Origin of the sequence: Nocardioides carbamazepini, assembly GCF_024614185.1 — a bacterium.
In the GTDB taxonomy this organism is placed as follows: Bacteria; Actinomycetota; Actinomycetes; order Propionibacteriales; family Nocardioidaceae; genus Nocardioides; species Nocardioides carbamazepini.
On sequence record NZ_JAHTLF010000016.1, the window covers coordinates 1,256,731 to 1,312,890 of the forward strand.

A 56,160-nucleotide genomic window follows, 5' to 3' on the forward strand; every position below is an offset into this window, starting at 1 on the left:
GCGGGCGGCGCGGACGACGTCGTCGAGGTCGGCACGGCCGGCGTCCGGGCGGACGACGGCGTAGCCCGCGGTGTCGACCTCGAAGGCCTGCGGGGCGATCGCCGCGCACATGCCGGAGGCGCAGCACTCGGTGATGTCGATGGTGATCTGGACGGTGGGTGACTCGGTCATCGGTCTGCTCCTGCCGGGAGGGGGACGTCGAGGGGAGGGAGGTGGTGCGTGGCGGCCTGCCACGAGTCGTCGGCGCGGGCCCGCTTGCGCACGGCCGCGAACTCGCGTGGCGCGTTGACGCCGACCGCGCCGGTGAGGACGTCGCCCGCGCGGAAGCCCGCCAGGAACGAGCCCTTCGCCGGGTCGCGGGCCAGAACGACGGCCTCGCCCGCGGTGGCACCGAAGCCCTGGATCCGGCTGCCGTACTCGTCCGACCAGAAGTAGAGGTCGTGGTCGAAGGGGCCGGCCTCCTCGCGTCCGCGCACCAGCACGCGGCCGACGTGCCGGCCCTGGTCGCTCGCGGTGGTCCACTGCTGCGAGCGGACCCGGCGGCCCAGCCGCGCGCTCGGCCACGACGCCGCGTCGCCGGCACCGTAGACGGCGTCCGCGCCGGCCGCGAGGTGGTGGTCGCAGGCGAGCCCGTCGTCGAGTGCGAGGCCGCTGTCCTGCAGCCACTCGACGTCGGGCACCACGCCCACGCCGACCAGCACGAGGTCGACCTCGAGCACCGTGCCGTCATCGAGGGTGAGCCCCTCGACCCGGTCGCGGCCGACGAATCCGGTGACCGCCTTGCCACAGACCAGGCGCACACCCGCGTCGGTGTGCAGGCGGGCGAGCTCGGCGCCGACGACGGCGCCGACCGCCCGGACCAGCGGGGTCGGAGCGGTCTCCACGACTGTGACCTCGACCCCGAGGGACGCCGCGGACGAGGCCACCTCGGCGCCGACGAAGCCGGCGCCGACGATGGCGAGTCGACTGGCGCGGGCGAGGTCGTGTCGCAGCCGCGCGGCGTCCTCCCGGGTGCGCAGCACGTGCACGCCGTCGGCGGGCGAGACGAAGGGGAGGCGGCGCGGTCGCGAGCCGGTCGCGACCACGAGTGCCCGGTAGGACAGGTCGTCGCCGCCGGTCAGCAGCAGCCGCCGTCGGGCGAGGTCGACGCCGGTGGCGGTGACGCCGAGGACGGTGTCCACGCCGATCTCGTCGGCGAAGTACGACGCCGGGTGGTAGCCGGTCGCGTCCAGCGCCAGGTCACCGGTGAGCACCTGCTTCGACAGCGGCGGCCGGTCGTAGGGGAGCCAGGCCTCCGCGCCGAGCAGGGTGACCGGGCCGGTGTAGCCCTCCTGACGCACGGTCTGCACGACCCGCAGCCCGGCGACCCCGCCGCCGACGACCACCAGCCCAGGGTCGCCGACGGTGTGGTGCCGCAGCTCGCCGCCGCTCATCCCAGCTCCTGGGGTCGCCGGCCCCGCAGCAGCTGCGAGAGCGAGACCGCGATGACGAGCGCGCCGCCGTAGAAGAGGTCCTGCACGAACGGGTCGGCTCCCATCATCTGCAGGCCGGTGATGCCGACGATCAGGAAGTACGCCGCGATCACCGTGCCGAGCGGGTTGAACTGGCCGGGCTGCACGCAGGTGCCGCCGAGGAAGGCCGCCGCGAACGCGGGCAGCAGGAAGGCGACGCCGCCGCGCGGGTCGGCCGATCCGGTGGTGCCGGCGTAGAGGACGCCGGCGGCCGCGGCGATCGTGCCCGACCAGACCAGCGCGCCCCACCGGGTCGCGGAGACCCGGATGCCGGAGAGCCTGGCCACCTCGCGCTGCGCGCCGACGTAGAGCCAGCGGCGTCCGAGCAGGGTGCGCTCGAAGACGAACCACAGGAACAGGCACAGCCCGAGGGCGTAGTAGAACTCGATCGGTACGCCGAGCGGGCGGGTGAGCACCACGAGGTCCAGCAGCTTCGGGTCGATGCCCGCGACGATGCGGTTGTCGCTGAGCCAGCTGACGACGCCGAGCAGGAAGGTGCCGAGGCCGAGCGTGACGATGAACGAGTTGATCCCGAACACGATCACGAAGAAGCCGTTGATCGCACCCACCAGCGCTCCCGCCAGCAGGGCCGCGGCGATCGCCGCCCACAGCGGCCAGCCATGCATGCCGTTGAGCACTGCGACGAGCATCGTCGACAGGGTCAGGGTGCCGCCGACGGACAGGTCGAAGTCGCCGCAGCGCAGGGGGATGATCAGTGCGAGCGAGAGGACGACGAGCACCGCCTGCGAGCCGAGGATCGCCGCGGCGTTGTCGGTGGTGGCGAAGGACTGCGGGCGCAGGATCGAGAACACCGCGACGAGCAGGAGCAGACCGACGGGGAGAGCGAGCCGCTCGGCCGTCGTACCCCAGCGGACGTGGGCGGTGCCGGCCGCGTCGGCGGTACGCCGGGGTGCGCTCGCCGCGGCGGTGAGCTCCGCCGGCGCGGGGGTGTCGGTGGTCATGAGGCCTCCTTCTCGTCGGAGCCGGTGCTCGTCGCGAGGAGACAGGCCCGGGTGATGTTCTTCTTGGTGACCTCGGCGTCGTCCAGCGAGCGCGTGACGCGACCGCCGGAGAACACCAGGACGCGGTGGCAGAGCGCCGCGAGCTGGTCGGGGTCGCCGCTGCTCAGCAGGACGGCGGCACCGTCGCGGGCCGCGGCGCGCACGAGGTCCTCGATCTGCCGGCGGGCACCGACGTCGACGCCCTGGGTGGGCTCCTCGAGCAGGAGCAGCCGCGGCGCGACGCCGAGCCACTTGGCCATCAGCACCTTCTGCGCGTTGCCGCCGCTGAGCTGCTGGACGGGTCGCCCGGGCTCGGCCGGACGCACGGCGTAGCGCCGGACCGCCGTGTCCGCGGCACCGCGCAGCCCGCGGCGCGAGAGCCCGGCCGGCCCGCGGTGGCGGCGCAGCGTGGTCACCGCGAGGTTGTCGGTGATCGAGAGCGCGCGGAAGACGCCGTGCCGGTTGCGGTCGGCCGGCACCAGGGCGATCCCGGCCCGCATGGCCCGGAGTGGTGCGTGCCGCCGCAGGTCGACGGGGACACCGCCGACCCGCACCAGGCCGGTGGCCGGGGCGACGCCGAAGAGGGCGCCGAGCACGTCGTCGCACCCCGAGCCGATGAGCCCGGTGACCCCGACGATCTCGCCGGCCCGGATGCTGAGCGACACATCGTCCAGCACGTCGGTGGACAGCCCTTCGACATCGGCTGCGACCTCGGCGGCGCAGGCGTCGGGTCGCGGCGGAGCGCCGCCCGGCGCCGTACCGACGATCGCCTCGACGAGCACCTCGTGGGTCATCCCCTCGGTGGGCTGCTCGGCCACGGTGACCTGTCCGTCGCGCAGCACGGTGACCCGGTCGCAGAGGGTGAGCACCTCCTCGAGGAAGTGCGAGACGAAGAGGACCGCGCTCCCGCGCGCCGCCACCTTCTCGACCAGCCCGTACAGCGCTCGCTTGTCCTCCTCGGGGAGGAAGGCGGTGGGCTCGTCGAGCACCAGCAGCGTCGGGACCTCGTGGTCGTCGTCGGGACGGCGGCAGACCGCCCGCACGATCGCGAGGTTGGCCTTCTCGACCGCGCTCAGACCCGCCACCGGCAGGCGTACGTCGACGCTGAGTCCGAAGTCGGCCAGCGTCGCCCGGGCGTCGCGGCACTGTGCCCCGAAGGAGACGTTCCGGCGGCTGCCGCGGGCCACGTCGTCCAGCCACAGGTTCTCGGCGACGCTGAGCCGCTCCACCAGACCGAGCGTCTGGTGGACGAACCGGATGGCCTGGTCGCGCAGGACGCTCGCCGGGACCGGTGTCGGGACCTCCTCGCCGCGCACCCGCACGGTGCCGGCGTCCGGCCGCTCGTAGCCGGCGAGCACCTTGATCAGTGTCGACTTGCCCGAGCCGTTGTGCCCGAGCAGCCCGTGCACCTCACCGGCGCGGAGGGTGAGGCCGACGTCGCTGAGCGCCTGCGTGGTGCCGAACCGCTTCGTGAGGCCGGCGACGGCGACGGCCACCTCGGCGGCCATGTCAGCTCAGTCCCCACAGGGTGCGGAACCCGTCCTGGTACGCCTCGCCGTAGCCGCGCGAGTCGGTCGCGGGGTCGCCCGCCTGGTCGAGGTTCTCGTGGGTCCAGACGTAGAGCGGCCAGCTCGCCTCGGGGTTCGTCGGCAGGCCGCCGATGGTGCGCATGGCCTGGTCGAGGGTGACGTGGGCCATCCAGTCGTTGCTCTGCCCGACGTTCATCTCGATGATGTCGGAGTCGCGCATCAGGTCGAGGATCGACGGCGTGCCGTTGTAGGTGGCGATGCGGACCTTGTCCTGACGTCCCGACTGGGTGATCGCCTGCACCGCCCAGATCGACATCGTGTCGAACACCGGCAGGACGTAGTCGATGTCCGGGTCGGCCACGAGGGCCGACTGCACCTGCGGGAGGATCTTGGTGGCCCAGTCCGCGGACGGGATGTCGATGAAGGTCGCCTCGCAGCCGGGGCACACGGCCCTCAGCTCGTCCTTCATCGCCGACTCCGAGGCCGCGCTGGCCTTCACGTCGCTCGATGTCAGCACCAACAGCGTGCCGGCGCCCTCGGTCTTGAGCGTCGCCCAGTCGATCATCACCCGCGCCGCCTCGGAGCAGGGACAGCTCACCGTGCCGGCCAGCGCCTCGTCGGCGCGCTGGGTCAGGTCGTAGCCGTCCGTGGCGAGGACCGGTACGCCGGCGTCCCCGGCCCGCGACATCGCGGGGGCGAGCTGCGCGGGGTCGATGCCGGCGAACAGCTCGATCAGGTCGGCCTTCTCGGAGAGCGCCTTCTGCATGCCCTGGTCCCACTCGGTCGGGCTGCCCTGGTTGGGCCAGGTCGTGTAGCTGAAGCCCACCTCGCCGGCGATCCGCTCGGCGGCGTCGGCGTAGAACTGCGTGAAGTCGATGGCGGAGTTGACCGGGATGCCGGCGATCGTCTTGCCGGCCATCACCGAGCGTGCGTCGAACGGCTCGCCGGGGGCCTCGAAGGCCGGCGGGTCGGCGTACTTGTCGACGCGGGCCAGGGCGGCGGTGAGGTCGGCGTCGTCGGCCGAGCCGGTGGCGCCTCCTTGCTCGGCGCAGGCGGTCAGGCCGGCCGCGACGAGCGTGAGTGCCAGCGCGGCGAGCGCGGGACGGACGGAGCGGGACTGGGACATGTGACGCTTCCTCTCTGGGGCCGAGACCGTGGAGAAAGCGTCGTCGCGCACGGGGGTGACCCACATCACCCCGAGTGCGCGTCCTTGGGGGTGACGGGGCGAGGCGCGGCCCGCGGGGGATCACCCCGACGGGGTGAGGCGGTGTGCGCGGCCGGTCGGCTACAGGAGTCCGAGCGCCTCGGCCTTGGCGATCGCCTCGCGCCGCCCGTGCACGCCGAGCTTGCGGTAGAGGCTGCGCAGGTGGGCCTTGACGGTGTTGACCGAGACGAAGAGCTCGGCGGCGACCTCGGGCAGCGTGGCCATCGAGTCGAGCCGGATCAGGATCTCGTGCTCGCGCGCCGTCAGCGGCTCCTCGAGCCCGCCGTCCGGCCGGGCCTGCTGGGCCGTCGAGACGTGTGCGGCGATCCGGGAGCGGACCAGCCGGACGAACTCGACGTGGGTCCGCTCGCGTCGCTCCAGCAGCTCCAGCATCCGGTCGATCCGAGCGCCGAACTGCAGCAGCGGCTGGATCATCCGCTCGCCGGCCGCCATCGCGACCGCCTCGCCGAACACGGGAAGCCCCGCGCGGACGCCGTTCTGCTGCGTCTCGACGACCGCGAGCAGCGCCTGGGCCTGGATCCGCTGGTCGAGGAAGCCGCGGCCGTCGGCGACCGCTGCCCGCAGCACGTCGAGGGCGGCGTCGGGCCGGCTGTCGGAGAGCAGCAGCTCGGCCCGGCTGATCCGCAGGTGCACGCCCTCGGTCTCCGGGTCGGTCCGGGACAGCGCGCGGCGGGCCGGGCCGAGCTGGCCCAGGGCGAGGTTGAGCCGGACCAGCTCGGCCTCGACGTAGTCGCTGAACACCCAGCGTGCCCGCAGCCCCGCGATCTCGCGCTCCACCTGGAGCATCTGGGCCAGCGCGTGGCGCTTGCGGCCGCGCTGCGTCAGCACCAGGCCGCGGACGAGCCCGATCGCGGCCCGCACGGGGGTGTCGTCGAGGCGCACGGCGTCGTCGCCGAGGTCGAGGAACTGGTCGGCGGCGTCGAGCTCGTCGCGCAGGTAGTGGATCCAGCCGAGTGCGTGCCACAGCTCGGCGGCCGCGGCGGACTGCTCCCAGCCGCGGCGCCCGGCCAGGTCACGCGCCTCGTCGGCCACCGCGAGCGCGTCGTCGAGGCGGTCCTGGGCGGTGAGGACGCCGACCAGCTGGCTGAGGCAGCCGAGCTCGACGTACGCGCGTCGTCCCGAGCGGGCCGCCTCGTGCGCCTGGCGGAGATGCTCCTCGGCGGTGAACCCGTCGCCGCGCCAGTACTCGGTCGCGCCGAGCTCGTAGAGCGCGAGCGCGGCGAGGTCGCCGAAGGACTCCGGCGAGGTCGCCACGCCGGGGCCGTCGCGCAGCATCTCGGCGGCGGCGACCTGCACGGTGGCCAGGTCGCCGCAGGCCCGGCCCCGCTCCAACGCCAGCACCTGGCCGGCCAGGCTCGGCATCGCCGGGGGCGCGGAGACCAGGTGGCTGCCGGGCTCGCCGAGTGCGAGCCCCACCACGGTGCGGACCAGCCGCAGTTCGTCGTCCGCGGCGCCGAGCGGGTCGGTGAGCACCCGGTCGACCATGTCGCGCAGGGTGACGAGCTGCCCGCCGACGTACAGAGCGAACCAGGCGGAGCGGACCATCTCGCGGGCGAGGTCGGCCGACGTGCCCTGCCGGGCGTGCTCGAAGGCCTCCAGCCAGAGCCGGTGCTCGGAGAACCACGCCGCCGCGCGGTCGTGCAGGGCTCGCCACCGGCCCTGGTCGGACTGCTGGAGCTGGCGGCGCAGCATGGCGACGAACATCGCGTGGTAGCGGTACCACTCCTCGTCCGACGACTGGCGGACGGTGAAGATGTTGTGCTCGGCCAGCCAGCGCAGGGTGGCCGCGCCGTCCTCGTCACCGGTGAGGGCGTCGGCGAGCGACCCGCTCACCCGGTCGCAGACGCAGGTGGTCAGGACGAAGGCACGGGCCTGCTCGGGCAGGTTGGCGAGCACCTCCTCGAGCAGGTACTCGTCGGCCTCGGCGCTGCCCGACGTCAGCAGGTACGGCGAGTCACGGGCGGACAGCGCGTCGGCGCCGGCGAGCGCGGCCAGTCGGAGCCCCGCGGACCAACCCTCGGTGCGGTCGACGAGCTGGGCGACGACCTCGTCGGTGGGGTGCAGCCCGGTGCCCTGGAACATGGAGCGCGCCTCGACCGTGGTGAAGGCGAGCTCCTCGCCGGGGATCGTGGCCAGGCGTCCCTCCAGGCGCAGCCGCGCGCGGGGGAGGGCCGGGAGGAAGACACCGGTGAGGACCACGCGCACCGCCGGTGGCAGGTGCAGCAGCAGGTACGACAGCGCCTCCACCGTGGGACTGTCGTCGATCTCGTGGACGTCGTCGAGCACCACGACCACGTCGTGGTCCAGGTCCGACAGCGCGTCGACGACGAGGGCCGGCAGCACGGAGAGCGAGTGGCTGCTGCCGGGCGCCGGCTCCATCGTGGCCAGCACCGAGTCCTCCCCGAGCCCGGCCACCGGTTGCAGCGCGAGCAGGAACGCCGTCCAGAACCGGTGCGGGTCGCCGTCGTGCGCGTCGAGGTTGAGCCAGGCGACCGGCCGGGGCGACTGCCGCGCCCAGGAGGCGAGGAGCTGGGTCTTGCCCGAGCCGGTCGGCGCCGTCATCGCGGTCACCGGGCGGGTGGTCGCGGCATCCAGCAAGGTCCACAGCCGAGGCCGCTCGACGGCGGCGTGGTGCAGGTCGGGGACCGAGGTCTTGGCGCGCAGCAGGGACCGCGGGAGCGCGAGCGTGCGGCCGGCACGAACGGCCCCGCGCTCGTCGGAACCGTCGTCCGCACCCAGCATGCGCTCCACCTCGACCTGCCTGCGAGAGGTCGACAGGGTAGCCGAACCCGGCCCGCGGCCAGGCGGCCCCGACAGCGTCGACGCAGCCGCGCCGTACGATCGGGAGCACGCCATGGAGTCAACGAGCCAGGCCACGTGATCCTGCGATCGCACATCGACAGATCGCCGGTCTCCTGACGCGAGTACCCGTGTCCGGCTATCTTCTTTCGAGCGGGGAGGGCCGCTTCGAAAGGCTGCACCCATGTCGCACCACCTGCTCTCCCGGGTCGTCGCGCTGCTCGCGATCCCCCTCTTCCTGGTCGCCGTGTCGGTCGTCCAGGTCCAGGCCGTGGCCCTCACGGGAACCACGACGACCCTCACGGTCACGGGCGGCAACAAGCCCGGGGACCTGCTCACCCTCGAGGCGACCGTCACGTCGGCCAGTGGCGTGCCGACCGGCTCCGTCCACTTCACCGGCAACGCCCTGGACGTCGTCATCCCGCTCGGCGCCGACGGCACCGCGCTCGCGCAGACGCCCGCCGCCACCGCGACGGAGCGGATCTCCGCGGAGTTCACCAGCGAGAGCGGGTTCGCCTACAGCCTGGACTCCGAGCGGGGCGACGTCATGTCGCGGATCGTGTGGGAGCCGGAGCCGACGATCGCGAGGCTCGCTCCTCCTCGGCTGAAGCTCACCACGGCGGCGCGGCTGCGCGACCGCGCCGGTCGCCCGATGGTCGGGGTCACCGTGGACTTCAGTCTCGGCAACCCGTTCCCGGCCTTCCCCGAGCCCGGCGGGCCCGCCTTCCGCGTGTGCACGGCGGTCTCGGACCAAACCGGCCTGGCCAGCTGCAAGGGCTCGGGCGCGTTGGGCGCGGTGCTGTCGCTGCTGCTCGGGGGCGCGTACGCGACGGAGAAGCAAGGCTTCTTCAACACCGATCAGTGGGCCAAGCTGCCGGTGCTGCGTCGTTGAGCTGATCCTCGGCCTCGGAGGTTCCGTGCGCGCCCGGCAAAGCGGCCACACTAGCCTCGTCCCGTGATGCACGGACTCCTCCTCGCCGCGGGCGCGGGTCGGCGGATGGGCATGCCCAAGGCGCTCGTCCGCGACCCCGATGATGCGGGCGGCCCGTGGCTGACCCGGTCGGTGCGGGTGCTCCTCGACGGCGGCTGCCCGCAGGTCGTGGTGGTGCTCGGCGCGGGCGCCGACGAGGCCGAGCCGCTGCTCGTCGGGCTCCCCGGCGTGACGGTGGTCCGCTCCGCCGACTGGTCGTCGGGGATGGGCGCCTCTCTGGCCGCCGGCCTGGCGGCGCTCACCTCCCGCGACGACACCGTCGCAGCACTGGTCCACCTGGTCGACCTGCCCGACGTCACCGCGGAGGTCGTCACCCGGGTCGTCACCTCGGTGGGTGCCGATACCGCGGCACTCGCCCGGGCGTCGTACCACGGGGTGCCCGGCCACCCCGTCCTCCTCGGTCGCGACCACTGGGCCGGGGTCGCCGACAGCGCAGCGGGGGACCGGGGTGCGCGCGCCTACCTCGCGCGTCACGACGTCACGCTGGTCGAGTGCGGTGATCTCGCCACCGGGGCCGATGTCGATCGGCGATGATGGCGCGGTGCCGCGCTGACTTCGGCAGGAGTTGCCAACCTCGCGCCAACGACCGCCCCCTAGCCTTGAGGCATGGACACCCGCGTCGCCGATCTCGCACGCCGGCTGGAGGAGACCGGATACCTCTGTGACGAGGAGCTGGCCACGGTGCTCTTCTTGTCCCTGGAGATGTCGCGGCCGCTGCTGCTGGAGGGCGAGCCGGGCACCGGCAAGACCGCGCTGGCCGAGGCGATCGCCGAGGCGATGGACCGGCCGCTGATCCGGCTGCAGTGCTACGAGGGGATCGACGCGACGCAGGCGCTCTACGACTGGGACTTCCCGCGCCAGATCCTCCACCTGCGCGCGCTGGAGGCGCTGTCGGGGAGCCGGCCCGGTGACGTCGAGGAGGCCGAGAAGAGCCTGTACGACGAGCGGTTCCTGCTCGCGCGGCCGGTGCTGGCCGCGCTGCAGCAGAGCCCGGCGGTGCTGCTCATCGACGAGGTCGACCGGGCCGACGACGAGTTCGAGGCGTTCCTGTTGGAGGTGCTCTCGACCTTCCAGGTGACCATCCCCGAGCTCGGGACCGTGCAGGCGGCGACGCCGCCGACGGTCGTGCTGACCTCCAACCGGACCCGCGAGCTGCACGACGCGCTGAAGCGGCGCTGCCTCTACCACTGGATCGACCACCCGGGCCTGGAGCGCGAGATCGCGATCGTGCGGTCCCGGGCGCCCGAGGTCAGCGCCACGCTCGCCCACCAGGTCGTGGAGGTCGTGCAGCAGCTGCGCTCGGACACCGACCTGCTCAAGCCGCCGGGCGTCGCCGAGACGCTCGACTGGGCGCGGGCGCTGCACCACCTCGGCACCGCGGACCTCGACGTCGAGACCGCGGCGCGGACCCTCGGCGCGCTGGTGAAGTACCGCGACGACGCCGAGCGGGTGCGCGCCGCGCTCGACCGGATGCTGGCGAGATGACCACCGTGCTGAACGGGCTGGCGCACCAGCCCGACGAGATCCTGCTGGGCTTCGCCACGGCCCTGCGGGCGGCGGGGGTGCCGGTGACCCAGGACCGCACCCGCGCCTACCTCGACGCCGTCGCGCTGGTCGGCATCGGCGATCGTGCGGCGACCCGCGCGGCGGGCCGCGCCACGCTCTGCGCGACCCCGGAGGACCTTGAGCGCCACGACCGGATCTTCGAGGAGTGGTTCCACCGCGACATCAGCACGCCCGTGAGCCGGCCTCGGACCACCCAGCACCGGGCGACGGCCGCGCTGTTGCCCGACGACCAGGACGCCGGACCGGGGGGGCCGGACCCGGACGACGACCCTGTCCGGGCGGCCGCCAGCGTCGCGGAGGTGCTGCGGCACCGGGACGTCGCGACCCTGGAGCCGGCCGAGCGGGCCCGGCTCGCGACCATGTTCGCCGCACTGACGGTCCGGCTGCCCACGCGACCGACCGCCCGCCGTACGCCGCACCGGCGCGGCGACGTCGACGCCTCCCGGACCCTGCGGGCCAGCCTGCGCCGGATGGGTGAGCCGGCCGAGATCCACCGCCGCCGACCGGCGACCCGAGCCCGCCGTGTGGTGCTGCTGATCGACGTGTCCGGCTCGATGAGCGGGTACGCCGACGCGCTGCTCCGCCTCGCGCACCGGGTCGTCAACGCGGGGCCGGGCGTGGAGGTCTTCAGCCTCGGCACGCGGCTCACCCATCTCACGCGCGCCCTCAAGCGGCGCGACCCCGAGCGGGCGCTCGCGGCGGCCGGCGACGTCGTGCCCGACTGGTCCGGCGGCACCCGTCTCGGTGAGACGCTGCGCGCCTTCGTCGACCGGCACGGTCGTCGCGGCATGGCGCGCGGCGCGGTCGTGGTGATCTTCAGCGACGGCTGGGAGCGTGGTGACACCGTGCTGCTGGCCCAGCAGGTCGACCGGCTGCACCGGCTTGCGCACAAGGTCGTCTGGGTCAACCCGCACCGCGGCAAGGACGGCTACGTCCCGGTGCAGCAGGGCATCGTGGCCGTCCTGCCCCATGTCGACGCGTTCCTGGCCGGTCATTCGCTCGCGACCTTCGTCGCGCTGCTCGAGGAGGTCGGGAGATGATGCCGGATGCGTGAGGTGCTGCCCCAGCTGCTCGCCTGGTGGGAGGCGGGGGACACGATCGGGATGGGCACGGTGATCGCGACCTTCCGATCCGCCCCACGGCCGCCGGGCGCCTCGATGCTGGTCGGCCCGGACGCGTCCGCGGTCGGCTCGGTCTCCGGCGGCTGCGTCGAGGGCGCTGTCTACGACCTGGCCCAGGACGTGACGACCTCCGGTACACCGACCCTGCAGCGCTACGGCGTCTCCGACGACGACGCCTTCGCGGTCGGCCTCACCTGCGGCGGGATCCTCGACGTCTACGTCGAGAAGGTGAACCGCGAGACCTTCCCCGAGCTCGGCGAGATCGCCGCCGACATCGCGGCCGGCCGGCCGGTGGCCGTCGCGACCGTGGTCGACCATCCCGACCCGTCGTACGTCGGCAGGCGGGTCGTCCTGCACCCCGACACGGAGCCGGCGGGCACCCTCGGCAGCCCCCGGATCGACGCCGCCGTCCGCGACGACGCCGTCGGCCTGCTGGCCTCCGGGCACAACGGCACCCTGTCCTACGGGCCGGATGGCGAGCGGCGCGGTGAGGGCATGCGGGTCTTCGTGTGGGCCTTCGCGCCGGCGCCGCGGATGCTGGTCTTCGGAGCGATCGACTTCGCCGCCGCGGTCGCGCGGATCGGCGCCTTCCTCGGCTACCACGTCACCGTCTGCGACGCCCGCCCCGTGTTCGCGACCACCAGCCGGTTCCCCGGCGCCGACGAGGTGGTCGTCGAGTGGCCGCACCGCTACCTGGCCGCCGAGCAGGAGGCCGGCCGGGTCGACTCCCGCACCGTGATCACCGTGCTCACGCACGACCCCAAGTTCGACGTACCGCTCCTCGAGGTCGCGCTCCGGCTGCCCGAGGTGGGCTACGTCGGCGCGATGGGCTCGCGCCGGACCCACGACGACCGGATGGAGCGGCTGCGCGAGGCCGGCCTCATCGAGGCGGAGCTGGCGCTGCTGCACAGCCCGATCGGGCTCGACCTGGGTGCCCGCACGCCGGAGGAGACCGCGATCAGCATCGCCGCCGAGATCGTCGCGGGCCGCTGGGGCGGGTCGGGGGAGCCGCTGGCCATGCGGGCCGGTCGCATCCACGCGTGATCGGGCTCACGCCCGAGGGGTAGGGTGCGGTCATGGACGAGCTCGACCGGCGTCGGCGGCGGGCCCTGGCCGCCTGGACGACCTGGGCCGAGGAGGGTGACGGCACGCTGACCACGGTCCGGCCCGAGATCCTCGACAGCTGGACCCGCTCCGGTGCCTCCGTCGCCCGCGACGTCGTGCAGGCGCCGCTCGCCGACGAGACCGAGACCCGCTCCTTCTGGCAGGGCTCGCCCCTGCAGATCGCCGTCGAGCGGGTGGAGGACGAGCTGCGCCGGACCGCCGAGGACGGCGACCTGGTCCTCGCCGTCACCGATCCCGACACCCGGGTGCTGTGGACCTACGGCGGGCGGGTGATGCGGCGCAAGGCCGAGACCGTCAACTTCGTGCCCGGCGGGCGCTGGGACGACCGGTCGGTGGGCACCAACGCGCTCGACCTCGCCAACCGGCTGGACCGGCCGTCGATGGTGTTCAGCGCCGAGCACTACGCCGCGATCGTGCACAACTGGGTCTGCTGGGCCGCTCCGCTGCACGACCCGGTCAGCGGCGTCAAGCTCGGCGTCCTCGACATCTCGACCACCTGGGACCGCACCCATCCGATCGGCCTCGCGACGGCCCGGGTGCTCGCGCGGCTCGTGGAGCAGGCGCTGCCGCGCACCGATCAGTACGTCGACGAGTCGCCCGAGGAGATCGCCGAGCCGGGCCTCGTGCTGAGCCTGCTCGGCACCGCCGAGGCGCGGGTCGACGGTCAGCGGCTGCTGCTCAACCGCCGCCAGACCGAGATCCTGTCGCTGCTCGCGCTGCATCCCGACGGTCTCTCCCTCGACCAGCTGCACGCGATGCTCTACGGCGACCACGCGGTCACGTTCTCCACGCTCAAGGCGGAGGTGTCCCATCTGCGCCACGCGCTGGCGGGCCAGCTCGCGTCCCGGCCCTACCGGCTGCTGATGCCGATCGCCACCGACGTCGACCACGTGCTGACGCTGCTGCGCCGCGGTCAGGTCGCCGCCGCGGTCGAGGCCTACGGCGGTGACCTGCTGCCCGGCACCGAGAGCCCGGCGCTCGTCGAGATGGGGGAGTACGTCGCGGTCGCGGTCCGCGAGGCACTGCTCGCCGACCCGCAGCCGGACGCGGTGCTGCACTACAGCGAGCTGGCGCCGTACGACACGGCCGTGCTGGAGGCCTGCCTCGCCGAGCTCGGCCGCGAGGGCCGGCTGCGCCATCCGGCCATCCCGCTGCTCAAGGCACGACTGGCCGTCGCCGACGCGTGAGTCAGAGCCGGTACGCCGCCGCGGCGTTCTCGCCCCAGAACCGGGCCTGCTCGGCCGGCGACGCCTCGCCGACGACCGCGCGCAGCGTCGTGATCAGCTGCCCGAACGAGCCGCCCATCGTCTCGATCGGCATGTTCGAGCCGAACATCACGCGCTCCCAGCCGAGCTGGTCGATGGCGAACTCCAGCCACGGCCGCAGGTTCGCCTCCGAGACGTCCATGGTCGCCATGCCCAGCCCGGAGAGCTTGCACGGCGCCGAGGTCGCCGTCGCGAACTGCCGGAGGGCCTCCTGCCAGTCCGCGCGACCGTCGGTGTCCACGGCGCTGGGCCAGCCGGTGTGCTCCAGGACGACCGGGAGGTCGGGGAAGCGCTCGAGCGTGCGCAGCCAGGGCGTCATCGCCTCCGGGTTGATGACCAGGTCGAAGACCAGGCCACGCTCGTCGAGCCAGCCGAGCACGGTGTCCGCGGCGGGGGTGCCGGGGTCGAAGCCGTAGAGCACGCGGACCCCGCGGAACCGCGGGCTCGCGCCCTGGGCGTCCAGCTCCGCCCGGATCTCCGCGGCGCCGCCGGCGGGGTCGACGGTGCCCACCACGGCGAGGTCGAGGTCGTGGGCCTCGGCCAGCTCGTCCAGCCAGGCCGCCTCGGCGAGGTGGGCGCCCGGCTTCGTGGTGGCGGAGACGTGGACGAAGGTGTCGACCCGCAGGTCGCCGGCCGCGGCGCGGTAGGTCTCCAGCGAGAAGTCGCGGTAGAGATCCGGCTTCTGCAGGCCCTCCGACCAGATCTTGAGGCCGGGGTACCAGTCGTGGGCGGTGATGTCGATCAGGTGCATGTGGGAGTCGACGACTCGCATCAGGTTCTCCTCGTTGGGGTGGGGGACAGGGTCACTGCATGGTGATGCCGCCGGAGACGCTGATCGTCTGTCCGGTGATGTAGCGGGCGCCGGGGCCGAGCAGCCACGCGACGCAGTCCGCCACCTCGGCGGGGGCGCCGAGCCGGCGCAGCGGGATGCTGCGCAGGAGGCGGTCGAGGTACGCCGGGTCGGTGCCGGTCGCCGCAGCAGACATCGCGCCCTCGAGCGGACCCGGGCTGACGACGTTGACCCGGGTCCGGTGACGGGCCAGCTCGCGGGCGAGGCTCTTCGCCGCGCCCAGCAGGGCCGCCTTGGTGCCGGCGTACGCCACCTCCTGGCCGGCACCGGCCCGCGCCGAGTCGGAGGCGACGAAGACCACCGAGCCCGGTGCCGCCGTGATCGCCGGCAGCAGCAGCTGGGTCACCAGCAGCGGGCCCCGCTGGTTGACCTGGTACATCAGGTCCCAGTCGGCAGGATCGGAGTCGGCGAACCGCGCCAGCCGGGTGATCCCGGCGCAGTGCGCCAGGCTCAGCGGTGCCGCCGGCAGCGCTCCGATCGCCGCGGCGGCCTCGCGGATCGAGGCGTCCTGCGTCAGGTCGAGCGGCAGGGCCGCGACCGTGCCCGGCGCGGCGGCGACGACCGCGTCGAGACGGTCGAGCCGCTGGTCGGCCGCGATGACCTCGGTGCCCTCGCGCGCCAGCAGGTGCACGAGCGCGGAGCCGACGTCGCCGGCCGCGCCGGTGACCAGCACCCGGCCGGGGACGGCGCTCACCAGGACCGGAGCGTGGGCAGCACGTCGGCCGCGAACCGACGCAGGCTCTCGATGCCCTCGCCCCGCAGGTCGATGCCGGGATGGGGCCCGAACAGGACCAGGTCGGTCAGGCCGAGATCCTTGACGAACGGCTCGAGCACCGCGAGCACCGTCTCCGGGTCGCCGATCAGCTCGTTGGCGCGGTAGCTGTCGTGCGAGGGCGCGAGGCCGTAGTCCAGGTCGGGGTCGCCGAACTCGCTGCGGATGCGCCGGTAGTAGTCCCAGCGCTCGAAGTAGAGATGCCGGTTGCGCTCCCAGACCTTCTCGGGGTCCTCGTCGGTGACCGTGATGCTCCACGGGTTGGAGACCCGCGTCGAGCCGGGCTCGTGGCCGGCCTCCGCGAGGGCGGCGTGGTAGGCGGCATGCACCTCGGGATCGACGGAGGCCCCGGCGAGGTTCGCGCCGTGCCGCCCGGCCCGGGTCGCCGCGGCGACCGTGGTGGCCGCGACCCACAGCGGCGGGTGCGGCTCCTGGGCCGGGGTCGGCTGGACCTGGAGACCGGGGATCCGGTGGTACCTGCCGTCGTAGTGGACCTCCTCGCCCGTCCAGCCCAGCTTGAGCAGCTCGATGGCCTCCTCCATCCGGGAGGGCCGCGTGCGCGGGTCGAGTCCGAAGGCGGCGTACTCCGCGATCCGGTGGCCGATGCCGATGCCGACGTCGAGCCGGCCGCCGGAGAGCTGGTCGAGCACCGCGGTCTCCTGGGCCAGGGCGAGCGGGTGGTGCAGCGGCGCGACGTAGATGTAGGAGCCGATGCGCGCCGTCGTGGTGCGGCTGATCAGCTGGGACAGGAAGATCGGCACCGACGGCCCGTAGCCGTCGGCGCTGAAGAAGTGCTCCTGCACCAGCAGCGAGTCGAACCCGAGGCGCTCGGCCTCGGTGAAGGTCCACAGACAGTCCTCCCAGAGGTCGGTCCAGGACTGCTTCCGGTACGGCGACGCCTTCATCTCCAGGGTGAGCCCTACTCGCACGGAGTGCTCCTTCGGTCGGGGACCTTCATCCTGGTCCGCGACCGGTGCCCTGCCCACGTCCAACATCACCGTCGATCTAGCATGTCAACATGATGGATCTGACGCTCCGCGACCTCGAGTATGTCGAGATGATCGCTCAGGAACGCAACATCACCCGCGCCGCGGCCCGGCTCCACATGGCGCAGCCGGCGCTCAGCCAGTCGCTGCAGCGCATCGAGCGTCGGCTCGCCGTACGACTCTTCGAGCGCAGCAGCCGGCACATCGCGCCGACGGCCGCGGGCGACGTGCTGGTCACCGCGGCCCGCGACATCCTCGCCTCGGTGCAGCAGGCCGTCGTCCAGACCCGGGTCGCGGGCGGGCTGCCCGAGGTGCTGCGGGTCCACGTCAGCGAGTCGTCGCTGATCACCCCGCGCCGGATCCTCGCCGCGGCCCGGGCGCACGTCCCCGGCGCGGCGATCCACCAGACGACGCTGCCGCGACGCGACGTGGCCGAGAACCTCCTCAACGGCGAGCTGACGCTGGCCATCGCCGGATCGATCCGGCGGGCCGGCCTGCAGAGTGTCAAGGTGCGGGACGAGCGGATCGGCGTGCTGGTCAGCGAGCGGCATCCCCTCGCCCGCGCCGAGCTCGTCGAGCCGGCGCAGCTGGCCGACCACCCGGTCCTCTCGATCGACCCGGAGATGAGCTCGTGGGACGCCTGGGTGACGTCCTACCTCGGCGAGCACGGCGTCACCGCGCGCTGGTCGAAGGAGGTGGTCTTCGGCCTGAGCACCGGCAGCGACGTGCTCCACGACGCCGACACGGTCATGCTCACGCTCGCGTCGGTCAGCCGGGACCATCTCGACGGACTGGTCTGGCGGCCGATGTCACCGGCCCGCTCGGTGCCGTGGTTCCTCACCTACCGGGAGGAGAGCCTCCGCGACTCTCCCGCCGTCGCGGCCGTGCTGCGGGTGGTGCGCCGGCTCGCCCACGACCAGGGCTGGACCGACTGAACGGTCCTGTCGCCCCTGTCGCCCCCCGTCCCCTCCGCGGGCTCAGCCCTGGTCGGTCTCCAGCCAGGCCCGGATCTCGTCGTTGTGCTGCCCCAGCGTCGGCGGCGCGACGTGCCGCTCGCGGCCGCCGGCGTACGCGTTGTCGTCGAAGCGCAGCGTGGGCCCGGGAAGCTGGATGTCGCCGAGGGTGGTGTGCTCGACGTCGATGAGCAGGCCCTGGGACAGCGTCTGGTCCCAGGCGTAGACGTCATCGAGGGTGCGCACCTTGCCCGCCGGCACCCCGGCGCCGTCGAGCCGCGCGAGCGCCTCCTCGGCGGTGAGGTCGGCGAGCACGCCCTCGACGAGAGCGATCGTCGCGTCGCGGTTGGTGACCCGCTCGGGGTTGGTGGCGAAGCCCGGCGCAGCCGGGTCGATGCCGAACTCGGTGGCGAAGGTCTGCCAGAGCTTCTCCGAGCCGCAGGCGATCTGCACGGGCGCGGTCAAGGTCTTGAACATGCCGTAGGGGGCGATCGACGGGTGGTGGCCGCCGGCCAGGCCGGGGACCTCCTTGGCGACCGTCCACTTGGTGCCCTGGAAGGCGTGCACGCCGACCATGCCGGCCAGCAGCGAGGTGTGGACCACGCGGCCGCGGCCGGTCCGCTCGCGCTCGTAGAGGGCCGACACGACGCCGTACGCGCCGTTCATGCCGGCCAGGAGGTCGGCGATCGGCACGCCGACCTTGGTGGGCTCGGTGAGGCCGGTCAGCGACATCAGGCCGCCCTCGCCCTGGGCGATCTGGTCGAAGCCGGAGCGCTTCGCCTCGGGGCCGTCGTGGCCGAAGCCGGTGATCTGCAGGACGATCAGCCGGGGGTTGAGGGCGTGCAGGCGCTCGATCGGGAAGCCGAGGCGGTCCAGGACGCCGACCCGGAAGTTCTCCATCAGCACGTCGGCGCGCTCGACCAGCTTCGCCAGGACGTCCTGGTCGGCGGGGTCCTTGAGGTCGAGGGTGATCGACTCCTTGTTGCGGTTCGCCGAGAGGAAGTACGTCGACTCGCGCTCGCCCTCCGTGGGGTCCACGAACGGCGGACCCCAGGTCCGGGTGTCGTCGCCCGTCGGGCTCTCGACCTTGATCACCCGGGCCCCGAGGTCGCCGAGCATCATCGCGGCATGGGGGCCGGCGAGGGCACGGGTGAGGTCGAGGACCAGGACGTCGGCGAGAGGCGCGGTCATGGTGCCGACACTATTGACGAGATCAAGGCCCGAGAAGGGCAGGTTCTGCCAAGAGATCCGTCGTGATCAGGGCAGGAGCAGCACCACGGTCTCCGCGACCGCGGCGGGCTTGTCCTCGCCGTCGATCTCGATGACGTGCTTGAGCGTGGCCTGGTAGCCGCTGGGCAGCTCGGTGACCTCGGCCAGGGTGACCGTCAGCCGGATCCGCCGGCCCACCAGGACCGGGTGGGGGAAGCGCACCTTGTTGACGCCGTAGTTCAGCTTGGCGCCGGGGGTCTCGAAGGCGAAGATCGACTGGCCGAGCCACGGGATCAGCGACAGGGTGAGGTAGCCGTGGGCGATGGTGCCGCCGAACGGGCCGGCCTTCGCCTGCTCCACGTCGACGTGGATCCACTGGTGGTCACCGGTCGCCTCGGCGAACCGGTCGACCCGCTCCTGGGTGATCTCGACCCAGTCCCCGGTGCCGAGGACCTCCCCGTTGGCGGTGATCAGCTCGTCGAAGGTGGTGAAGGTCCGCACGTGTCTGCTCCTGGGGTCCGGGTGGAAGCGGTAAGAATGCGGTCATGGAACCTACACGTGGCCTGCCGGAGGACCTGCTGCGGGCGGCACCCAAGGTGCTGCTCCACGACCACCTCGACGGTGGGCTGCGTCCCGCCACCATCGTGGAGCTCGCGGCCGGCGTCGACCACGCCCTGCCGGAGACCGATGCCGAGGCGCTCGCGCAGTGGTTCGCGGAGGCCGCCGACTCGGGCTCCCTCGAGCGCTACCTGGAGACCTTCGCCCACACCGTCGGCGTCATGCAGACCGTCGAGGCGCTGACCCGGGTCGCCCGTGAGTGCGTCGAGGACCTCGCCGCCGACGGCGTCGTGTACGCCGAGATCCGCTACGCCCCCGAGCTCCACGTCGAGTCCGGCCTCGGGCTCGAGGAGGTGGTGGCCGCCGTCCAGCAGGGCTTCGAGGAGGGCATGGCGGCGGCCGCCGCGTCCGGCAGCCGGATCATCGTCCGGCACCTGCTCACCGCGATGCGCCAGGCCGCGCGCGCCATGGAGATCGCCGAGCTCGCCATCGCCTGGCGCGACCGCGGCGTCGTCGGCTTCGACATCGCCGGTCCCGAGGCGGGCTATCCGCCCACCCGGTTCATCGACGCGTTCGAGTACCTCCAGCGCGAGAACTCCCACTTCACCATCCACGCCGGCGAGGGCTTCGGCCTCCCGTCGATCTGGGAGGCCGTGCAGTGGTGCGGTGCCGACCGGCTCGGCCACGGCGTGCGGATCGTCGACGACATCACGATCGACGAGGACGGCACGCCGCGCCTGGGCCGGCTGGCGTCGTACGTGCGGGACAAGCGGATCCCGCTCGAGATGTGCCCGTCGTCCAACGTGCAGACCGGCGCCGCGCCGTCGCTCGCCGAGCACCCGATCCGGCTGCTGGCGTCGCTGCGGTTCCGGGTCACCGTCAACACCGACAACCGGCTGATGAGCCGCACCACGCTGAGCCGGGAGTTCGGGCTGCTCGCCGAGACCTTCGACTACGGCTGGGCCGCGCTGGAGTGGCTGACCGTCAACGCGATGAAGTCCGCCTTCATCCCCTACGACGAGCGCTACCGGCTGATCACCGAGACCATCAAGCCCTGGTACGCCGAGCAGCTGGGTCGCTGACCGCTCAGACCACGAACCAGAAGTGGGACCAGCCGGCGACGCCGACCCGGTGCCCGGTCCACTGCTGCTCCCGGACGGTGACCAGCTGCCCCCGGGCGGGGTCGAACACCTCGACACCGCCCTCGACGGCGCCCACGGCGAGCACCACGTGGCGGGGCAGCCACCGGTTGCCGAGATAGACGCCGACCGGCCGGCCGCGCAGCTGCTCGCGCAGGACGTCGTACCCGATCGCGGGGCGGGGGCGCACGAACACCGTCGCGATGTGCTCGCCGGTCAGGGCGCGCAGCGCGTTGGCGACCGCCCAGGGCGGGGTGCCGAGTGCGCGCGGCCAGGGCATCTGGAGGCGGTCGCGCGGGCTGCGGGACGAGGTGAGGAGCCGGTGCTCCTCGGTGATGTCGTCGGGGTGCTCCGGGCGCCACTCGGTCAGCAGGGCGCGGGCGCCGAGCACGCTCGCGGCGCCGCAGCTGCGGGTGTCGGGCTGGCGGAGCCGGTCGGGGGCGAGGTCAGTCGGCCAGCGCATGGTCGTCCTCCTGGTCGCGGCGCTCGCGCAGCTCGGCGAACGCCCGGTCGCCGGTGGCGACCCGGCAGCCGACAGCGGTCGCACGGCGGACGATCTGGCGCTGGGCACGGGCGAGGGCCAGGCCGCGGCGGACCAGCACCAGGGGCGGCTTGCGGTGCTCGCGCAGGTCGCGGGTCAGCCGGCGCCAGAAGGTGACGACCGGGTGCTGGGTGATGCAGTACGCCGCGGCGAGGATGCCCGCGCGCCGGCACTCCTCGACGATCTCGGTCGCGAAGATCCCCTCCGCGCAGAACCGGCGGGCGTCGCCGAGCTCGAGGCGCTGCGTGCCGGTCCGGCGGCTCCCGGAGATCGAGTACACCGGCACCTCGGCGCTGCCCGTCGCGCAGAGCTCGCGCAGCCCGGCGAACGCGTCCTCGTGGTTCCAGCTGCCGGGGTGGTCCCAGTCGACGAGGCCCGCCATGGTGAGGGGGCCGCCGTCGGCGATCAGCGGCAGCCCCGGCTCGTCGCCGTCGCGGTAGAAGTCGTCGAGCCGCAGGGTCGGCCAGCCGTACGCCTTCGCGAGCCGCTCGGCCAGTCGCGACTTGCCGGACCCGGACGGACCGGCGAGCACGATCACGCGGGCCCCGGGCCATCCGTCGGTCATGAGGGTCGAGTCTGCCGTACCTGCCGCGGGGGAGCGAGCCGGCGCAGTAGGTTCGGCCCATGGGAGAGGGAGGACGGCGTCCGCGCCGCTGGGTCAGGATCACCGTGCTGTCGCTGCTGGCGCTGGTGGTCGTCGCCGCGATCGGGTTCTTCACGTTCGCGCCGAGGATCGTCGAGAGCGGCATGAATAAGGTCGACCCGGCGGACCTGCCGGAGGTGAGCCCGGAGACGCAGCGGCTGCACGACTCGCTGCAGGTCGTCGACATGCACGCCGACACGCTGATGTGGGACCGCGACCTGCTGGACCGGTCCGGGCGTGGTCACCTGGACCTGCCGCGGATGGAGGACGGGAACGTCGCGCTGCAGGTCTTCTCGTCGGTGTCGAAGTCCCCGAAGGGACAGAACTACGACAGCAACTCGGCTGACAGCGACAACATCACGTTGCTCACCTTTGCGCAGCTCCAGCCGCCGCGAACCTGGACCTCGCTGCTGCAGCGCTCGCTCTACCACGGCGAGAAGCTCCACAAGGCCACCCGTGAGTCGCACGGCTCACTGCGGCTGATCCGCTCCCGGCGCGACCTGGACCGGCTGATCGCCGACCGCGAGGGCGGCAAGCAGGTCACCGGCGCCCTGTTCTCCGTCGAGGGCCTGCAGAACCTCGAGGGGGACTTCGACAACCTCGACCGGCTCTACGACGCCGACATGCGGATGGCCGGCTTCACCCACTTCTTCGACAACGAGGTCGCGGGATCGATGCACGGCGAGGAGAAGGGCGGGCTCACCGACCTGGGCCGGAAGGTCTTCGCCGAGATGGAGCGCCGCGGCATCGTCGTCGACATCGCCCACGCCAGCCACGACGCGGTCGCCGAGATGCTCTCGCTCGCCACCAGGCCGGTGGTGCTCAGCCACGGCGGCGTCCAGGCCACCTGCGACGTCAACCGCAACCTCACCGACGACGAGATCCGCGGCGTCGCCGCCACCGGGGGCGTCGTCGGCGTCGGCTACTGGGACGCCGCGGTCTGCACCCTGAGCACCGCCGCCGTCGTCGACGCCATCGACCACGTCGTGCAGGTCGGCGGCATCGAGACCGCCGCCCTCGGCAGCGACTACGACGGCGCCACCACCGTCGGCTGGGACACCACCCACCTCGCCGCCATCACCCAGGAGCTCGTGGACCGTGGGTACGACGACGCGTCGATCGCCGCGATCATGGGCGGCAACACACTGCGGGTGCTTCGGGCGACGCTGCCGGACTGACCCGGGGGCTCGGCGACGGAGCCGAGGTCAGCGGGGGACCCTCACCGCCCGGGTGAGTGCCTGGGTGCCGGTATGGCCGACGGCGGTCCAGGTCACCCGGGCCCGGACCTTGGCGCCGCGGTCCTTGCGGGTCACCCGGTAGGTCGTGGCGGTGGCGCCCGTGATCGCCTTGCCGTTGCGCAGCCACTGCACCGTGACCTGGGCGCCCGGCACGCTCGCCTGGCCGGTGGCCACGACGAGCTTGCGCACCACCTTGTGCCGCGTCTTGACCGTGATCGTGGGAGCGGTGGCCGTCATCGCCGCGACCGACACCGGCGGAGTCCGGGGTGCGCCGATGAGCGCGTCGGACACGGCGGCCGTCGAGGGCAGATAGCCGCTCCTCGTGCCGGAGACGGCGACCGTGATGGTGGCGCCGTCGTCGCTGTCGGTGAGGGTGTACGTCGATGCCGTGGCGTCCGCGATCGGCGCGCCGTTGCGCCGCCACTGGTAGCCGATCGCGGCGTCGGCGGGGAGCCAGCCGCCGGGGGTCGCGGTCAGGGTCTGCCCGACCCGGGCGGTGCCGCTGATGGTGGGCGGAGCCAGGTTGGTCACCGGGGTCTGCAGAGCGGCGACGAGGTGACTGTTGCCGACGGCGACGTCGAGCACCGGCCGACCGGCCACGTTGGCCGGCAGGAACGCCCGGTTGTCGCTGTCCGCCGCCGTGCACGAGGGGTCGACGGTGTCGGGGCAGCCGGCCCGGTGGATGTACCGGTAGCCGTCGTCGCCCCAGAGGAAGAGCTCGCCCGTGTCGGTGACGGCACTGGTCATCGTGGCGCCGACGTCGATGGCGACGACGTGCTCGTCCGTCAGCTCCGCGGGAGGCGCCGGGGGGAAGTAGCCCCACGTGTAGACCTTGCCGGCGTCATCGATGGCGGCGTACTTGTTGTCGCCACCGGCGGAGATGTCGACGAAATGCCGGCCCGGATCCGGGGCGGGCACCGTCCCGAACGGCGCGCCCCACATGACGATCGACCCGTCCGCCTTCAGCGCCAGGCTGCTCACGCGGTCACCCGCGATCGCGATCACGCCCGACTGCGCCGCCGGCGGTACGACGGCCTCGCCCCACAGGTTGTTGCCCCAGGCGTAGACCTTTCCGCCCGCCTCGTCGGTCAGCGCGAGCGCGGCGCCGCCCATCGCGACCTTGGTGACGTTCTTGTCGGACAGCGCCGCGGGGACGGCGTGGGCGGAGCCCCAGGTGTGGACGGTGTGGTTCGCAGTCAACGCGATCATCCCGTAGAAGAAGGCATCGATCGCCGTGACGGTCTGGCTCGCGAGCGCTGCTGGTGGCGCCGTGCCCCAGCCGTTGGCCGGCACCCCGGCGTACCCCCACACGTGCACCTTGCCGTCGCTGTCGAGCGCGACGGAGTTCGTGTCGGAGGCCGCGACCGCGGTGATCCTCTTGCCGGCGAGATCGGCCGGGACGTCCTGCTGGCCGTAGTAGTTGTCGGCGTACCCGTAGACGCTGTCGCCGTCCTGGTCGTTCGCCGGGTCGCGGTCACCCCAGGCGGCGGTGTTGCCGACGACGGTCCCGATCGCCTCGGCCGCGTGGGCGGCAGGAACCGGTGCGAGCCCGGCAACGCCGGCAAGGCTCGCGGTCAGGGTGAGGGTGAGCAGGCCGGGACGCAGCGGACGCAGCACAGGAGGCACCGCCCCAGCCAACTCGTGCCGAGTCGATCGCGCAGTGGGGATCGTGCGTAATCGCTACCCGTCCGGTGGGCTGGGGTCGTCGGTGTCGTGGATGGGGTGGGTGCCGTGGTGGTCGACGCGGAACCGGAACCCGGCGGGGCTGGTCCAGATGTAGGTGGCCGGCATCGGGATTTCGTAGTGCCAGGTGGAGTGGGTCTTGGCCCGATGGTGGCGTCGGCACAGGGCGACTTCGTTGCACGGACAGGTGAGTCCGCCCTGACCGTAGGGTCGGGCGTGGTCGATGTCGCAGCGTTGCGCGGGTCGGGTGCAGTGGGGGAACCGACACGTGTGGTCGCGCAGGATCACGCGGGTGCGGTGGCGGTCGGGGATCTCGTAGGAGTCGACGGGGAGGTGGTCGGCGAGGTCGATGACCGGTCGCACGATGATCGTGGTGTCCTTGGCCCGCAGCCATTCCCGGATCTGTGCCGAGGTGATGGGGCAGCGGCCCTCGTCCCACCGACCGACCGGGTTCGCCAACGGGTGATCGTCGCTGATGGTGGTGTCGGTGATGTGGACGTTGAGGACGACCTTGCGGCCGGGGACGGTGGCGAGGATCTCGCCGGTGTCGGGGTCGGGGATCAGCAGGTCCAGGGCGAGGTCGTGGCGGGCGAGCTCGGCGGCGGCCTTGGAGCGCCGCACGTCGAGCGTCGAGTCGTCACCGAGCCGGGCGAGGGTCTCGGCTCGTCGGGCGACCGCTTGGTTCAGGTCGTGTCCGTCGGCGGCGTCGAGGAGTCCGTCGAGGTGGACCAGGCCGTGCTCGTCGACTCCACCGATGTCGAACCGGCGCCGGTCAGCGGCGGCCTGTCGTTCGGCCTCGGCGCGTTCGGGGTCGAACCGGATCACCGCCTCGGCGACGAGTCGTTCGAGTTGTGCCCACCCGACGCCGGAGGCATCGAAGAGCTGCCGGTCGACGAACGCGGCCGCGTCGGCTGAGAGGGGGCGGGTGAGGTCGGCGATCCGTTCGGCCCGCCACGGCGCCAACCGGCCCGCGGCCACGGCGGCGTAGACGTGGGGGAGGCGCCAGGCGCACTCGATGACCCGACCGACGTAGGCCCGGCCACCGTCCGGGGTGCGGCCGAGGACGGCGATGAGCTCCATCAACGCGAACTCCGACACCAACGGTGCCCCGCCACCGGCGATCGGGACGCCGGTGTCGAGGTACCCCTCGGTGATCGCCGCGCCTTCGGGGCTGTCGACGATGTGGTCGCCGGCCCAGGTGACGATCCCCGCCCACTCCTCGACGAGGAGCTGGTTGCGGGCCTCGACCCCAGCACCCAGACGCGACAGCAGCGAGGCTGTCGTGCGGGGCCGGGTTCCGAGATCCATGACTGGATTCTCCCATCCGGCTACGACACTTCAAAGCGGCGGAAACCCGCTTGTGGACAGGCGAAACCCGATCAGCGGGATGTGGAGAGCCAACGTCACCATCCGTGACAGAAGTGCCCGAACCACGGCCTCCCGAACCACGGCCTCCCGAACCACGGCCTCCCGAACCACGGCCTCCCGGACCGCAGCCCGACCGCCGAACCCAGCCTCCTCCCTACCCTTCTCGTCGCTGCCCTTTCGGAACGCAACCGGCTACGAGACTGAAGCGCACGGGCAGTTCCGGAGCCCTCCGCCGGTGCCTCCGTGCCCTGCCGGTCAACGGACGCGGCCGCGCAGTGCTGCGTCGAGGGCGGCCCGGGGGAGGGGATCGTCCGGGCAGGCGTCTTCGAAGACCGACAGGACGGGCTGCGCCGCGGCCTGCGCGAATCGCGCGACCTCACGCAGCTTGTCGGGCGTCAGCTCGAAGTCACCCGCCATGGGGTGCGGGCGCCGACTCAGATCCCGATGGGGTGCCAGACCGTCTTGTGCTCCACGAAGCCGGTCATGGGGGACAGCCCGGGGTCGTTGGTCCAGTCGGGTTCGGTCTCCGGCGCCCGGCGGACGCGTTTGAGGTTGTCGGCGGCCGCGACCTCGAGCGAGGTGGCGAGCTCGGCGTCCCCGGCGACGCCGGCGAGGTCGATGGCGTTGACGTCCATGTGCGCGGCCAGCCATGGGCCGAGGACCACGGCGTCGCCGGTGAGGATGTTGACCACGCCGCCGGGGACGTCGGAGGTGGCGAGCACCTCGGAGAAGGTGACGGCGGGCAGTGGCCGGTCGTAGGACGACACGACGACCGCGACGTTGCCGGTCACGATGACCGGCGCGACGACGGAGACCAGGCCCAGCAGCGACGAGGACTGCGGGGCGAGGACGCCGACGACGCCGGTCGGCTCAGGAGCGGTGTGGTTGAAGAACGGGCCGGCGACCGGGTTGGCGTTGCCGATGACCTGGGCGAGCTTGTCGGCCCAGCCGGCGTACCAGACCAGCCGGTCGATGGCGGCGTCGACCTGGCTACGTGCGGCGGCCGCGGTGATGCCCTCGGACTGGCGCACGGCCTCCTCGAACTGCGGGCGGCGGTCCTCCATGACCTCGGCGATCCGGTACAGGATCTGGCCGCGGTTGTACGCCGTCCGCCCGGCCCATCCGGAAGCAGCCTTGCGGGCGGCGACGACGGCGTCGCGGACGTCCTTGCGGGAGGCGAGGGCGGCATTGGCCACGAACCTCCCCTTGCTGTCGGCGACCTCGTAGGAGTGCCCCGACTCCGAGCGCGGGAACGCGCCGCCGATGTAGAGCTTGTAGGTCTTGCGCACGTCGATGCGAGCCATCAGGCGTCAGCTCCCTTGAGGTAGGCGGCGAGGCCCTGGCGCCCGCCCTCGCGGCCGTAGCCGGACTCCTTGTAGCCACCGAACGGGCTGGTGGGGTCGAACTTGTTGAACGTGTTGGCCCACACCACGCCGGCCCGGAGCTGGGAGGCCATGTGGAGGATCCGCGAGCCCTTCTCGGTCCACACGCCGGCGGAGAGGCCGTAGGGGGTGTTGTTGGCCTTCTCGACCGCCTCGGCCGGCGTGCGGAAGGTCAGCACGGACAGCACCGGGCCGAACACCTCCTCGCGCGCGATCCGGTGCGCCTGGGTGACGCCGGTGAAGATCGTCGGCGGGAACCAGAACCCGGACGACGGCAGGTCACAGGCGGGCGCCCACCGCTCGGCCCCCTCGGCTACACCGATCTCCGACAGCTCACGGATCCGGCCGAGCTGCTCGGCGGAGTTGATCGCGCCGATGTCGGTGTTCTTGTCGAGCGGGTCACCCACGCGCAGCGTCCCCATCCGCCGCTTGAGCCGGGCGAGCACCTCGTCGGCCACCGACTCCTGCACCAGCAGCCGCGAGCCCGCGCAGCACACGTGGCCCTGGTTGAAGAAGATGCCGCCCACGATGCCCTCGATGGCCTGGTCGATGGCCGCGTCGTCGAACACGATGTTGGCGGCCTTGCCACCGAGCTCGAGGGTGGCCTTCTTGTCCGTTCCGGCGATGGCGCGGGCGATGGCCTTGCCGACCGCGGTCGAGCCGGTGAAGGCGACCTTGTCCACATCGGGATGCGACACGACGGCCTGCCCGGTGCCGCCGGCGCCGGTCACGATGTTGACGACGCCCGGTGGCAGATCGGCCTGCTGGCAGATCTCCGCGAACAGCAGGGCCGTCAGGGGAGTGGTCTCGGCCGGCTTGAGGACGACGGTGTTGCCGCACGCCAGCGCCGGGGCGACCTTCCACGCGAGCATGAGCAGCGGGAAGTTCCACGGGATCACCTGTCCGGCGACACCCAACGGCTGCGGGTTCGGCCCGAGCCCGGCGTACTCCAGCTTGTCGGCCCAGCCGGCGTAGTAGAAGAAGTGGGCGGCGACGACGGGTACGTCGACGTCGCGGCTCTCCTTGATCGGCTTGCCGTTGTCGATCGACTCCAGCACCGCCAGCTCGCGCCCGCGCTCCTGGATGATCCGGGCGATCCGGAACAGGTACTTCGCCCGCTCCTTGCCCGACATCCGCGACCAGCCGCGGAACGCACGGCGCGCCGCCTTCACGGCCAGGTCGACGTCGGCATCCGAGGCCTCGGCGACCTCGGCGAGGGTCTCCTCGGTCGCAGGGTTGATCGTCTTGAACGAGGAGCCCCGTCCGTCGACGAACTCACCGTCGATGAACAGGCCGTAGGACGCCTTGATGTCGACGATGCTGCGCGACTCGGGGGCGGGTGCGTACTCAAAACCCATTGGTGTCCTCGCTTCGCTGCGGGCACCAACGGGGCCCGAAGAGGCTGTATTGGATGGTGAACTCGCTTCGCTCGTTCACGGAGATCAGTCCAGGGTGAAGTAGTCGGGACCGCTGTAGCGGCCGGTGGTCATCTTCGTGCGCTGCATCAGCAGGTCGTTGAGCAGCGTCGAGGCGCCGAAGCGGAACCAGTCCGGGTCGAGCCAGTCGTCGCCGGCGATCTCGTTGACCATGACGAGGTACTTGATCGCGTCCTTGGTGGTGCGGATGCCGCCGGCGGGCTTGACGCCGATCTGGACGCCGGTCGCCTCGCGGAAGTCGCGCACCGCCTCGAGCATCACCAGCGTCACGGGCAGCGTCGCGGCCGGCTGGACCTTGCCGGTGGAGGTCTTGATGAAGTCGGTCCCGGCCAGCATCGCCAGCCACGACGCACGGCGCACGTTGTCGTAGGTCTGCAGCTCGCCGGTCTCGAAGATCACCTTCAAGTGGGCGTGCGAGCCGTCGGGACGCACGCAGGCCTCGCGGGTCGCGACGATCTCCTCGAACACCTGGAGGTAGTGCCCGGCCAGGAACGCACCCCGGTCGATGACCATGTCGATCTCATCAGCACCCTGGGCGACCGCGTCGCGGGTGTCGGCCAGCTTGACGGCCATCGACGCGCGGCCGCTGGGGAACGCCGTCGCCACCGCGGCGACGTTGACCTGCGACCCGACGATCGCCTTGACCTCGCCGACCAGATCGCCGTAGACGCACACGGCGGCGACCGACGGACAGGACGGGTCAGCGGGGTCCGGACGCAGTGCCTTGTTGGCGAGCGCCCGCACCTTGCCGGGGGTGTCCTGCCCCTCGAGCGTCGTGAGGTCGACCATCCGGATCGCCAGGTCCAGGGCCCACGCCTTCGCGGTCGTCTTGATCGAGCGGGTCCCGAGCCCGGCCGCGCGTGCCTCCGCACCGACCTGGTCGACGCCGGGCAGGCCGTGCAGGAACCGACGCAACGAGGCCTCGCTGGCGGTCACCTCGGAGTACGCCGCGAGTCCCGGAGCGGGATCGGTGGGGACGGTGGTCGACATCTGCCCAGCATAGGGTTGGCAGCGTGCAGAACGAAGGTGTCGAGAAGGCCGAGCGCTACAGCTCGGGCGGACTTGTCGTCGGTGTGATCGGTCTCGTCTTCGTGGCGATCGCGATCGGCTACGGCCTGCTCGATCCGGAGGCGGGCTTCGCGGCGTGGGCGTACCCGTTCTGCCTCCTCCTCGGGGTGCTGATCTGGGCGATCCTGATCCGCCCCGCACTGCGGCTGCACCGCGAGGAGCTCGAGCTGCGCAACGCCCTGCACACCCGCTGGGTTCCGTTCGCGCTGATCACGTCCCTGGAGATCGGCCAGGTGACCGTCGTGCAGGTCGGCGAGGCGAAGTACGTCGGCAGCGGCTTCGGCCGCACCCGCCGGACCATCCGCCACGACAAGAGGGCCACCGACGACACGCCGTTGGAGAAGCGGTCGACGGCCTGGCTGATCGAGGACAAGCTGCGCCGGCGGATGGCGGACGGCCGGGACCGGGTCGCCCGCGACGTGGGCGCGGGCGGAGAGGTCCGGCTCGCCTGGGCGTGGCCCGAGATCGGCGCCCTCGTCGTACTCGCGGTGGTGACGGTCGTCCTGGCCCTCGTCGGCTGACCATTTCCGCCGGTTCGTAGGCTGCCCGCATGCAGACCCCCGCCAGGCTCGTCGCCGCCGCTGTCGTGTCCCTGTCCGTCCTCGCCACCAGTGCGTGCGGTGACTCGGGGGAGGACAAGGCCTCCGACACGTCGTCGGCCGGCTCCTCGACCAGCCCCTCGACCAGCCCCTCGGCGGACGCCCCGGCGGCGTCCGGCGAGGAGTGCACCGTCGACGACATCGTGGTCGAGGGGGAGGTCGGCAGCGCGCCGACCATCACCATCCCCGACGACTGCACCCCGCCGGCCACGCTGCTCTCCAAGGACCTCGTGACCGGCACGGGCCCGGCCGCGGAGACCGGCGACACGGTGGAGACGAACTACCACCTGGTGACCTGGTCCGACAAGCAGGTGCTCGACAGCTCCTTCGAGCGCGGGCAGACCTTCCCGCTGGAGGACCTGGGCAACGCCCCGGTCATCGACGGTTGGAACCAGGGCCTGATCGGCGTCCAGAAGGGCACCCGTCGTCTGCTCGTCGTCCCGCCGGACCTGGGCTACGGCCAGGGCGGCAACGGCATCGCGCCCGACGAGACGTTGGTGTTCGTGGTCGACGCGGTCTCCGTCAGCTGACGCGTCAGATCCCCGCGGCCACCGCGATGTCGGCGCGGAGCGCGGTGAGCCGGGTGGCGGCCTCGGCGCGCGCGGTGGCGACGTCGCCGTCGACGACCGGGACGACGACCTCGAGATAGCACTTGAGCTTGGGCTCGGTGCCGCTCGGGCGGACGACGACCCGGCTGCCGTCCTCGGTGCGGTAGCGCAGCCCGTCGGTCGGCGGCAGATCGGCCGAGCCCGCGGCCAGGTCGTCGGCCGCGGTGACCGCGGACCCACCGAGGGTCGCCGGGGGCGCGCCGCGCAGTCGCTCCATCGCGTTGGCGATCTCCCCGAGGTCGGTGACCCGCACCGACAGCTGGTCGGTCGCGTGCAGCCCGTGGGTGACGGCGATGTCGTCGAGCAGGTCGGGCAGCCCGCGGCCGGCGGCCTTGGCCTCGGCCGCGATCTCGCACAGCAGCAGTGCCGCCGAGACGCCGTCCTTGTCCGAGACGTGCTCCGGGTCGACGCAGTAGCCGAGCGCCTCCTCGTAGCCGAAGACCAGCTCGGGCAGTCGGCCGATCCACTTGAACCCGGTGAGCGTCTCGGCGTACCGCTGGCCGGCCGCGCGCGCCATCGTGCCGAGCAGCGAGGAGGACACGATCGACGTGGCGTAGACCCCCGAGCGACCGGCACGCAACAGGTGGTCGGCCAGCAGTGCGCCGACCTCGTCACCGCGCAGCATCCGCCACCCGCTCTCCGCCGCGGCGTCGGGGACGGCGGCGGCGCAGCGGTCGGCGTCCGGGTCGTTGGCGATCACGATGTCGGCACCGGTCCGCTGCGCGAGCGCGACAGCGCGGTCGATGGCACCGGGCTCCTCCGGGTTCGGGAACGCGACGGTCGGGAAGTCCGGGTCCGGCTCCTCCTGCTCGGCGACGACCTGGGGCGAGTCGAAGCCCGCGTTCTCCAGCACCGTCGGCAGTGCGCCGCCCCCGACGCCGTGCAGCGGCGTGTAGACGATCGTGAGGTCCCGTGGGCCGTCCCCGGCGATCGCCGCGACGGTGTCGAGGTAGGCATCGACGATGCCGTTGTCGAGGATCCGGCCGCCCGTCGACTCCAGCGGCACCCGCGGCACCGACTCGAGGCTGCCGACAGCGGTGATGCGCGCCGCGATCCCACTGTCGGCCGGCGGCACGATCTGGCTGCCGTCGCCGAGGTAGACCTTGTACCCGTTGTCCTGCGGCGGGTTGTGGCTCGCCGTCACCATGATCCCGGCGGCGCAGCCGAGCTCGCGGATCGCGAACGCCAGCAGCGGCGTCGGCAGTGGGCGGGGGAGCAGCAGCGGCCGGAGACCCGCCCCCGCCATCACCTCCGCGGTGTCCCGGGCGAACACGTCCGAGTTGTGCCGGGCGTCGTACCCGATGACGACGGGGGTGCCGGGGGTGGCCCCCGTGTCGCGGAGGTACGCCGCCAGGCCGGCCGCGGCGCGGATGACGACGATCCGGTTCATCCGGTTGGGCCCGGCGCCGAGCGCGCCGCGCAGGCCCGCCGTACCGAACTCCAGCGTGCCGCGGAAGCGGTCGGCGAGGTCGGCGCGGGCGCTCGCATCGCCCGCCTCGACCGCGGCGATCACCCGGACGAGCTCGTCGCGGGTGTACGCGTCCGGATCCTCGGCGAGCCAGGACTGGGCCCGGGCGAGCAGGACGTCGGTGTCAGGCGTGGTCACCGGCCCACGGTAGCGGGGTGTCAGCCGTTGACCGAGCTCATGTCGCCGTACCGGTCGCCGGCGACCGCGTCCCGGGGGACCGCCACGGCCAGCGCGGCGAGGTCGTCGGCGCTCAGCTCGACGGCGCGCGCTCCCGCGTTCTCCTCGAGGTAGGCGACCCGCTTGGTGCCGGGGATCGGTGCCACGTCCTCGCCCTGCGCGAGGACCCAGGCCAGTGCGAGCTGGCCGGGCGTGCAGCCGTGCCGGTCGGCGAGCGCGCGGACCTGGTCGACCAGGGACAGGTTGGTGGCCAGGTTGTCGCCCTGGAACCGCGGGAAGTACGCCGTCGCGCGGCTGTCGGTCGACGCCCATCCCTCCGCGCCGACGGTGCCGGTGAGGATGCCGCGGCCCAGTGGGGAGTAGGGGACCAGGCCGATGCCGAGCTCGCGCAGGGTCGGCAGGATGGTGTCCTCGAGGTCGCGTGAGAACAGCGAGTACTCCGTCTGCAGTGCGGTGATCGGGTGCACGGCGTGCGCCCGGCGGATCGTCTCGGCCGAGGCCTCGGAGAGGCCGAGGTGGCGGACCTTGCCGGCCTCGACGAGCTCCTTCATGGCGCCGACGGTCTCCTCGATCGGGACGTCGGGGTCGACGCGGTGCTGGTAGTAGAGGTCGATGTGGTCGACGCCGAGGCGGCCGAGTGAGGCGTCGCAGGCAGCGCGCACGTACTCCGGGCGGCCGTTGATCCCCCGCCGGCTGCCGTCGGGGTCGCGCTGGATCCCGAACTTGGTCGCGAGCTGGACCTCGTCGCGCCTGTGCGAGCCGGCGGCGATCGCCTTGCCGACGAGCTGCTCGTTGGTGAAGGGGCCGTACATGTCGGCGGTGTCGAGGAAGGTGACGCCGAGGTCGAGCGCCCGGTGGATGGTCGCGATGCCGCCGGCCTCGTCGGGGCTGCCGTAGAAGTCGGACATGCCCATGCAGCCGAGGCCGAGGGCGGAGACCGTCAGCGGGGACGTCGTGCCGAGGGTGCGGGTCGGGTTGGTCATGTCCCCATCGAAGACCCTGGAGTGCGCTCCAGGTCAAGCCCGGTCAGGCACTCCGCTCCAGCTGCAGCAGCCGGTCCTCGTAGCTCCCGATCTTGTACTCGATCGCCCCGAGGTGCGCGGTGACCTCGGCGAGCTGGCGCAGCACCTCCTCGCGGTGCGCCTGGAGCAGCGCCAGCCGCTCGTGCTCGTTGCCCTCCCCGGCGCGCACGAGCTCGGCGTAGCGGCGCACGTCGCGGATCGGCATCCCGGTCGAGCGCAGCCGGGTCACCAGCTCGATCCAGCGCAGGTCGGCGGTCTCGTAGCGCCGGTGGCCGCTCGGGTCACGGGGGACCGCGCGCAGCAGCAGCCCGTCCTTCTCGTAGTAGCGCAGCGTGTCGGCGGTGAGCCCGAGGGTCGCGGCCGCGTCGGCGATGGTCTGTCCGGTGCTCGGCATGCCCCCAGTCTTGCTCGGGGCATGATGGAGCGGTGCGCCGGTCGTTCGCGTTCTCCGACGCCTGGGTGGTCGCCGCCCCCGTCGCCGAGGTCGCCGCCACGCTGGTCGACCTCGAGCACTACCCACGCTGGTGGCCGCAGGTGCGGGCCGTCGCGAAGCTCGGGCCCGACACCGCCCGGGTGCGCTGCCGCTCCACGCTGCCCTACACCCTCGACCTGGTGCTGGACGCGGTCTCCCGCACCCCGCCGGTCGTCGAGGTCGCGATCAGCGGCGATCTCGACGGCTTCGCCCGGTTCACGCTGACGACCGTGGGGTCCGGCACCCGGCTGGACTTCGCACAGGAGGTGACGGTCCGGGGCGCGCTCGCGCTGGCGTCGTACGCCGCCCGGCCGTTGCTGGTCTGGAACCATCGCCGGATGATGGCCGGCTGCCGGGCCGGGCTGTCAGTCTGGAGGTGATCGTCAGCGGGCCGATCAACCGGCTTTATAGGCTCGGGGGCGGTCAGAACGGCACGGGGGCGGGGGGGGGAGGGGGGGGGGTGGGGGGGGGGGGGGGGGGGGGGGGGGGGGGGGGGGGGGGGGGGGGGGGGGGGGGGGGGGGGGGGGGGGGGGGGGGGGCGGCGTCCGCCGCCGGGCGGTGGCTGGGTGGTACCCTTCGCCGGTTGTGGGCCGGCGGCGGGGCGGGGGGGGCTGTCGGGCGGTGAGCGACCGCGACCCGACCACCCTGCTGGAGGGGATCGCGGTCGCTCGTCGGTGCGGCACGCCGGACAGGTCGTGGCCTGCCCGGTCCAGCCTCGCATCCGGAGTAGTCGCCCCATCTTGGCGGCGGTGGCGCACGGGCGTGCCAGCACCTGTCCGTATCCAAGTCGTACGGTGTCGGCCCGCTCCAGCGCGGCATCGAGATCGCGCTCGAGGTCCCGATCCCGGTCGGTGGTCGAGTCGTGCCCGAGGCGTCCGTCCAGCTCGACGACCTGCCGCCATCGCGGTGAGCGCCCGCCGTAGACGACGTCGCGGTACATCCTCCTGCCGTCTGCGCCCTGGGCCACGACCTGCCTCAGCCCGCGCGGGAGTCCGTGCGCACGCTCCACCCGGACGAGGTAGGCGTGCTCGAGGACGGAGCGCGTGCCCTCGGCGGCGTCGGCGAGGACGGCGGTCATGAGCGCCCGGTGGCGCAGGCGGGACAGCTGCTCGATCCGGGAGAGAAGGCGGCCCGCGGTGGTCCGGCGGCCACCGCAGGCATCCGCGAGGATCGCGACGCGCTCCAGGTCATGGCTGGCCCGGTCGGCCAGCCCGATGATCGCGTCGTCGTACCGCAGGCGGGGAGGGCTCAGGTGCAGCTGCGCCGACTCGTCGAAGGTGCGCGACTCTCGCACCCGTACGCCCGCCAGGGGAGCGGGGCGGTGGCCGCGGGGGAGGACGACGTCGATCGGCCCCGATCCGTCGCGATGGCGGCGTCCCGGACCCTCGTGCGCCCGGATCGCGGACCAGCCGTCCAGGGCCGCGTGCCCGCAGGCGAGGACCGCTGCCCAGGCGCGCTGTCGCCACGTGAGAGGACCGGTGTGGTTGACATAGACCCCCGGATGGACCGCCGCCCACTCCCGTCGCCGGAGCCGCCGGGCGACATCGGTCGGGGTCTGACCGCAGGCCAGCGCCTGGCGGCGGGCGATCACGCCCTCCTGGAGGTCGAGGAGACGGTCGACGGTATCCATGGCGGCCGGTCTCCCCGAGACACCCCGAGCACACACCTGGGCCTTCCGAGCCTGTGGAGGGGAGCCTGGATCTCCTGCGGCCAGCGACAACGACAGCGATCCGATCAACCTGCTTGATCGGATCGCTGTCGATCAGCCGAGGTGGACGGACCGTTGGCGCCGGCGGTGCCGCCAGGGCCGCAGCACCAGCACCAGTACGACGCCCACGGCCGCGCCGAACACGGCGCCGGTGGCGTTGTCGACGATGTCGGTGACATCGCAGGCACGGTCGATCCGGGCGAGCTCGAGCTGGGTCGCCTCGATCAGCGCGGAGTAGCCGACCAGGCCGACCAGACCGACGGGGGCGAGGACCCAGCCGGCCCGCCACCGGGCGACGGAGAGTACGAGGAGGATCCCCGAGGGGACGAACAGGGCGGTGTTGAGGGTGCGCTGTCCGGACTCGAAGATCCAGAAGCCGTCGGGTGCGGGACCGCCGATGTCCCAGGAGCAGGAGGTCATCCGGGTCTCGGCGGGGACGATGCCCGTGTCCGGGGACGTCGGGACCAGCGTCACCAGGGCGATGACGGCGACGGACCACAGGAAGCCGGCGATCGCGATCGCGGACACCCAGCCGATCGGACGGACCAGGACCAGGGCGAGGAGTCCGCAGGCGAGTGCCGCGCCCCCGATCCCGAGCAGCATGACCCCGGTGCCCCCGAACCCCACCATGGGGCCAGAGGCTAGCCAGGACCGCCCAACGACGCGACGCCGCCCGGGGGAGTCGGGTCAGGCGGCGCGGTAGCGCTCGATCTGCCCGCCGAGCTCGTCGAACAGCGCCTGGTTGAGGCTGAACACGGCGCGCACCTCGTCGACGATCCGGGCGACCTCGTCGGGCGTGAGGTCGAGGGCGTCGAGGCGGGCGCGGTAGCCGTCCTTGTAGGGCTTCGGCTTCGGGATCTCGGCGAACTCGTAGAAGCTGACGCCGGTGTCCTCGGGCAGGTCGAAGGTGCGCTGCAGCACTCGGCCGATCACCTGGCCGCCGGAGAGGTCGCCGAGGTAGCGGGTGTAGTGGTGCGCGACCAACAGGCCGCCCCACGCGCCGGCGGCGCGGATCCGCTCGACGTACGCCGCCGCGGCGGGGGAGTCGACCTGCTCGGGGTCGATGCCGGGGGCCCAGTGGGCGAGATCGGCGTCGATGGCGGCGAGCCGGTCGAGCGCAGAGTCGTGGACGGCGGCGACGATCGCCTCGTCGCGGTGGTCGGCGATGACCTCCTCGAGCGCGGCGTAGACACGGCGCAGGCGCAGCAGGAGGTCGGCGTACGCCTCGGCGGTCAGCTTGCCCTCGAGCAGCTCGGCCATGAACGTCGAGCCCTCGGCCGCCTGGTGCTCGGCGCGCGAGCCCTCGCGCATGGCGGTCGACAGGGTCAGGTCCTCGTCGCGGACGGTGGTGGCGACGGACATGGCAGCAGCTCCTCGGGAGGTGACGGTGGCATCTTGCTGACTAAGTGTCAGGAAGATGGGGGCCACCTGTCAATACGCGGAGCCCACTTTTCCTTAGGTTTACCTAAGTTCCATGCTCCGGGGGCGGGAAGCGCCTGTCAACCCATGTGGCCGAGGCCGCGGAGCACGAACTCCTCGACGGCGGCCACGGGCAGCTGGCGGGTGGCCAGCGCCGCGTGGAGGAGCGAGATCGCGGACTTGCGGTCGGAGACCCGGAACGCGCCCTCGGCGATGCCCTGGTCGAGGATCTCCTCCAGGACCTCCTCGACGGCGGCGACGTGGTCGTGGATCTTCTCCATCGCCTCCTCGGACAGGAGGTGATAGAGGATCCCGCCCATCCCCGTGTGGAACTGCTGGCCGGCCTGGAGCTGGTGGCGCAGGTAGACCCGGATCTTCGCGACCGGGTCGGGCACCAGGTCGAGATCGCGGCGCAGGTCGGCGAGGTAGTGCTGGGTCTCCTCCGTGGCGAAGGCGACGACGACCGCCTCCTTGTCCCGGAAGTGGTGGTAGATCGCGGTGCGGCCGATGTCGGCGCGGGAGGCGATCTGCGCCATGGTGATCGCGTCGAAGCTCCGCTCGTCCATGAGCGTCGCGAAGGCGTCGAAGATCCGCCGCCGGACCAGGTCACGATGGGCGGGAACGGTCTCTGCGGCGATCTTCGGCACAGGTCGATCCTAGGGGCGAGAAGGCGTCGGCTGATGAACGGGGAGCGGGGGTGCGCCCGCCTCGCGGCGGGCACACCCCCGGACGTGTCGGGCGTCGACTACTTCTTGCCCTTCACCTTCACCTTCGTGACCGACGAGCCGCCGGGGTAGGTGACCGTGACCTTGTGCGTGCCCTTGCCGAGCTTCGGCAGAGCCACGGTGGTGGTGCCGGAGGCGTCGATGGTCACCGTGATCGTCTTGGTGGCCTTCTTCTTCGCCTTCTTGCCCACGGGCTTCGGCTTGGTCTGCTTGACGACGACCGTCACCTGCTGGCCGGCGAGCCCGGTCGAGGAGATCGTGACCGAGCCCTTCTTGCCCTTGGCGTTGGGCTTCTTCGCCAGGGCCACGGTGGCCGAGGGGGTCGGCTTCTGGGGCTCGGGCTTCGGCTCCGGCTGGGGCTGCTCAGCGGCGAAGGTGATCGGCGAGTACGTCTCGAACGAGGGCAGGTTGGTCTTGCGGGTGTAGGTGAACACGCCGGTCATGCCGCCGGGGTTCGCGGCGAAGGCGTCGAACGCCGCCTTCGAGACGGTGAAGGTCACCTCGAAGCGCCCGGTCGCGTCGAGCGCGACCAGGCTGCCCACCTGCGATGCGAGCGCGGGGTTGCTGTGGTCCGACGGCGGAAGTGCCCACTTCTGAGTGAGGTTGTCGCGTCCGGTGCCGCTCCCCGAAGGGCGCCAGACGTTGGAGAAGCGTCCGAGTGCCACGTAGACGCCGCCACTCGAGAGGCCCGGCGGGTTCGCCGGCGCGCCCGACAGGGACGGGTCGAAGCCGGTGCCGGTCACGGTGACCTGGTGCTCGCCGGTCGTGGGAACGGACTCCGCGGAGAGGGAGACCGCCGGAGCATCGGCGAAGGAGACCGAGAGCGGCAGCGTGGGCTTGCGTGCGTCGGCGCCGCCGCCCGAGGAGTACCAGTACGAGCCGGCCCCGGTCTTCTGGGCGAAGTCGACGAAGCTCTGCGGGAACGATCCCCAGTTCACGCCGGTACGCGACTGTGGCGTGGCGTCGCTGGAGGCGTCGTACTCAACCTCCAGGTAGTCCGGGGTCGTGGTGAGGCCGAGATCGTCGACGTCGACATCGGACAGCGTGGCCAGAGTGACCTGCTCGTCGGCGAGGTCGGTCCAGGCGCCGAGGTTGTTCATGTCGGAGGCGTAGCCGTCGACCGTCGCGGTCACCGACCCCGAGCCGTCGGGGTTGACGGTGAGCTTGGGATCGGAGACGTAGAAGAACGTCATGCCTGAGTAGTAGAGGATCGTGGCATCGCCGTCCCACTGGACAGAGGCGGTGTTGGCGGCACTGTCGATCGTGCCGGTGCCGTTGCGGAAGACGAGCTCGTTCTCGCCGTACTGGCCATTGGCCGTGGTTCCGTTCTCGCCCGCGGCGTTCTGGCGGGTGCCGAGGAAGGAGGTGGGCGCGTAGCCGCCGCCGGACTGGAGGTCCTCGACGGTGACGTTGCCGACGGTGTTGGTCCAGTTCGCAGCAGCGCCGTTGCTCCAGGTCGCGCCGTTGTCGGCGGTCTTGAGCGTCTGGCCACCGGCTCCGGGGTTGCCGACCTTGCCGGCGGACATCAGGTTCCAGGTGCCGGGCGCGAAGCCGGCGCTGCCGGACTCCTTGTTGATGCCCCAGCGGAAGACGGCGTTGTCGACGCTGACCGCCTCGGCATGGGCTGAGGGGGCGGTGGCCACGCCGAGGACGGACAGTCCGGTGGCGGTGAGGGCAGCGGCGGCGATGCCGGCGATTCCTCTACGTGCGCTCTTCATCGGGTTCCTTTCAGGAGTTTCATCAGGGGTGCGGACACGGTGATCCCGACGGCTCCGAGCAGCAGGAGGGATCCGAGGACCCACTCCCAGGCGCGACCGGACGGATCCGGCCGCTCTCCTGAGGTGGGGGAGGAGGTGAGGGCGTAGGCCACGGGCGGCTCGTAGCGAGCCGGGTTGGCGGCAGCCGCGGGGGCCGGTGCTCCGGCAGCCGCCGCGAAGGACTGTCCCGGGAGGGCCGGCCCGGCGGGCTGGGCGACGGGGATCGAAGGCCCTGCCGGCTGCGCGACGGGGGGCTTCTTGCCGGCCTTGTTCTTCGGCCCCTTGTCGGCCTTCGGCGGGGCGACGGCCGGTACGTCGGGCACGATCGCGCTCGCGGCGTCCCAGCTGATCGTCACGGGCTTGGCGACCTTGTAGGCGTCGCCGGCGCCGCCGGAGGAGTACCAGTAGGCGGCCGAGCCGGCCTTGTCGACGAAACCGAGAAAGTCTGCGGGGAATGCGCCGCGGTAGGGACCGTCGACCTGCGGGAATCCGGGAGCGGTGACCCCGAGGTACTTAGCGGTCGCCGTGAAGCCCTGGGCCGCGGACAGTTGCTGGACCCCGACACTCTCGAGGTCGGCGATGGTGACGGGCATGGGGGGCACCGGCTCCCACTTGGTCTGATCCTCCATCGAGCTGGCGAAGCCGCTGGCGGTCGCGGTGACCGTCGCCTTGCCGCCCTCGACCGTGAGGACCGGGTCGGTGAGGCTGAAGAAGGTCATCCCGGAGTAGTAGAAGACGGTGAACGAGCCCTTCCAGGCGATCTGGGCCGTACCGGTCGCGGGGTTGACCTCGCCCGTGCCGCCGGTGATGACGACCTCGTGCTCGCTGAACCGCCCGCTCGTGGCACTACCGAGCTCCGCGCCGTAGCGATCCGTCTTCAGCCCGGCGAGGTCGGCCGGGCGTCGCCCGGCCGTGGTGATCTTCTCGATGCGGACCGCGCCGTTGCTCGCCTGCCACGCCACCGCGCCGGTGGCGGGCCACTTGCCCTCGGCATTGATCACCTGGCCTCCCTTCCCGGGGTCCGGGGCCTTGCCCGCGGAGAGGAAGTTGAAGGTGCCGGGTGCGAACGCGCGATTGTTGCTCTCGTCGTTGACGCCCCAGCGGAACTCGGCGTTCGTGACCTTCCTGATCGGATCGGGCGTTGCGGTCGGGTCGGTGGGTCCGTCGGTGGGTCCGTCGGTGGGTCCGTCCGTCGGGCCGCTCGGTCCGTCCGTCGGCTCGCTCGGCACCTCGGTCGGCTCCGTCGGCACGGTCGCCGACGTGCTCTCGGCCGCGGGTACGACGCCCGCCCCGCCGCTCCCGTCGGCCGCGGTGGCGGCGGAGAGCAGGGCGCCGGCGCCGAGGACCGCGCAGCACACGGCCAGCAGGACCGCTACGACGCGCCTCATGCTGTCGCCTCCACCGGGGAGGGCCGGTCGGCCGGGGGCGTCGGTCGGCGCCGCCGGCGCAGGAGCAGCAGCCGCAGGGCGAGGCCGAGGAGGGTCAGGAGGAACACGCAGCCCGCGACGACCAGGAAGACCCGGGCCGGGCTCGTGCCGTCGTCGTCGGAGGAGGCCGCCGCGGTCGACGGATCGGCCGCGGCGTCGGCGGGACGGACCGCGAACCGCTCGGCGGCCTGGCCGCCGGTGGCGGCACCGGTGAGGCGCAGCTCGTGGGTGCCGGGCGCGAGGTCCGTGGGCAGCGGCAGGATGCCGGCCACCTCGCCCGACGGTCCGGCGATCATCGGCCCGATGCCGGCCACCCCATCGTCGAGCACGCCGAGGACCTGCTCGCCGGGCCGGAACCCGGTCGCGGTGAAGGCGAGGGTGTTGCCGACCTTGGCGGTCAGGCGGTCGGTGGTCAGCTTGGGCGGGCCGCCCGGGGTCGGTGCGGCGGCATCGGGTGCCGCGGCGGCCTCGGGTGCGGCGGCGTCGGGCGCGGTCTGGTCGGGCGTCGCGGCCTCGGGCGCCCCGGAAGCTGCGCCGGTGGTCCCCTGGCCCTGCCCGGCCGGTGCCTCGGCACCGTAGACGCTGGCGAACCGGACGGGCGTGAACGTCTCGTTGGCGGGGTTCTTCACGCCGTGGGCGCCGACGGTGATGACGCCGCAGGTGACCTTGGTGCAGTCGACGGTGGAGACCTTGCCGCTGCGATCGACGCTCTGGAAGGTCGGTCCGGGCACGGTGAGCGTCACCTTGAAGGAGCCGTTCTTCCCGAGCACCGCGTTGGCCTCGCCGGCCGTCGAGCTGCCGGGGAAGGCGATGAACTTGAGGTAGCCCTGATTGTCGGCGGCGTTCTCGCTGTCGGGGATGTAGCGGTAGTCCGAGCCGGTCACGCCGCCCTTCGACGGCTTCCACGAGCCACCGCGCGGGTCCTTGACCCAGCCGAACATGAGGTAGACACCGCCGAAGCCGCCCTTGACGACCTGGAAGCCGCTGCCGCTGATGGTCAGCTCGGTGCGGTACTTCGTGTCGGCGGCCGCGGTGCCCTGATCGTTGGTCACGGTGACCCGCGCGGCCGCGGCGGCGGGCGTCGTGGTGGTCGCGGTCAGCGCGGCGACCAGGCTGGTCGTCAGCAGCGCGAGGGCGGCCAGGCGGCTGATGAGCGGGTGCGGGTTCATGCGGTCTCCTCCCGGGACATGAGCGAGCGCCGGTCGGGAAGCACCAGCAGGTCGCCGGTGCCGGGATGGGTGAGGACGTCGATCGGGTGGTCGTAGACGAGGCTCAGCAGGGGAGCGGTGAAGACCTCGCGCGGTGTGCCCTCGGCGGTGACCCGGCCGTGGTGCAGCAGCGCGACCCGGTCGGACCACGCGGCGGCGAGGCTGAGGTCGTGGAGCACCACGACCACCGCGGCGCCGGCCGCGGCCTGGCCGCGCGCGTGGGCCAGGACCGTCTCCTGGTGACCGATGTCGAGGGCGGCCGTGGGCTCGTCGAGGAGCAGTACGCCGGTGCGCTGGGCGAGGATGCGGGCGAAGGACGTGCGGCCCTTCTCGCCTCCGGACAGGAGCCCGAACGGCTGGCCGGCCAGGTGCTCGATGTCGGCCGTGGACATCGACTCCGCCACGACCCGCTCGTCCTCGTCCTCCTCGGGACAGCCGCGCCACGGCGCCCGTCCCATCCGGACGACGTCGACGGCGGGGAAGGGGAAGGAGATCCGGTGCTCCTGGGTGAGCACCGCGCGCCGGCGCGACATCTCGCGCAGCTTCCAGTCCCCGAGCGAGCGTCCCTCGAGCATCACCTCTCCCTGGTCGGGGGTGAGGTCGCCGGCGAGGACCGAGAGCAGGGTGGACTTCCCGGCACCGTTGGGACCGACCAGGGCCAGCACCTCGCGACGGCGGACCTGGAGGTCGACCGCGTCGAGGATGGGGCGGCGGCCGAAGCTCAGGGTGATGCCGGTGGCGGTGAGCGCGGCGCTGCTGGTGGTGGGGTGACTCATGCCCAGCCTCCCGACGTGCGACGGGTGCGGCGCAGCAGCCAGAAGAAGAACGGTCCACCGACCAGTGAGGTCAGCATCCCGAGCGGGAGGTCCGTGTAGGCCACGAAGGTGCGCGCGACCGTGTCGGCGCAGATCAGCACCAGCGCTCCGGCGAGGAAGGAGGCGACGAGCAGGACCCGGTGGCCCGGACCGGTCACCATCCGCACCAGGTGGGGCACGATCAGGCCGACGAACGCGACGATGCCGCAGAAGCTCACCGCGGCCGCGGTGAGCAGGGCGACCACGACGATGAGCACGATGCGCAGCCGCTCGACATTGACGCCGAGGTGGCGCGCGGAGCGCTCGCCCAGGGCCAGCAGGTCGAGGCTGCGGGCGCAGGCGAGGGCGATCGCCACACCGACCACGGCCAGCGGAGCGACCACGACGACGTACGACCAGCGACTGCCGTTGAGGCTGCCGAGCTGCCAGAAGACGATCGACTCCCGGGCCTGGGTGTCGCCGACGAACATGAGCAGCGCGAGGAGGGCACCGGCGACCGCGTTGACCGCGATGCCGGTGAGGACCAGGGTGACGACCTCGGTGCGCCCGTCGGAGCGGGACAGCGCATAGACCAGCAGCGTCGTGACCAGGCCGCCGACGAACGCGCAGACCGGGATCGACCAGTCGCCCGCGAAGCGCAGGCTGAAGACGATGGCGATCGCCGCGGCCACGGCGGCGCCGGAGGAGACGCCGACGACGCTCGGCTCGGCGAGCGGGTTGCCGAAGACGCCCTGCATCGCCGCACCGGCGACGGCCAGGGACCCGCCGACGATGACGGCCATCGCGATCCGGGAGAACCGGACGTTCCACAGGGTGTACTCGCCCCGTGGGTGACTCGGCATCGAGCCCACGTCGAGCCCGATCCGGTGGGCGATCGAGCCGAGGATCTCGTTGATCGGGATGGACAGCTGCCCGGACCCGCCGGCGACCAGGGCGGCGACCACGAGCGCGATGCCGAGGCCGGCGTACAGGAGGACGACCCGGCGCCGGCGACGCCGGTCGACGGTGGCCGTGGCACTGGTGGCGCGCTCGCCCGCCGGCTCCGAGCGGACGGTGGGACCGGGAACGGTCGCGGTCACAGCCGATCCTGGGCCGGCAGGCTGTCGGGGGCGTAGAACGCCACGGCGAGGGCGTTGAGCACGTCGGCGGTGCGCGGTCCGAAGCTCAGGATCTGTGCGTCGTCCATCGCGATGATGCGCTGGTTCTCGCCCGCGGGGGTCTGGGCCAGCGCGGGGAACTGCTCGAGCAGTCCGTCGACCCCGCCGACGGACTCCAGGCCCTTGCTCATCATCACGACGGCGTCGGGCTGCGCCTTGATCAGGCCCTCGTCGTTGACCGGCTTCATGCCGTCCCAGCCGATCTCGTTGCTGACGTCGTAGCCGCCGACCGCGGTGACGAGGGCGTCCGCGCCGGAGCCCTTGCCGAACATGTAGTAGACGTTGGCCTGACCCCGGACGTAGAGGAAGATCGTGCGCAGCTGACCGGTCACGTCCTGCGGAGCCACCTTCGCGATCTGGGCCCGCACGGCGTCGGCCTCCTGGGTGATCCGGGCGCCGAGCTGCTTGCCCTGCTCGGGGACGCCCAGCGCGTCGGCGACTTCCTGGGTGAGCGAGGCGAGGTTGTCGAAGGTGCGGTCCCCGTCGACGACGACCACGGGGATGCCGGCGTCGCGGACCTGCAGCACGACGTTCCACGGCCCGAGCGAGGTGTCGGTGATGAGCACGCTCGGGTTGAGCTCGAGGATCGCCTCGGCGTTGAGCTCGTGCCCGTTCTGGGTGACCAGCGGCCGATCCTCGATCTCGCGGTACGCCGACGACACGTCGCGCCCCACGATGCTGTCGCCGAGGCCGAGCTCGAACACCGTCTGCGACAGCGTGCCGTAGATGTCGAGGGCGAGGATCCGGCTGGTGTCCGTGACGGTGACCTCGGTGCCCTGGGCATCGGTCACGGTGGCCGGCAGCTGCGGGGCGGGATCGTCCTCGACGGGCCGGATCTCGGGGTCGGGGAGGTTGATGTCGACCGCGCCCTGCCAGGCGCGCGGATCGTCCAGCGCGGTCACGTCGGCGATCGAGGGCACGGTCGTGCCCGGCTTCTCCTCGCCGTGACCCTTCGAGCCATCGATGACCGCTCCGCAGGCGGTCAAGGTCAGGGCCGCGACGGCGAGGGCGAGCAGGCGGAACGGGCGGGACGTGCGGGTGACCATGAACGCGGCTCTTTGCTGTCAGAGTGTCAACATCTCGGGCGATCCGACCCTAACACACAGCTTAGGCTCACCTAAGCAGCGGCCGAATCTCCTGCTATTGCGGGGCTTTCAGGCAGGTGAAAAGGCCGAGAGGTTCTGACGAATTGTCAACGACTTCCTTGACGAGGTCGGATAATTCGGTAAGGCTTACCTTATCTCGAACGGACGACCCGACGCCAGTCGGGCCGGATCTCGGGAGACCGGGCCGTGCGGTGGGAACGCCGCGAGGGTGGACCGGGGCGCCGAACTTTCGCAGGGAACAGCGCCCCGGTCAGCACCCGTCGGCCTGGTACGCCGCGCGCGTGGCGCGCGGTGCAGACGGTGCGGCCGACGGGGCCGTGCCCAATCTACAGAGAGGCACTTCCCATGAAGCACACGATCCGACGTCGGCGTTCGGCGCGGACGCTCCTCGCCGCGACCGGCACGGTCGCGCTGGTCGCTCTCACCGCGACCAGTGCCCATGCCGGGACGCCCAGCACGTCCAACGGCACGGCGACGCTGACCGCGAACCACGCCAACCTGAGCACCAACAGTGGCTACACCGTCGTCAGCGGCACCAGCCCGGTGAGCGGGGTCGCCGTCAGCGGCACCGGCTACTCCGGCAATGCCGGCGCCACCGGCACCGGTGCGGGCGTGGGCGTGTACGTGGTCTACGGACCCAAGGAGAGCGACTTCAACACCAACTCGGGCTGGTACAACTCCTTCGCCTACGTCCCGAAGGCGTCGATGCCCGGCGGAACCTGGTCGGGCGTCAGCCTCGACCTGGAGGAGACCTACACCGCCGACCCCTTCCACGACGACATCGGGTTGACCGTGGACTGCGGGTTCGACTGGACCAAGGACGAGTCGGACCCGGCCAACAGCGGCAAGAAGAAGTGCTACATCCAGACCTTCACCGCCCACGGGCAGCCGCTGAACCCCAACGACGAGCTGGCCATCGAGGTCCGCTGGTGATGTGACAGGTGCAGGAGCGGTCTCCGGGTCTCGGGAAGGACATCCCGGGGCCGCTCCTCACCGCCTCATGGTTCCGAACAAACCCTGCCGAGTGAAAGTCCTTCTGATGCGCGTACGTTCCCATCTGTCGGCCCTGCTGGCCGCCTTCCTCATCGTGGCCGGCCTGGTCGCCGTCGGCTCCCTTCCGGCTACCGCCGATGAGCCCGACACCGGTTACACCGTCTCCGGCGGCAGTCTCGACTGGGGCTTCAAGGAGTCCTTCCGCAGCTACGTGCCCAAGAGCGGCCAGAGCGCCGCCGGGGGAGCGGTCAAGAAGGCGGACGGGACGTTCTCCTGGACGGTGGCCTCGGGCGGCTACGACCCCGATGAGCGCGCGCTGACCGCGGACGCCGACGGGCAGGTGATCTTCAACTTCCAGGGGCACAACTTCGAGATCGTGATCGCCGACCCGGTCGTGACCGTCGAGGGCGGCGCCGGGCTGCTCAACGCGGAGATCACGGTCAAGACCCTCGACGCCGCGACAGGGGAGGTCCGGGCCACCCGGACCGAGCGCGCCGACCTGGCCGATCTCGACCTGGCCCGTGGCACGCGGGTCGTCGGCGACGGCACCATCGAGTGGACCGGCATCCCGGCCACGATGACCGCCGAGGGGGCCGAGGCGTTCGCCGCCGACATGGCCGGCGACGGGACCCTGACCCACTTCTACAGCCGCGGCACGATCCTCGACCCGGTGAACCTGCAGCTGAGCGGCGACTGGCCCGCCCAGAGCGAGGAGGAGACCTGGGATCGCCCCGGCACGCGGGTGCCGGTCGACGTCGAGCGGCTCGTGCCGCACATCGGGCTCGCCGCCACCGACTACATCGCCCAGGTCGTCGCCGACCCGGCCCGCGGGATCCTCTACGCGTTGGTGAACTCGTACTCGGGCACCAACTCCTCCATCTGGGCCGTCGACGCCGAGCATGGAGGACTGCTGTCCGAGCAGCCGGTCCTCACCTTGCCGCACACGATCGGCACCTTCGTCCTCGACCCGGGGACCGGCACCTTGCTGGCGTCGGCACGGGTCCCCGCCGGCGCGCTCGGCCTCGAGCCGGCGAGCTTCGCCAGCTCGGTGCTGGTCGCGATCCCCCGCACCGAGGACGGCTGGGGCACGCCCGCCTACCGGACCGTCGACCGGAACCTCAACTCGCTGTCCGGCTTCGATGTCGACAGCGGTGACGTCTACGGCGTCGCGCACGGCAGTCGGTGGACTCCGGAGGGGGAGGCCGTGAGTGCTCCCGCGTATACCTTCACCCGGTATCCGGGCGTCCTGGCCACACCGGGGGTCGCGAACCTCGCCGAGCTGCCGGGTGCACCGCGGGCCGAGGGCGTGTCGCTGCACGCGGGCGACTTCGGCCTGAACCGAGCCATCCTCGACCGGGACCGCGGGCAGGCGCTGCTCTGGTACCCGGACGCGCCTGGTCAGGTGGTCGTCGTGCCCCTGGGCTCCGACACTCCGGCGATCGCTCGGCACGCCCTTCCTGCCGCCGGGGAGTTCGGGCCGGACGCCGTCAACCTCTCCCCTGACGGGATCCTGTTCTTGTCGCTGACCGACGGGACGATCCGAGCGATCGACGTCACGGACGGCTGGACGGAGATCGCCTCGCTGCCGCACGCGCTCAGCTCGCCGTCCCTCGTCGTGGACGAGGCGCACGGGATCCTGTGGGTCCAAGGGGTCGGCACCACGACGGACGGCAACCCGGTCGGTGCCTACGACATCTCGGCCGCGGATCCGGCGCAGTGGCGAGCGACAGGACGCACCCGCCTGGTCGCGCCCGGCTACGCCTACAGCGCGCACCCGATGGCGGTCGGCGGCGACGGCGACCTGTTGACCGGCATCTACCGCTACAGCAGCCGGGTCGGTGTCGCCGATGAGCACGGCGTCCGTCGTGTGCGGCTGTTCACCTCGCCCGCCATCACCACCCAGCCGATCGACGCGGCGGTCGTCGAGGGCTCCGGCGCCGCCGCCGAGTTCGAGGTCGAGGCCACCGGCTCGCCGGAGCCGACGATCGTGTGGCAGGAGAGGTCCGCCTTCGGATGGAGCGACCTGGCCGACGGCGACGGCATCTCCGGTGCCACGACCGGCACCCTGCGCCTCGACGGCGACGCGGTCGTCGAGGGTCGCCAGGTGCGGGCCGTCGTGTCCAATGCCGTGGCGGACTTCCGGGGCGCCGCGGTCGAGGTCGGCTCGCTCGCGACCGATGTCGCGACGCTGTCCGTGCACCGTCCGCCGGTGGTCGCGACCCAGCCGACCGCGCAGACTGTGCTCGAGGGCGCGGACGCGACGTTCCGGGTCCTGGGCGACGGCAATCCCGAGCCGGTCGTCATGTGGCAGCGCCGCGTGGCCGGCTACTGGCAGCCGGTCGTCGAGGACGACGACAACTTCTCGGTCGACGCGGGCGCCTTGACGGTGCTGGACGCCAACGTCGACCAGTCGGGGTCGTTGTTCCGGGCGCGGCTGCGCAATGCCGCGGGGACGACCTACTCCTCGACCGCCGAGCTGACCGTGAACCCGAGGGTGTCCGTTCCCGAGGGCGGGCTGTCGCTGGACGGGGTGGTGCTCGAGTGGTCGGGTTCGGAGGAGCTGCAGGCGCGTCCGCCGTTCGGCTCGTCCAACTACCTCTCGGCGGGCGTCTCCGACGGGGACGCGGCCACCTATCGCCAGGCCGAGGGCGACGTCGAGATCGTCCACGTCGCGTCCGACGGCGCCGAGGTGGCGGCGACGTACGCGACGCGCGCCGCGCAGGTCGGCGGCGAGGTCACCCAGACGGTACGGCTCTCGGGCGGCGCGGCCGAGGTGGAGGCCGACGGCTCGGCGATCGTGGAGTGGGAGGGCACGTTCAGCGTGAACTTCTACGACGGCCTGGTGCCGTTCTGGCTCTCGGACCCGGTGCTGACCGTGGCTGCCGACGGCAGCGGGGCGCTGACGGCGGACCTGGACGGCTATGGGTCGTCCCAGTCGAACCCGAACGAGCGGCATCCGTTGGACGAGGTTCCGGACGTGACGGTGGCGACGTTCGCCGGCGCCGAGGTCGACCCCACCGGTGTGGTGACCGTCGACCCGGACTACGCGGGGGTCGAGATCGACGTCCCGGGCGACCAGCCTCAGCAGAACCGGACCGCCGTCGGCTGGGGAGCCTGGCCGCAGCCGTTCGTGGACGTCCACCTCGCCACGGGACTGTCGTCCTACTGGTACTCCAGCGGAGGCACGGCGGATCCCAAGAAGTCGCCGGCTGCCTTCACCGTCGACTTCACCGACGCCGAGGAGGTGGACCCGGCCGGCCCCGAGCCGACCGGTCCCCCGGCCCAGGAGCCGGCAGCGAAGGTCGTCCCCACGGTGGCGCTCGCGGTCGGCAAGGCCCGGGTCGGGAGGAAGGCCACCGCGACGGTCACGGTCACGCTGCCGCGCGGCGTCGCGTCGTACTCGGGCCAGATCGTGGTCCGGGCCGGCGGCAAGGTGCTGGGGGTCAAGCGGGTCACGGTCGCGTCGGGCGGGACGGTGTCGATCAAGCTCGGCAAGCGGGTGCTGCGCCGTCTCGGTCCGGGCCGGCACTTCCTGACCGCTGTTGCCCGGCCCACGGCCACCACCGTCGCCGCGACGAGTGACGTCGTGGTGGTGAAGGTCAAGAAGCGGAGGCGATAGCGAAGCGGGGCGAGAGCCGTCGAGCAGGCCCAGCCGAATCAGAGGTCGAGCAGGTCCGCCGGCGTGATCGTCACCGTGAACGGCTCCGTGGCCGTCCAGGTCTCCTGGGCGGCCACGCGGGCCGTCTCGGTGTACCCGCCGTCGCGGAGGGTCCACACCGTCAGCTCCGGCTGCTCGGGGTCGATGGTCCAGTACGCCGGGCAGCCCGCCGCCGCGAGGATGTCCTTCTTCGGGCCGAGGTCGAAGGCCTTGGTGGAGGGCGAGTGCACCTCGACGGCGAGCAGCGGCGCGACGCGGAGTGCATCCTCGTCCAGGTCCGAGCGCCGGGTCACGATCAGGTCGGGCTCCAGGGACGTGTCGTCGCCGAACCGGACGTCGAAGGGCGCGAGCATGACCTGCAGTTCCGGCGGACGACCGGCCCGCAGGAGGGAGTAGAGCGAGCCGACAATCAGCTGGTGGCGTCGGGTCGGCGCGCCCATGACCAGCAAAATCCCCTGGAGCAGCTCATAGCGGCAGTCGCTCTCCGGCAGCGCGTCGAGATCCTCGAGCGTGTACGGACCGACGCGCACGAGCACGTCGCCGGGCTCGACGATCATGGCCGGCGGTCGGACGATGGTCATGACTCCCATGGTGCCTCCTGTTCTCCATGACGACCAGCGTGCACGAGCCCCACGACATGCGGGCCGGTCATCCACAGGGCTCAGCCGGTCCAGCGCAACGCCCTCCCGTGGCCGTGGGTCTGTGCCACCATCCGCCCGTCGATCCCGAGCACGAACGTCGGGTGCTCCTCGGGGATCGGCGGCCCGGTGGCGGTGACGGAGGGCAGCACCCGCTTGCCCTCGTTGCTCACCCAGTGGCACCGCCCGTCGCCGACGAGGTCGCGGATGAGCGCGTCGAAGTCGGCCCGGCGCGGCGGCGGGAGATAGGCGATGACGGCGCTGTGGAAGACGACGACCGTCCCGTGCTCGGCGGCCCGTTCGACCGCGGCGGGCAGCTCCTCGACCAGGTCGCCGCGGACGATGGCGGGCGGGTCCTGCCGGGCGATCTCGATCGCGCGGACCAGGTGGTCCCGGCGGTCGTCCTGCTCGGGCCAGACCAGGGTCTGCAGCCAGTCCGTCTCGTCGGGGTCGGTGACGTCGACCGGGTGGAGGTCGATGCCGCCGCGCCAGGCGATCTCGGGCAGCCGGTCCGGCAGTGGAGCGGGACCCTTGACCCGGCAGGGCAGCAGTGGGTCGTCGCCGAGGACGACGTCGCCGGCGTCGGTGGTCCACCGGTAGCCCCAGCGGTCGGGGTAGAGGCACAGCCCGGCCGAGGTGCCGACCTCCAGGAGCGCCAGCGGCCCGTCGAACCGGGCGAACGCCGGCACCAGGGTCGCGAGCCGGCCCACCTCGTTGGTCTGCGTGGCCCGGGTCAGGATCGTGGCGCGGAGCGGACCGGTGTCGCCGAGCAGCGCGGCGCGCAGGGCGTCGTACGGGCCGGGGGCGGGTACGCCGTGGTGCCGGGCCGCGGCGAACACCAGGTTCGGCTGCTGCTTGATGTCCGGCAGGGTCCGGATCCACGCGAGCACCTCGGAGTCGTCGGCCACGGCGGCCGCCCACGCCGCGAAGGTGGGGGAGTCCGCCGCCTCGGCGGCGAACCGGCGGTAGGACTCGACCACCTCGGCGTACGGCTCCACGGGCGGGCCGGACCTCAGATGCGCGGCACGATGTCGCCGAGCAGCGCGCCCATCCGGGTGGCGGCCAGGCGTCCGGCCTCGAGCACCTCGGCGTGGTTGAGCGGCTCGCCGCTCAGGCCGGCGGCGAGGTTGGTCACCAGGCTGATCCCGAGGATCTCCATGCCCGCCTCGCGGGCGGCGATCGCCTCGAGGGTGGTGCTCATGCCGACCAGATGGCCGCCGAGGATGCCTGCCATCCGCACCTCGGCCGGGGTCTCGTAGTGAGGGCCGGTGAACTGGACGTAGACGCCTTCGTCGAGGCTCGGCTCGACCTCGCGGCACAGCTCGCGCAGCCGCGAGGAGTAGAGGTCGGTGAGGTCGACGAAGTTCGCGCCGACGATCGGCGACTGGCCGGTCAGGTTGATGTGGTCGCTGATCAGCACCGGCGTGCCGGGCGTCCAGGTCTCCTTGAGCCCGCCGCAGCCGTTGGTCAGCACGATCGCTCGACAGCCCGCCGCAGCCGCCGTGCGCACGCCGTGGACGACTGCGGCGACCCCGCGGCCCTCGTAGTAGTGGGTGCGGCTGAGGAACACCAGCAGGTGCCGGTCGGGCGCGCCGTCCTGGCCGGGGATCCGGATCGAGCGGATCTTGCCGGAGTGGCCCTGCACGGCCGAGGCGGCGAAGCCGGGCAGCGACGTCACGTCGAGCTCCGTGGTGTTCGCGCCCCCCGCCCCGTCGAGTGCGTCGGCGGCCGGCAGCCAGCCGGAGCCGAGCACGAGCGCGACGTCGTGGCGGGCGACGCCGGTGAGCTCGGCGAGGCGGACGGCGGCCTCTTCGGCCAGTGCATACGGCGTGGGGGACTCGGTCACGCGCAGAGCCTACTCATCACCAGGCGGCGACGACGGACTCCGGCACGTAGCCGTGGCGCACCCGCTGCGGGTGGTTGCCGACCGGGAGGTAGGCGAGCTCCTCGCGGGTGTCGGTGGACAGGACGGCGACGGCGTCGTTGTCCGACAGGGACACCCAGCAGGTCTCGTTGAGGCCCTCGGTCGTCCAGTAGGGCTTGCCGTACTCGTGGCCCGTCGTCCGCTCGTCGAAGTACGTCGCCTCGCCGGTCTCGGCGTCGACCAGCGCGGCGTACCCGTCCATCGTGCCCGCCGCGCACAGCGTCTCACCGTCGGCACTGATCGACAGCCCGTGGTGGGCGGAGTCGTTGACGTAGGCCTCGCGGAGCAGGTTCGGGACCCGGTTCTCGAGCTGGACCACGTCGAGCACGGCCCCGGTGGCGGGCTCGGCGATGCCGTCGAGCGTGTAGTCGCTGGTGCCGTTGAGGTCGGCCGCCTCGGTGTCGAAGACGACGTACCCGTGCAGGAAGGACACCTGGAGGTAGAGGAGGCGGCCGTCGGGGTGCACGGCCACCGGCCGGACCGCGGCGCTCATGCCGGGGTGGCCGGCCTCCTCGAGCTCGTGCGCCAGGTCCCAGCGCTCCAGCACCTCGAAGTCGTCGGCCGCGACGTACTGCAGCCAGCGGTCGCCCTTGACCGCGCTCTCGAGCTCGGCCCACGGCAGCCGGCCGAGCAGGCGGTCGAGGCCGAGGCGGCTGAGCCCGAGCCGGTTCAGGGGCAGTCCGAGGAGCTCCCCGTCGCGGGGGTCGAGGTCGTCGAGGGGCGTGTAGACCCGGCCGATGGAGGCGTGCAGGATGCGCTCGCCGTCCTCGGTGTAGTTGCTCTCGTGGGGTGTCTCACCCGTGGGGAAGATGCGCAGCCGGTCGCCGAGCCGGACGACCTTCCCGCCGGGAAGCGTCTCGTCGACCATGGCGTACTCGATGACCTGGCGCTTCGTGGAGTCGGAGACGAGGAGCCGGCGCCCGTCGTTGGAGACCTGCATGTGGTCGGTGCGGAAGCCGTCCATCTGCTGCTCGCGCACGATCGAGTCGGTCCGCCCCGCGGTCGCCTTCGCGATGTCGATCCACACGACGTCGGCGAAGCTCGGCCGGGAGACGGCGAGGTACTTCCCGTCCATCGTCGTGAACATGTCGTCGACGTACTGGTTGTGTCCCTGGCCCGGACCGGCGTTGATCGCGAGGTAGAACACCGTCGCGACCGGGCTCTTGAAGATGTCGAGCGTCTCCTGGGTCTTGTCCGGGATCAGGTTGACGCCCCGTTTGAGCACCTCGAGGGAGTCCGCGTCGACGATGCTCGCCGTGCCGTCCCAGTTGTTGCCGACCCACATGACCGAGCGCAGTCCGGGGTCGGCCGGCCGGACGGCGATCGGCAGGTCGCGGGCGTCGTCGGGCGGCACGTCGCGCTCGGTGACCCGGACCTCGCCGCACGCCGCGAGGGCGGCGACGGCGATGCTGCCGAGGGTGGCGGTGAGGACGCGGGCGAACCGGGAGTGCGGGCGCATAACGTGACAACGAGTCAGGTTTCCGCGGGGTCACGCTCCCGCCGGCACCTCGTCGAGCGGATCATCACCAGGGGTCAGAGCCCCGTGGAGCGGCAGGCGCGGTTGCGCAGCCCGGTGACGTAGTCCGCCGGCGCGTCCGCGGCCTCCGCGGCGTCGGCGATCACCCCGAGGTACGACGCCGACGGCAGCCCGCCCTCGTACGCGTCGAGCACATAGGTCCAGGCGACCACCTCGCCGGCCATGGTGGAGATCCGCACCTTGGTCCTGCGGTAGAGCCCCGAGTCGGCCGACTCCCACTGGTCGAGGTTCGGCTCGTCCAGCGGGCTGACGTCGTAGACGGCGACGAAGACGGCGCTCATCGGGTCCGGCGCGATGGTCGCCAGGGCGCCGTCCCAGCCGTGCTCCTCGCCACCGAAGGTGAGCCGCCAGCCGGTCAGCCAGCCGGTGGTCTGCAGCGGCGAGTGCGGACACCGCTCGCCCATCCGCTGGGGGTCGAGGTTGGTGCCGTAGGCGGCGTACGACGTCACGGGCTCAGGTTAGTCGGACCTTCACCACCGTGGGATGTCGCTAGGCCGTGAGACACGGCCTAGACCTTCGCCAGGATCCCCGCGTCGACGGGAAGCGCCACGCCGGTGATGTAGCGGGCCTCGTCGGAGGCGAGGAACAGGACCGCGTTGGCGACATCGCTCGACTCGACCCACGGCACCGGCAGCGCGTTGGTGGCGGTGGACACCTCGACGATGTCGTCGCGTCCCGGGGCCGCCAGGTCCGGCCGGAACATGCGGAAGATCTCGTCGTTCATGATCATGGGCGTGTCCACCTGCGTCGGGTTCACGCTGTTGACGCGGATCCAGTGCGGCGCCAGCTCGTTCGCGAAGCTCCGCATCAGGCCCGTCACGCCATGCTTCGCCGCCACGTAGTGCGCGAGGTTCGGCGTCCCCTGGAGCCCCGCGGCCGAGCTGGTCAGCACGATCGAGCCACCGCGCCGGCCCGCCACGAGATGGGGGACGGCGGCCTTGATGGTGTGCCAGGTGCCCGTGAGGTTGATGTCGATCATCTCCTGCCAGGCGGCCTCGGAGATCTCGTGCCCGGCCGCATAGCTGGCGATGCCTGCGTTGGCGACCACGATGTCGAGCCCGCCCAGCGCGTCGATCCCGCCCGCGAGCTCGCGGGCGAGAAGGTCGAAGTCGCGGACGTCGACCTGCGCGGCATGGATCCGGCCGCCCGCCGCGCGCACGAGCGCACAGGTCTCCTCGAGATCCTCCGGCGTCGACATGTCATAGCTGACCGAGGCGACCGGGGCGCAGATGTCGAAGGCGATGATCGATGCGCCCTCCTCGGCCAGCCGGATCGCGTGGGCGCGGCCCTGGCCACGACCAGCTCCGGTGATGAGCGCGATCTTCTGAGCGACACGGCCCATGGTGGTTCCTCCTACGGTCGACGGGTGCGTGGGGTGTGCTCGGGGCTCAGCGGACCCCGACGATCGCCTCGGCGATCGACAGGTAGCGGTCGAGCAGCGGGTCGAAGCTGAGCGGCGCGTCGGGCCGGTACCACGTCGCCACACCCGCGCACATCGACGCGATGGCGCGTCCCGCGTCGCCCGGGTAGGGGGTGTGGAAGACGCCGGCGTCGACGCCGCGTTCGATGATGCGGTCGAGCAGGGCCTGCAGCTCGTCGCGACGGTCGAGGTACTTGCGCCGGTTGCCGGACTCGAGGCTGCGCAGCTCGCTGGTCGACACGATGGCGCCCTTGCGTCGGTAGACGTGGAACAGCAGCATGCTCGACACGAGTGCGTCGAACTGCGCCCGCGGCTCGTCGGCGGCCTGGGCGACCGCGAAGCGACTGCGCTCGACCAGCTCGT

At 72.4% G+C, this 56,160-nt stretch carries 52 protein-coding genes (2 of these 52 cut by a window edge); 14 read left to right on the top strand and 38 right to left on the bottom strand.

What is annotated here, in order from left to right:
* The 6 genes from KVF89_RS18445 to KVF89_RS18470 form a co-directional block, all read right to left on the bottom strand.
* Window positions 1–171 carry the 5' portion of a ferredoxin gene (locus KVF89_RS18445; RefSeq protein ID WP_257427552.1) on the bottom strand. The gene continues 63 nt to the left of window position 1, outside the view, so 171 of the gene's 234 nt are visible here — the first part of the coding sequence; the start codon lies at window positions 169–171; its stop codon lies off the left edge, out of view.
* Window positions 168–1,433 (bottom strand): NAD(P)/FAD-dependent oxidoreductase, encoded by a 1,266-nt coding sequence (locus KVF89_RS18450; RefSeq protein ID WP_257427553.1) that lies wholly within the window; start codon window positions 1,431–1,433, stop codon window positions 168–170. The genes KVF89_RS18445 and KVF89_RS18450 overlap by 4 nt, the downstream gene beginning before the upstream one ends.
* Window positions 1,430–2,473 (bottom strand): ABC transporter permease, encoded by a 1,044-nt coding sequence (locus tag KVF89_RS18455; protein WP_257427554.1) that lies wholly within the window; start codon window positions 2,471–2,473, stop codon window positions 1,430–1,432. Before KVF89_RS18455 ends, KVF89_RS18450 begins: the two co-directional genes overlap by 4 nt.
* Window positions 2,470–4,020, bottom strand: a complete 1,551-nt coding sequence (locus KVF89_RS18460) for a sugar ABC transporter ATP-binding protein (RefSeq protein WP_257427555.1) — start codon at window positions 4,018–4,020, stop codon at window positions 2,470–2,472. Before KVF89_RS18460 ends, KVF89_RS18455 begins: the two co-directional genes overlap by 4 nt.
* Before the next feature lies 1 nt (window position 4,021).
* Window positions 4,022–5,167 (bottom strand): sugar ABC transporter substrate-binding protein, encoded by a 1,146-nt coding sequence (locus KVF89_RS18465; RefSeq protein WP_257427556.1) that lies wholly within the window; start codon window positions 5,165–5,167, stop codon window positions 4,022–4,024.
* A gap of 159 nt (window positions 5,168–5,326) precedes the next feature.
* Complete coding sequence (locus KVF89_RS18470; RefSeq protein ID WP_257427557.1) at window positions 5,327–8,008, bottom strand: winged helix-turn-helix domain-containing protein; 2,682 nt, start codon at window positions 8,006–8,008, stop codon at window positions 5,327–5,329.
* Between the two features lie 241 nt (window positions 8,009–8,249).
* Here KVF89_RS18470 and KVF89_RS18475 point away from each other — a divergent pair, with 241 nt between their 5' ends.
* The 6 genes from KVF89_RS18475 (at window position 8,250) to KVF89_RS18500 (ending at window position 14,055) form a co-directional block, all read left to right on the top strand.
* Complete coding sequence (locus tag KVF89_RS18475; RefSeq protein ID WP_257427558.1) at window positions 8,250–8,957, top strand: Ig-like domain-containing protein; 708 nt, start codon at window positions 8,250–8,252, stop codon at window positions 8,955–8,957.
* 66 nt (window positions 8,958–9,023) lie between these two features.
* Window positions 9,024–9,590 carry a nucleotidyltransferase family protein gene (locus tag KVF89_RS18480; protein ID WP_257427628.1) on the top strand — a complete coding sequence of 189 codons (567 nt, stop codon included), beginning with the start codon at window positions 9,024–9,026 and terminating at the stop codon, window positions 9,588–9,590.
* Between the two features lie 72 nt (window positions 9,591–9,662).
* Window positions 9,663–10,541, top strand: a complete 879-nt coding sequence (locus tag KVF89_RS18485) for an AAA family ATPase (protein WP_257427559.1) — start codon at window positions 9,663–9,665, stop codon at window positions 10,539–10,541.
* Window positions 10,538–11,662: a vWA domain-containing protein gene (locus tag KVF89_RS18490; protein ID WP_257427560.1), complete on the top strand. Its 1,125-nt coding sequence runs from the start codon at window positions 10,538–10,540 to the stop codon at window positions 11,660–11,662. Before KVF89_RS18485 ends, KVF89_RS18490 begins: the two co-directional genes overlap by 4 nt.
* Window positions 11,663–11,668: 6 nt before the next feature.
* Window positions 11,669–12,787 carry an XdhC family protein gene (locus KVF89_RS18495; RefSeq protein ID WP_257427561.1) on the top strand — a complete coding sequence of 373 codons (1,119 nt, stop codon included), beginning with the start codon at window positions 11,669–11,671 and terminating at the stop codon, window positions 12,785–12,787.
* 32 nt (window positions 12,788–12,819) lie between these two features.
* A complete protein-coding gene (locus KVF89_RS18500) occupies window positions 12,820–14,055 on the top strand; it encodes a transcriptional regulator (protein ID WP_257427562.1) in 1,236 nt (411 codons plus the stop codon).
* Window position 14,056: 1 nt separating this feature from the next.
* Here the strand turns inward: KVF89_RS18500 and KVF89_RS18505 are convergent, their stop codons facing one another.
* Genes KVF89_RS18505 through KVF89_RS18515 form a run of 3 tightly spaced genes read right to left on the bottom strand, consistent with a single transcriptional unit; the run spans window position 14,057 to window position 16,684 of the window.
* On the bottom strand, window positions 14,057–14,905 hold the full coding sequence (locus tag KVF89_RS18505; RefSeq protein ID WP_257427563.1) for an amidohydrolase family protein: 849 nt from the start codon (window positions 14,903–14,905) through the stop codon (window positions 14,057–14,059).
* Between the two features lie 31 nt (window positions 14,906–14,936).
* The gene (locus tag KVF89_RS18510; RefSeq protein WP_257427564.1) at window positions 14,937–15,677 is read right to left on the bottom strand and encodes an SDR family NAD(P)-dependent oxidoreductase; all 741 of its coding nucleotides are present in this window, start codon (window positions 15,675–15,677) and stop codon (window positions 14,937–14,939) included.
* On the bottom strand, window positions 15,674–16,684 hold the full coding sequence (locus KVF89_RS18515; protein WP_257427565.1) for an LLM class flavin-dependent oxidoreductase: 1,011 nt from the start codon (window positions 16,682–16,684) through the stop codon (window positions 15,674–15,676). The genes KVF89_RS18510 and KVF89_RS18515 overlap by 4 nt, the downstream gene beginning before the upstream one ends.
* Window positions 16,685–16,773: 89 nt before the next feature.
* Here KVF89_RS18515 and KVF89_RS18520 point away from each other — a divergent pair, with 89 nt between their 5' ends.
* The gene (locus tag KVF89_RS18520; protein ID WP_257427566.1) at window positions 16,774–17,676 is read left to right on the top strand and encodes a LysR family transcriptional regulator; all 903 of its coding nucleotides are present in this window, start codon (window positions 16,774–16,776) and stop codon (window positions 17,674–17,676) included.
* A gap of 42 nt (window positions 17,677–17,718) precedes the next feature.
* On the opposite strand, the gene KVF89_RS18525 is transcribed toward KVF89_RS18520, so the two are convergent.
* Both KVF89_RS18525 and KVF89_RS18530 read right to left on the bottom strand, forming a co-directional pair.
* Window positions 17,719–18,885, bottom strand: coding sequence for a CaiB/BaiF CoA transferase family protein (locus tag KVF89_RS18525; protein ID WP_257427567.1), 1,167 nt, complete (start codon window positions 18,883–18,885; stop codon window positions 17,719–17,721).
* A 66-nt stretch (window positions 18,886–18,951) separates the two neighbouring features.
* Complete coding sequence (locus tag KVF89_RS18530) at window positions 18,952–19,404, bottom strand: MaoC family dehydratase (RefSeq protein WP_257427568.1); 453 nt, start codon at window positions 19,402–19,404, stop codon at window positions 18,952–18,954.
* A 44-nt stretch (window positions 19,405–19,448) separates the two neighbouring features.
* Between KVF89_RS18530 and KVF89_RS18535 the strand changes: the two genes are divergently transcribed.
* Window positions 19,449–20,543, top strand: a complete 1,095-nt coding sequence (locus KVF89_RS18535) for an adenosine deaminase (protein ID WP_257427569.1) — start codon at window positions 19,449–19,451, stop codon at window positions 20,541–20,543.
* Between the two features lie 4 nt (window positions 20,544–20,547).
* On the opposite strand, the gene KVF89_RS18540 is transcribed toward KVF89_RS18535, so the two are convergent.
* Entirely contained in the window at window positions 20,548–21,063 is a 516-nt protein-coding gene (locus KVF89_RS18540; RefSeq protein WP_257427570.1) for a hypothetical protein, read from the bottom strand.
* Window positions 21,047–21,706: an ATP-binding protein gene (locus tag KVF89_RS18545; RefSeq protein ID WP_257427571.1), complete on the bottom strand. Its 660-nt coding sequence runs from the start codon at window positions 21,704–21,706 to the stop codon at window positions 21,047–21,049. The genes KVF89_RS18540 and KVF89_RS18545 overlap by 17 nt, the downstream gene beginning before the upstream one ends.
* A 59-nt stretch (window positions 21,707–21,765) precedes the next feature.
* Here KVF89_RS18545 and KVF89_RS18550 point away from each other — a divergent pair, with 59 nt between their 5' ends.
* Complete coding sequence (locus KVF89_RS18550; protein ID WP_257427572.1) at window positions 21,766–22,962, top strand: dipeptidase; 1,197 nt, start codon at window positions 21,766–21,768, stop codon at window positions 22,960–22,962.
* 27 nt (window positions 22,963–22,989) lie between these two features.
* Here KVF89_RS18550 and KVF89_RS18555 read toward each other — a convergent pair whose 3' ends face one another.
* The 6 genes from KVF89_RS18555 to deoC form a co-directional block, all read right to left on the bottom strand.
* Window positions 22,990–24,648, bottom strand: a complete 1,659-nt coding sequence (locus KVF89_RS18555; RefSeq protein ID WP_257427573.1) for a hypothetical protein — start codon at window positions 24,646–24,648, stop codon at window positions 22,990–22,992.
* 54 nt (window positions 24,649–24,702) lie between these two features.
* Window positions 24,703–26,013: an HNH endonuclease signature motif containing protein gene (locus KVF89_RS18560; protein ID WP_257427574.1), complete on the bottom strand. Its 1,311-nt coding sequence runs from the start codon at window positions 26,011–26,013 to the stop codon at window positions 24,703–24,705.
* Between the two features lie 315 nt (window positions 26,014–26,328).
* Window positions 26,329–26,490 (bottom strand): putative immunity protein, encoded by a 162-nt coding sequence (locus KVF89_RS18565; protein ID WP_257427575.1) that lies wholly within the window; start codon window positions 26,488–26,490, stop codon window positions 26,329–26,331.
* Window positions 26,491–26,507: 17 nt separating this feature from the next.
* Entirely contained in the window at window positions 26,508–27,377 is an 870-nt protein-coding gene (locus tag KVF89_RS18570) for an aldehyde dehydrogenase family protein (RefSeq protein ID WP_257427576.1), read from the bottom strand.
* Entirely contained in the window at window positions 27,377–28,813 is a 1,437-nt protein-coding gene (locus KVF89_RS18575) for an aldehyde dehydrogenase family protein (RefSeq protein ID WP_257427577.1), read from the bottom strand. The genes KVF89_RS18570 and KVF89_RS18575 overlap by 1 nt, the downstream gene beginning before the upstream one ends.
* Window positions 28,814–28,897: 84 nt before the next feature.
* Window positions 28,898–29,881, bottom strand: a complete 984-nt coding sequence (deoC, locus tag KVF89_RS18580; protein WP_257427578.1) for a deoxyribose-phosphate aldolase — start codon at window positions 29,879–29,881, stop codon at window positions 28,898–28,900.
* 23 nt (window positions 29,882–29,904) lie between these two features.
* Here deoC and KVF89_RS18585 point away from each other — a divergent pair, with 23 nt between their 5' ends.
* Together KVF89_RS18585 and KVF89_RS18590 are read left to right on the top strand one after the other, a co-directional pair.
* Window positions 29,905–30,480, top strand: coding sequence for a hypothetical protein (locus tag KVF89_RS18585; protein WP_257427579.1), 576 nt, complete (start codon window positions 29,905–29,907; stop codon window positions 30,478–30,480).
* Window positions 30,481–30,509: 29 nt separating this feature from the next.
* Window positions 30,510–31,088 carry an FKBP-type peptidyl-prolyl cis-trans isomerase gene (locus tag KVF89_RS18590; RefSeq protein WP_257427580.1) on the top strand — a complete coding sequence of 193 codons (579 nt, stop codon included), beginning with the start codon at window positions 30,510–30,512 and terminating at the stop codon, window positions 31,086–31,088.
* Window positions 31,089–31,092: 4 nt separating this feature from the next.
* Here the strand turns inward: KVF89_RS18590 and KVF89_RS18595 are convergent, their stop codons facing one another.
* Genes KVF89_RS18595 through KVF89_RS18605 form a run of 3 tightly spaced genes read right to left on the bottom strand, consistent with a single transcriptional unit; the run spans window position 31,093 to window position 34,227 of the window.
* Entirely contained in the window at window positions 31,093–32,772 is a 1,680-nt protein-coding gene (locus KVF89_RS18595) for a phospho-sugar mutase (RefSeq protein ID WP_257427581.1), read from the bottom strand.
* Window positions 32,773–32,792: 20 nt separating this feature from the next.
* Window positions 32,793–33,794 (bottom strand): aldo/keto reductase, encoded by a 1,002-nt coding sequence (locus tag KVF89_RS18600; protein WP_257427582.1) that lies wholly within the window; start codon window positions 33,792–33,794, stop codon window positions 32,793–32,795.
* 43 nt (window positions 33,795–33,837) lie between these two features.
* Complete coding sequence (locus tag KVF89_RS18605) at window positions 33,838–34,227, bottom strand: MerR family transcriptional regulator (protein WP_257427583.1); 390 nt, start codon at window positions 34,225–34,227, stop codon at window positions 33,838–33,840.
* 32 nt (window positions 34,228–34,259) lie between these two features.
* On the opposite strand from KVF89_RS18605, the gene KVF89_RS18610 reads away from it, so the two are divergent.
* Window positions 34,260–34,685, top strand: coding sequence for an SRPBCC family protein (locus KVF89_RS18610; RefSeq protein WP_257427584.1), 426 nt, complete (start codon window positions 34,260–34,262; stop codon window positions 34,683–34,685).
* A 1,382-nt stretch (window positions 34,686–36,067) separates the two neighbouring features.
* On the opposite strand, the gene KVF89_RS18615 is transcribed toward KVF89_RS18610, so the two are convergent.
* The 9 genes from KVF89_RS18615 to KVF89_RS18655 form a co-directional block, all read right to left on the bottom strand.
* Window positions 36,068–36,643: a VanZ family protein gene (locus tag KVF89_RS18615; protein ID WP_257427585.1), complete on the bottom strand. Its 576-nt coding sequence runs from the start codon at window positions 36,641–36,643 to the stop codon at window positions 36,068–36,070.
* Window positions 36,644–36,700: 57 nt separating this feature from the next.
* Complete coding sequence (locus tag KVF89_RS18620; protein WP_257427586.1) at window positions 36,701–37,375, bottom strand: biliverdin-producing heme oxygenase; 675 nt, start codon at window positions 37,373–37,375, stop codon at window positions 36,701–36,703.
* 137 nt (window positions 37,376–37,512) lie between these two features.
* A complete protein-coding gene (locus tag KVF89_RS18625) occupies window positions 37,513–38,079 on the bottom strand; it encodes a TetR/AcrR family transcriptional regulator (protein ID WP_257427587.1) in 567 nt (188 codons plus the stop codon).
* 98 nt (window positions 38,080–38,177) lie between these two features.
* Window positions 38,178–39,875 (bottom strand): HtaA domain-containing protein, encoded by a 1,698-nt coding sequence (locus KVF89_RS18630; RefSeq protein ID WP_257427588.1) that lies wholly within the window; start codon window positions 39,873–39,875, stop codon window positions 38,178–38,180.
* Window positions 39,872–41,302: a hypothetical protein gene (locus KVF89_RS18635; RefSeq protein WP_257427589.1), complete on the bottom strand. Its 1,431-nt coding sequence runs from the start codon at window positions 41,300–41,302 to the stop codon at window positions 39,872–39,874. The genes KVF89_RS18630 and KVF89_RS18635 overlap by 4 nt, the downstream gene beginning before the upstream one ends.
* On the bottom strand, window positions 41,299–42,510 hold the full coding sequence (locus tag KVF89_RS18640) for a hypothetical protein (protein WP_257427590.1): 1,212 nt from the start codon (window positions 42,508–42,510) through the stop codon (window positions 41,299–41,301). The genes KVF89_RS18635 and KVF89_RS18640 overlap by 4 nt, the downstream gene beginning before the upstream one ends.
* A complete protein-coding gene (locus KVF89_RS18645; protein WP_257427591.1) occupies window positions 42,507–43,325 on the bottom strand; it encodes a heme ABC transporter ATP-binding protein in 819 nt (272 codons plus the stop codon). The genes KVF89_RS18640 and KVF89_RS18645 overlap by 4 nt, the downstream gene beginning before the upstream one ends.
* On the bottom strand, window positions 43,322–44,443 hold the full coding sequence (locus tag KVF89_RS18650) for a FecCD family ABC transporter permease (protein WP_257427592.1): 1,122 nt from the start codon (window positions 44,441–44,443) through the stop codon (window positions 43,322–43,324). The genes KVF89_RS18645 and KVF89_RS18650 overlap by 4 nt, the downstream gene beginning before the upstream one ends.
* Entirely contained in the window at window positions 44,440–45,567 is a 1,128-nt protein-coding gene (locus KVF89_RS18655) for a heme/hemin ABC transporter substrate-binding protein (RefSeq protein WP_257427593.1), read from the bottom strand. The genes KVF89_RS18650 and KVF89_RS18655 overlap by 4 nt, the downstream gene beginning before the upstream one ends.
* A gap of 405 nt (window positions 45,568–45,972) precedes the next feature.
* Here KVF89_RS18655 and KVF89_RS18660 point away from each other — a divergent pair, with 405 nt between their 5' ends.
* Together KVF89_RS18660 and KVF89_RS18665 are read left to right on the top strand one after the other, a co-directional pair.
* Window positions 45,973–46,560 carry a hypothetical protein gene (locus KVF89_RS18660; protein ID WP_257427594.1) on the top strand — a complete coding sequence of 196 codons (588 nt, stop codon included), beginning with the start codon at window positions 45,973–45,975 and terminating at the stop codon, window positions 46,558–46,560.
* Window positions 46,561–46,666: 106 nt separating this feature from the next.
* The gene (locus KVF89_RS18665; RefSeq protein ID WP_257427595.1) at window positions 46,667–50,239 is read left to right on the top strand and encodes an HtaA domain-containing protein; all 3,573 of its coding nucleotides are present in this window, start codon (window positions 46,667–46,669) and stop codon (window positions 50,237–50,239) included.
* A gap of 38 nt (window positions 50,240–50,277) precedes the next feature.
* On the opposite strand, the gene KVF89_RS18670 is transcribed toward KVF89_RS18665, so the two are convergent.
* The 7 genes from KVF89_RS18670 to KVF89_RS18700 all read right to left on the bottom strand — a co-directional run.
* The gene (locus KVF89_RS18670) at window positions 50,278–50,859 is read right to left on the bottom strand and encodes a Uma2 family endonuclease (RefSeq protein WP_257427596.1); all 582 of its coding nucleotides are present in this window, start codon (window positions 50,857–50,859) and stop codon (window positions 50,278–50,280) included.
* 80 nt (window positions 50,860–50,939) lie between these two features.
* A complete protein-coding gene (locus KVF89_RS18675) occupies window positions 50,940–51,914 on the bottom strand; it encodes a DUF2332 domain-containing protein (RefSeq protein WP_257427597.1) in 975 nt (324 codons plus the stop codon).
* Window positions 51,915–51,928: 14 nt separating this feature from the next.
* Window positions 51,929–52,768, bottom strand: coding sequence for a purine-nucleoside phosphorylase (locus KVF89_RS18680; protein WP_443690003.1), 840 nt, complete (start codon window positions 52,766–52,768; stop codon window positions 51,929–51,931).
* A gap of 10 nt (window positions 52,769–52,778) precedes the next feature.
* The gene (locus KVF89_RS18685) at window positions 52,779–54,299 is read right to left on the bottom strand and encodes a YncE family protein (RefSeq protein WP_257427599.1); all 1,521 of its coding nucleotides are present in this window, start codon (window positions 54,297–54,299) and stop codon (window positions 52,779–52,781) included.
* A gap of 74 nt (window positions 54,300–54,373) precedes the next feature.
* A complete protein-coding gene (locus tag KVF89_RS18690; protein ID WP_257427600.1) occupies window positions 54,374–54,826 on the bottom strand; it encodes a gamma-glutamylcyclotransferase family protein in 453 nt (150 codons plus the stop codon).
* A gap of 59 nt (window positions 54,827–54,885) precedes the next feature.
* Window positions 54,886–55,719, bottom strand: a complete 834-nt coding sequence (locus KVF89_RS18695) for a mycofactocin-coupled SDR family oxidoreductase (protein WP_257427601.1) — start codon at window positions 55,717–55,719, stop codon at window positions 54,886–54,888.
* A 46-nt stretch (window positions 55,720–55,765) separates the two neighbouring features.
* Window positions 55,766–56,160 carry the final stretch of an acetoacetate--CoA ligase gene (locus tag KVF89_RS18700; RefSeq protein WP_257427602.1) on the bottom strand. 2,209 nt of this gene lie beyond the right edge of the window, so the window shows 395 of its 2,604 coding nt (coding positions 2,210–2,604); its start codon lies beyond the right edge, outside the window — the gene reads right to left on this strand; it ends in the stop codon at window positions 55,766–55,768.

Bases quoted from the DNA above. Each gene is read 5' to 3' on its own strand.
- KVF89_RS18450 (WP_257427553.1), bottom strand. From the start codon at position 1,433: ATGAGCGGCGGCGAGCTGCGGCACCACACCGTCGGCGACCCTGGGCTG.
- KVF89_RS18455 (WP_257427554.1), bottom strand. From the start codon at position 2,473: ATGACCACCGACACCCCCGCGCCGGCGGAGCTCACCGCCGCGGCGAGC.
- KVF89_RS18460 (WP_257427555.1), bottom strand. From the start codon at position 4,020: ATGGCCGCCGAGGTGGCCGTCGCCGTCGCCGGCCTCACGAAGCGGTTC.
- KVF89_RS18465 (WP_257427556.1), bottom strand. From the start codon at position 5,167: ATGTCCCAGTCCCGCTCCGTCCGTCCCGCGCTCGCCGCGCTGGCACTC.
- KVF89_RS18470 (WP_257427557.1), bottom strand. From the start codon at position 8,008: ATGCTGGGTGCGGACGACGGTTCCGACGAGCGCGGGGCCGTTCGTGCC.
- KVF89_RS18475 (WP_257427558.1), top strand. From the start codon at position 8,250: ATGTCGCACCACCTGCTCTCCCGGGTCGTCGCGCTGCTCGCGATCCCC.
- KVF89_RS18480 (WP_257427628.1), top strand. From the start codon at position 9,024: ATGCACGGACTCCTCCTCGCCGCGGGCGCGGGTCGGCGGATGGGCATG.
- KVF89_RS18485 (WP_257427559.1), top strand. From the start codon at position 9,663: ATGGACACCCGCGTCGCCGATCTCGCACGCCGGCTGGAGGAGACCGGA.
- KVF89_RS18490 (WP_257427560.1), top strand. From the start codon at position 10,538: ATGACCACCGTGCTGAACGGGCTGGCGCACCAGCCCGACGAGATCCTG.
- KVF89_RS18495 (WP_257427561.1), top strand. From the start codon at position 11,669: ATGCGTGAGGTGCTGCCCCAGCTGCTCGCCTGGTGGGAGGCGGGGGAC.
- KVF89_RS18500 (WP_257427562.1), top strand. From the start codon at position 12,820: ATGGACGAGCTCGACCGGCGTCGGCGGCGGGCCCTGGCCGCCTGGACG.
- KVF89_RS18505 (WP_257427563.1), bottom strand. From the start codon at position 14,905: ATGCGAGTCGTCGACTCCCACATGCACCTGATCGACATCACCGCCCAC.
- KVF89_RS18520 (WP_257427566.1), top strand. From the start codon at position 16,774: ATGATGGATCTGACGCTCCGCGACCTCGAGTATGTCGAGATGATCGCT.
- KVF89_RS18525 (WP_257427567.1), bottom strand. From the start codon at position 18,885: ATGACCGCGCCTCTCGCCGACGTCCTGGTCCTCGACCTCACCCGTGCC.
- KVF89_RS18535 (WP_257427569.1), top strand. From the start codon at position 19,449: ATGGAACCTACACGTGGCCTGCCGGAGGACCTGCTGCGGGCGGCACCC.
- KVF89_RS18540 (WP_257427570.1), bottom strand. From the start codon at position 21,063: ATGCGCTGGCCGACTGACCTCGCCCCCGACCGGCTCCGCCAGCCCGAC.
- KVF89_RS18545 (WP_257427571.1), bottom strand. From the start codon at position 21,706: ATGACCGACGGATGGCCCGGGGCCCGCGTGATCGTGCTCGCCGGTCCG.
- KVF89_RS18550 (WP_257427572.1), top strand. From the start codon at position 21,766: ATGGGAGAGGGAGGACGGCGTCCGCGCCGCTGGGTCAGGATCACCGTG.
- KVF89_RS18560 (WP_257427574.1), bottom strand. From the start codon at position 26,013: ATGGATCTCGGAACCCGGCCCCGCACGACAGCCTCGCTGCTGTCGCGT.
- KVF89_RS18565 (WP_257427575.1), bottom strand. From the start codon at position 26,490: ATGGCGGGTGACTTCGAGCTGACGCCCGACAAGCTGCGTGAGGTCGCG.
- KVF89_RS18570 (WP_257427576.1), bottom strand. From the start codon at position 27,377: ATGGCTCGCATCGACGTGCGCAAGACCTACAAGCTCTACATCGGCGGC.
- KVF89_RS18575 (WP_257427577.1), bottom strand. From the start codon at position 28,813: ATGGGTTTTGAGTACGCACCCGCCCCCGAGTCGCGCAGCATCGTCGAC.
- deoC (WP_257427578.1), bottom strand. From the start codon at position 29,881: ATGTCGACCACCGTCCCCACCGATCCCGCTCCGGGACTCGCGGCGTAC.
- KVF89_RS18590 (WP_257427580.1), top strand. From the start codon at position 30,510: ATGCAGACCCCCGCCAGGCTCGTCGCCGCCGCTGTCGTGTCCCTGTCC.
- KVF89_RS18600 (WP_257427582.1), bottom strand. From the start codon at position 33,794: ATGACCAACCCGACCCGCACCCTCGGCACGACGTCCCCGCTGACGGTC.
- KVF89_RS18605 (WP_257427583.1), bottom strand. From the start codon at position 34,227: ATGCCGAGCACCGGACAGACCATCGCCGACGCGGCCGCGACCCTCGGG.
- KVF89_RS18615 (WP_257427585.1), bottom strand. From the start codon at position 36,643: ATGGTGGGGTTCGGGGGCACCGGGGTCATGCTGCTCGGGATCGGGGGC.
- KVF89_RS18620 (WP_257427586.1), bottom strand. From the start codon at position 37,375: ATGTCCGTCGCCACCACCGTCCGCGACGAGGACCTGACCCTGTCGACC.
- KVF89_RS18630 (WP_257427588.1), bottom strand. From the start codon at position 39,875: ATGAAGAGCGCACGTAGAGGAATCGCCGGCATCGCCGCCGCTGCCCTC.
- KVF89_RS18635 (WP_257427589.1), bottom strand. From the start codon at position 41,302: ATGAGGCGCGTCGTAGCGGTCCTGCTGGCCGTGTGCTGCGCGGTCCTC.
- KVF89_RS18640 (WP_257427590.1), bottom strand. From the start codon at position 42,510: ATGAACCCGCACCCGCTCATCAGCCGCCTGGCCGCCCTCGCGCTGCTG.
- KVF89_RS18645 (WP_257427591.1), bottom strand. From the start codon at position 43,325: ATGAGTCACCCCACCACCAGCAGCGCCGCGCTCACCGCCACCGGCATC.
- KVF89_RS18655 (WP_257427593.1), bottom strand. From the start codon at position 45,567: ATGGTCACCCGCACGTCCCGCCCGTTCCGCCTGCTCGCCCTCGCCGTC.
- KVF89_RS18660 (WP_257427594.1), top strand. From the start codon at position 45,973: ATGAAGCACACGATCCGACGTCGGCGTTCGGCGCGGACGCTCCTCGCC.
- KVF89_RS18665 (WP_257427595.1), top strand. From the start codon at position 46,667: ATGCGCGTACGTTCCCATCTGTCGGCCCTGCTGGCCGCCTTCCTCATC.
- KVF89_RS18670 (WP_257427596.1), bottom strand. From the start codon at position 50,859: ATGACCATCGTCCGACCGCCGGCCATGATCGTCGAGCCCGGCGACGTG.
- KVF89_RS18685 (WP_257427599.1), bottom strand. From the start codon at position 54,299: ATGCGCCCGCACTCCCGGTTCGCCCGCGTCCTCACCGCCACCCTCGGC.
- KVF89_RS18695 (WP_257427601.1), bottom strand. From the start codon at position 55,719: ATGGGCCGTGTCGCTCAGAAGATCGCGCTCATCACCGGAGCTGGTCGT.